The organism is Pseudomonas putida, assembly GCF_016406145.1.
In the GTDB taxonomy this organism is placed as follows: domain Bacteria; phylum Pseudomonadota; class Gammaproteobacteria; order Pseudomonadales; family Pseudomonadaceae; genus Aquipseudomonas; species Aquipseudomonas putida_E.
This window is the reverse complement of sequence record NZ_CP066306.1, coordinates 1-56,187: the sequence shown is the minus strand read 5'-3', so window position 1 is coordinate 56,187 and position 56,187 is coordinate 1. Positions and strand designations below refer to the sequence as shown.

At 56.0% G+C, this 56,187-nt stretch carries 53 protein-coding genes and 3 pseudogenes (1 of these 56 only partly in view); 24 read left to right on the top strand and 32 right to left on the bottom strand.

All coding sequences use genetic code 11. The annotated features are described in order from the left end of the window. Positions 1–210, bottom strand: partial view of a LysR family transcriptional regulator gene (locus JET17_RS00270; RefSeq protein ID WP_011953108.1) — the start only. 759 nt of this gene lie to the left of the window's left edge; the window shows 210 of its 969 coding nt (coding positions 1–210); its start codon is at positions 208–210; the stop codon falls past the left edge of the window. Between the two features lie 257 nt (positions 211–467). Between JET17_RS00270 and JET17_RS00265 the strand changes: the two genes are divergently transcribed. From JET17_RS00265 to JET17_RS00255, 3 genes are read left to right on the top strand one after another with little or no spacing between them, the layout of a single operon-like run. After that, a complete protein-coding gene (locus JET17_RS00265) occupies positions 468–887 on the top strand; it encodes a GtrA family protein (RefSeq protein WP_010951446.1) in 420 nt (139 codons plus the stop codon). Continuing rightward, on the top strand, positions 853–1,836 hold the full coding sequence (locus JET17_RS00260) for a glycosyltransferase family 2 protein (RefSeq protein ID WP_010951445.1): 984 nt from the start codon (positions 853–855) through the stop codon (positions 1,834–1,836). Before JET17_RS00265 ends, JET17_RS00260 begins: the two co-directional genes overlap by 35 nt. Next, positions 1,830–3,284, top strand: a complete 1,455-nt coding sequence (locus JET17_RS00255) for a phospholipid carrier-dependent glycosyltransferase (protein ID WP_010951444.1) — start codon at positions 1,830–1,832, stop codon at positions 3,282–3,284. The genes JET17_RS00260 and JET17_RS00255 overlap by 7 nt, the downstream gene beginning before the upstream one ends. 82 nt (positions 3,285–3,366) lie before the next feature. On the opposite strand, the gene JET17_RS00250 is transcribed toward JET17_RS00255, so the two are convergent. Beyond that, positions 3,367–3,588: a hypothetical protein gene (locus JET17_RS00250; RefSeq protein ID WP_010951443.1), complete on the bottom strand. Its 222-nt coding sequence runs from the start codon at positions 3,586–3,588 to the stop codon at positions 3,367–3,369. Positions 3,589–3,854: 266 nt separating this feature from the next. Between JET17_RS00250 and JET17_RS00245 the strand changes: the two genes are divergently transcribed. Continuing rightward, the gene (locus JET17_RS00245) at positions 3,855–4,442 is read left to right on the top strand and encodes a hypothetical protein (RefSeq protein ID WP_010951442.1); all 588 of its coding nucleotides are present in this window, start codon (positions 3,855–3,857) and stop codon (positions 4,440–4,442) included. Positions 4,443–4,499: 57 nt separating this feature from the next. Here JET17_RS00245 and JET17_RS00240 read toward each other — a convergent pair whose 3' ends face one another. Both JET17_RS00240 and JET17_RS00235 read right to left on the bottom strand, forming a co-directional pair. Continuing rightward, positions 4,500–5,918, bottom strand: a complete 1,419-nt coding sequence (locus tag JET17_RS00240) for a heavy metal sensor histidine kinase (protein ID WP_011953107.1) — start codon at positions 5,916–5,918, stop codon at positions 4,500–4,502. After that, complete coding sequence (locus JET17_RS00235) at positions 5,915–6,589, bottom strand: heavy metal response regulator transcription factor (protein ID WP_003253457.1); 675 nt, start codon at positions 6,587–6,589, stop codon at positions 5,915–5,917. The genes JET17_RS00240 and JET17_RS00235 overlap by 4 nt, the downstream gene beginning before the upstream one ends. A gap of 689 nt (positions 6,590–7,278) precedes the next feature. Between JET17_RS00235 and JET17_RS00230 the strand changes: the two genes are divergently transcribed. Continuing rightward, on the top strand, positions 7,279–7,605 hold the full coding sequence (locus tag JET17_RS00230) for a DUF2790 domain-containing protein (protein WP_011953106.1): 327 nt from the start codon (positions 7,279–7,281) through the stop codon (positions 7,603–7,605). Positions 7,606–7,637: 32 nt separating this feature from the next. On the opposite strand, the gene JET17_RS00225 is transcribed toward JET17_RS00230, so the two are convergent. The 3 genes from JET17_RS00225 to JET17_RS00215 all read right to left on the bottom strand — a co-directional run bounded on the left by JET17_RS00225 (position 7,638) and on the right by JET17_RS00215 (position 9,444). Continuing rightward, on the bottom strand, positions 7,638–7,988 hold the full coding sequence (locus tag JET17_RS00225) for a DUF3147 family protein (RefSeq protein ID WP_011953105.1): 351 nt from the start codon (positions 7,986–7,988) through the stop codon (positions 7,638–7,640). 157 nt (positions 7,989–8,145) lie between these two features. After that, the gene (locus tag JET17_RS00220; RefSeq protein ID WP_010951438.1) at positions 8,146–9,051 is read right to left on the bottom strand and encodes a cation diffusion facilitator family transporter; all 906 of its coding nucleotides are present in this window, start codon (positions 9,049–9,051) and stop codon (positions 8,146–8,148) included. A gap of 54 nt (positions 9,052–9,105) precedes the next feature. Further along, positions 9,106–9,444 carry a zinc ribbon domain-containing protein gene (locus JET17_RS00215; protein WP_071890582.1) on the bottom strand — a complete coding sequence of 113 codons (339 nt, stop codon included), beginning with the start codon at positions 9,442–9,444 and terminating at the stop codon, positions 9,106–9,108. 490 nt (positions 9,445–9,934) lie between these two features. Between JET17_RS00215 and JET17_RS00210 the strand changes: the two genes are divergently transcribed. Further along, positions 9,935–11,632: a phosphoethanolamine transferase gene (locus JET17_RS00210; RefSeq protein WP_003298414.1), complete on the top strand. Its 1,698-nt coding sequence runs from the start codon at positions 9,935–9,937 to the stop codon at positions 11,630–11,632. 122 nt (positions 11,633–11,754) lie between these two features. Next, positions 11,755–11,883, top strand: a complete 129-nt coding sequence (locus JET17_RS27495) for a hypothetical protein (protein ID WP_003253468.1) — start codon at positions 11,755–11,757, stop codon at positions 11,881–11,883. 143 nt (positions 11,884–12,026) lie between these two features. On the opposite strand, the gene JET17_RS00205 is transcribed toward JET17_RS27495, so the two are convergent. The 3 genes and pseudogenes from JET17_RS00205 to JET17_RS00195 form a co-directional block, all read right to left on the bottom strand. Further along, the gene (locus JET17_RS00205; protein ID WP_011953104.1) at positions 12,027–12,233 is read right to left on the bottom strand and encodes a hypothetical protein; all 207 of its coding nucleotides are present in this window, start codon (positions 12,231–12,233) and stop codon (positions 12,027–12,029) included. Positions 12,234–12,247: 14 nt separating this feature from the next. Then, positions 12,248–12,472 carry a hypothetical protein gene (locus JET17_RS00200; protein WP_011953103.1) on the bottom strand — a complete coding sequence of 75 codons (225 nt, stop codon included), beginning with the start codon at positions 12,470–12,472 and terminating at the stop codon, positions 12,248–12,250. A 205-nt stretch (positions 12,473–12,677) separates the two neighbouring features. Continuing rightward, positions 12,678–13,523 (bottom strand): annotated as a pseudogene (locus tag JET17_RS00195) (hypothetical protein); the annotation flags it as partial. Between the two features lie 86 nt (positions 13,524–13,609). Here JET17_RS00195 and tnpA point away from each other — a divergent pair. The 4 genes from tnpA (at position 13,610) to JET17_RS00175 (ending at position 16,544) form a co-directional block, all read left to right on the top strand. Continuing rightward, positions 13,610–13,930: an IS66-like element accessory protein TnpA gene (tnpA, locus tag JET17_RS00190; protein ID WP_010954361.1), complete on the top strand. Its 321-nt coding sequence runs from the start codon at positions 13,610–13,612 to the stop codon at positions 13,928–13,930. Then, positions 13,927–14,262 carry an IS66 family insertion sequence element accessory protein TnpB gene (gene tnpB / locus JET17_RS27160; protein WP_012312018.1) on the top strand — a complete coding sequence of 112 codons (336 nt, stop codon included), beginning with the start codon at positions 13,927–13,929 and terminating at the stop codon, positions 14,260–14,262. Before tnpA ends, tnpB begins: the two co-directional genes overlap by 4 nt. Before the next feature lie 63 nt (positions 14,263–14,325). After that, positions 14,326–15,861 (top strand): IS66 family transposase, encoded by a 1,536-nt coding sequence (gene tnpC / locus JET17_RS00180; RefSeq protein ID WP_012312017.1) that lies wholly within the window; start codon positions 14,326–14,328, stop codon positions 15,859–15,861. 140 nt (positions 15,862–16,001) lie between these two features. Continuing rightward, a complete protein-coding gene (locus tag JET17_RS00175) occupies positions 16,002–16,544 on the top strand; it encodes a hypothetical protein (RefSeq protein WP_012312016.1) in 543 nt (180 codons plus the stop codon). 22 nt (positions 16,545–16,566) lie between these two features. Here JET17_RS00175 and JET17_RS00170 read toward each other — a convergent pair whose 3' ends face one another. Both JET17_RS00170 and JET17_RS00165 read right to left on the bottom strand, forming a co-directional pair. Continuing rightward, entirely contained in the window at positions 16,567–16,875 is a 309-nt protein-coding gene (locus tag JET17_RS00170; protein ID WP_012312015.1) for a hypothetical protein, read from the bottom strand. Positions 16,876–17,287: 412 nt separating this feature from the next. Further along, a complete protein-coding gene (locus tag JET17_RS00165) occupies positions 17,288–17,944 on the bottom strand; it encodes a hypothetical protein (protein WP_012312014.1) in 657 nt (218 codons plus the stop codon). A gap of 206 nt (positions 17,945–18,150) precedes the next feature. Here JET17_RS00165 and JET17_RS00160 point away from each other — a divergent pair, with 206 nt between their 5' ends. After that, positions 18,151–18,939, top strand: coding sequence for an SIR2 family NAD-dependent protein deacylase (locus tag JET17_RS00160; RefSeq protein ID WP_012312013.1), 789 nt, complete (start codon positions 18,151–18,153; stop codon positions 18,937–18,939). Positions 18,940–19,256: 317 nt separating this feature from the next. On the opposite strand, the gene JET17_RS27615 is transcribed toward JET17_RS00160, so the two are convergent. The 4 genes and pseudogenes from JET17_RS27615 to JET17_RS00145 form a co-directional block, all read right to left on the bottom strand. Next, positions 19,257–19,511 carry an STAS-like domain-containing protein gene (locus JET17_RS27615; protein WP_128337688.1) on the bottom strand — a complete coding sequence of 85 codons (255 nt, stop codon included), beginning with the start codon at positions 19,509–19,511 and terminating at the stop codon, positions 19,257–19,259. Positions 19,512–19,685: 174 nt separating this feature from the next. Continuing rightward, complete coding sequence (locus JET17_RS00150; protein ID WP_012312011.1) at positions 19,686–20,495, bottom strand: ATP-binding protein; 810 nt, start codon at positions 20,493–20,495, stop codon at positions 19,686–19,688. Next, on the bottom strand, positions 20,483–20,911 hold the full coding sequence (locus JET17_RS27145; protein WP_233100413.1) for a hypothetical protein: 429 nt from the start codon (positions 20,909–20,911) through the stop codon (positions 20,483–20,485). Before JET17_RS27145 ends, JET17_RS00150 begins: the two co-directional genes overlap by 13 nt. A 207-nt stretch (positions 20,912–21,118) precedes the next feature. Continuing rightward, positions 21,119–21,454 (bottom strand): annotated as a pseudogene (locus tag JET17_RS00145) (helix-turn-helix transcriptional regulator); the annotation flags it as partial. Between the two features lie 249 nt (positions 21,455–21,703). Between JET17_RS00145 and JET17_RS00140 the strand changes: the two are divergent. The 6 genes from JET17_RS00140 to JET17_RS00115 all read left to right on the top strand — a co-directional run bounded on the left by JET17_RS00140 (position 21,704) and on the right by JET17_RS00115 (position 27,609). Further along, entirely contained in the window at positions 21,704–24,232 is a 2,529-nt protein-coding gene (locus JET17_RS00140) for a heavy metal translocating P-type ATPase (RefSeq protein ID WP_135192439.1), read from the top strand. A 337-nt stretch (positions 24,233–24,569) separates the two neighbouring features. Beyond that, positions 24,570–24,770, top strand: coding sequence for a heavy-metal-associated domain-containing protein (locus JET17_RS00135; RefSeq protein WP_004575963.1), 201 nt, complete (start codon positions 24,570–24,572; stop codon positions 24,768–24,770). 265 nt (positions 24,771–25,035) lie between these two features. After that, entirely contained in the window at positions 25,036–26,058 is a 1,023-nt protein-coding gene (locus JET17_RS00130; RefSeq protein ID WP_011953096.1) for a cytochrome D1 domain-containing protein, read from the top strand. Between the two features lie 138 nt (positions 26,059–26,196). After that, positions 26,197–26,652 carry a hypothetical protein gene (locus JET17_RS00125; RefSeq protein ID WP_011953095.1) on the top strand — a complete coding sequence of 152 codons (456 nt, stop codon included), beginning with the start codon at positions 26,197–26,199 and terminating at the stop codon, positions 26,650–26,652. A gap of 25 nt (positions 26,653–26,677) precedes the next feature. Next, entirely contained in the window at positions 26,678–26,953 is a 276-nt protein-coding gene (locus JET17_RS00120) for a DUF2933 domain-containing protein (RefSeq protein ID WP_011953094.1), read from the top strand. Beyond that, positions 26,950–27,609 (top strand): methyltransferase family protein, encoded by a 660-nt coding sequence (locus JET17_RS00115; protein WP_011953093.1) that lies wholly within the window; start codon positions 26,950–26,952, stop codon positions 27,607–27,609. The genes JET17_RS00120 and JET17_RS00115 overlap by 4 nt, the downstream gene beginning before the upstream one ends. Positions 27,610–28,023: 414 nt before the next feature. Here the strand turns inward: JET17_RS00115 and JET17_RS00110 are convergent, their stop codons facing one another. The 6 genes from JET17_RS00110 to JET17_RS00085 form a co-directional block, all read right to left on the bottom strand. After that, entirely contained in the window at positions 28,024–28,371 is a 348-nt protein-coding gene (locus JET17_RS00110) for a copper-binding protein (RefSeq protein ID WP_011953092.1), read from the bottom strand. Then, positions 28,368–31,526, bottom strand: a complete 3,159-nt coding sequence (locus JET17_RS00105) for an efflux RND transporter permease subunit (protein WP_011953091.1) — start codon at positions 31,524–31,526, stop codon at positions 28,368–28,370. Before JET17_RS00105 ends, JET17_RS00110 begins: the two co-directional genes overlap by 4 nt. After that, positions 31,523–32,989, bottom strand: coding sequence for an efflux RND transporter periplasmic adaptor subunit (locus JET17_RS00100; protein ID WP_011953090.1), 1,467 nt, complete (start codon positions 32,987–32,989; stop codon positions 31,523–31,525). The genes JET17_RS00105 and JET17_RS00100 overlap by 4 nt, the downstream gene beginning before the upstream one ends. Beyond that, entirely contained in the window at positions 32,986–34,239 is a 1,254-nt protein-coding gene (locus JET17_RS00095) for a TolC family protein (protein ID WP_011953089.1), read from the bottom strand. Before JET17_RS00095 ends, JET17_RS00100 begins: the two co-directional genes overlap by 4 nt. 470 nt (positions 34,240–34,709) lie before the next feature. Further along, on the bottom strand, positions 34,710–36,116 hold the full coding sequence (locus JET17_RS00090) for a heavy metal sensor histidine kinase (RefSeq protein ID WP_011953087.1): 1,407 nt from the start codon (positions 36,114–36,116) through the stop codon (positions 34,710–34,712). After that, positions 36,116–36,793 (bottom strand): heavy metal response regulator transcription factor, encoded by a 678-nt coding sequence (locus JET17_RS00085; protein ID WP_011953086.1) that lies wholly within the window; start codon positions 36,791–36,793, stop codon positions 36,116–36,118. Before JET17_RS00085 ends, JET17_RS00090 begins: the two co-directional genes overlap by 1 nt. A gap of 166 nt (positions 36,794–36,959) precedes the next feature. Here JET17_RS00085 and JET17_RS00080 point away from each other — a divergent pair, with 166 nt between their 5' ends. The 6 genes from JET17_RS00080 to JET17_RS00055 all read left to right on the top strand — a co-directional run bounded on the left by JET17_RS00080 (position 36,960) and on the right by JET17_RS00055 (position 41,990). Continuing rightward, on the top strand, positions 36,960–37,166 hold the full coding sequence (locus tag JET17_RS00080) for a co-regulatory protein PtrA N-terminal domain-containing protein (RefSeq protein WP_011953085.1): 207 nt from the start codon (positions 36,960–36,962) through the stop codon (positions 37,164–37,166). Positions 37,167–37,348: 182 nt separating this feature from the next. Continuing rightward, entirely contained in the window at positions 37,349–39,307 is a 1,959-nt protein-coding gene (locus JET17_RS00075) for a copper resistance system multicopper oxidase (protein WP_012269846.1), read from the top strand. 14 nt (positions 39,308–39,321) lie between these two features. Further along, positions 39,322–39,651, top strand: coding sequence for a hypothetical protein (locus JET17_RS00070; RefSeq protein ID WP_233100412.1), 330 nt, complete (start codon positions 39,322–39,324; stop codon positions 39,649–39,651). Then, on the top strand, positions 39,641–40,756 hold the full coding sequence (locus JET17_RS00065) for a copper resistance protein B (RefSeq protein WP_011953082.1): 1,116 nt from the start codon (positions 39,641–39,643) through the stop codon (positions 40,754–40,756). The genes JET17_RS00070 and JET17_RS00065 overlap by 11 nt, the downstream gene beginning before the upstream one ends. Positions 40,757–40,765: 9 nt before the next feature. Further along, on the top strand, positions 40,766–41,545 hold the full coding sequence (locus tag JET17_RS00060) for a c-type cytochrome (protein WP_011953081.1): 780 nt from the start codon (positions 40,766–40,768) through the stop codon (positions 41,543–41,545). Continuing rightward, positions 41,535–41,990 (top strand): DUF411 domain-containing protein, encoded by a 456-nt coding sequence (locus JET17_RS00055; RefSeq protein ID WP_011953080.1) that lies wholly within the window; start codon positions 41,535–41,537, stop codon positions 41,988–41,990. The genes JET17_RS00060 and JET17_RS00055 overlap by 11 nt, the downstream gene beginning before the upstream one ends. A 97-nt stretch (positions 41,991–42,087) precedes the next feature. On the opposite strand, the gene JET17_RS00050 is transcribed toward JET17_RS00055, so the two are convergent. The 10 genes and pseudogenes from JET17_RS00050 to dnaA form a co-directional block, all read right to left on the bottom strand. Then, positions 42,088–42,420: a DUF2790 domain-containing protein gene (locus JET17_RS00050; RefSeq protein ID WP_011953079.1), complete on the bottom strand. Its 333-nt coding sequence runs from the start codon at positions 42,418–42,420 to the stop codon at positions 42,088–42,090. A gap of 371 nt (positions 42,421–42,791) precedes the next feature. Then, complete coding sequence (locus JET17_RS00045; protein WP_010951431.1) at positions 42,792–43,151, bottom strand: histone-like nucleoid-structuring protein, MvaT/MvaU family; 360 nt, start codon at positions 43,149–43,151, stop codon at positions 42,792–42,794. Between the two features lie 56 nt (positions 43,152–43,207). Continuing rightward, positions 43,208–45,124, bottom strand: coding sequence for a TniQ family protein (locus JET17_RS00040; protein WP_010951430.1), 1,917 nt, complete (start codon positions 45,122–45,124; stop codon positions 43,208–43,210). 75 nt (positions 45,125–45,199) lie between these two features. After that, positions 45,200–46,159 (bottom strand): TniB family NTP-binding protein, encoded by a 960-nt coding sequence (locus JET17_RS00035; RefSeq protein WP_010951429.1) that lies wholly within the window; start codon positions 46,157–46,159, stop codon positions 45,200–45,202. Continuing rightward, positions 46,156–48,114, bottom strand: a complete 1,959-nt coding sequence (locus JET17_RS00030; protein ID WP_011953078.1) for a DDE-type integrase/transposase/recombinase — start codon at positions 48,112–48,114, stop codon at positions 46,156–46,158. Before JET17_RS00030 ends, JET17_RS00035 begins: the two co-directional genes overlap by 4 nt. Then, positions 48,095–48,733 (bottom strand): TnsA endonuclease N-terminal domain-containing protein, encoded by a 639-nt coding sequence (locus JET17_RS00025; protein ID WP_011953077.1) that lies wholly within the window; start codon positions 48,731–48,733, stop codon positions 48,095–48,097. The genes JET17_RS00030 and JET17_RS00025 overlap by 20 nt, the downstream gene beginning before the upstream one ends. Before the next feature lie 837 nt (positions 48,734–49,570). After that, positions 49,571–51,999 (bottom strand): annotated as a pseudogene (gene gyrB, locus JET17_RS27490) (DNA topoisomerase (ATP-hydrolyzing) subunit B). A 4-nt stretch (positions 52,000–52,003) separates the two neighbouring features. Beyond that, the gene (gene recF, locus JET17_RS00015; RefSeq protein WP_012312007.1) at positions 52,004–53,107 is read right to left on the bottom strand and encodes a DNA replication/repair protein RecF; all 1,104 of its coding nucleotides are present in this window, start codon (positions 53,105–53,107) and stop codon (positions 52,004–52,006) included. 15 nt (positions 53,108–53,122) lie between these two features. Further along, on the bottom strand, positions 53,123–54,226 hold the full coding sequence (gene dnaN, locus JET17_RS00010; protein WP_012312006.1) for a DNA polymerase III subunit beta: 1,104 nt from the start codon (positions 54,224–54,226) through the stop codon (positions 53,123–53,125). Between the two features lie 40 nt (positions 54,227–54,266). After that, the gene (dnaA, locus tag JET17_RS00005) at positions 54,267–55,802 is read right to left on the bottom strand and encodes a chromosomal replication initiator protein DnaA (RefSeq protein ID WP_012312005.1); all 1,536 of its coding nucleotides are present in this window, start codon (positions 55,800–55,802) and stop codon (positions 54,267–54,269) included. Positions 55,803–56,187: the final 385 nt, after the last annotated feature.

Below are 56,187 nucleotides of genomic sequence, written 5' to 3'. Positions count from 1 at the left end.
GGGAGCACCAATGTGCTCTTCCAGTTTCTCCAAGCGTTTCCGCAGGCCTACCACTGGCACATTGAGCCCTCGGGCAGCCTGTTTGAAACTGGCACAACGTGCTGTTGCGAAAAACTCTACGGCCAGCTGATCATCAATTGGCAAATCATCCAATATGTCAGGGCTGTAAGGAACAACGCTGCTTGTATATGTTTCATTTTGTGTAACCATTAGGTCCCCCTTAATTCGGGGAATCTATCTCAATGCCACCCGGTGTTTCCTTATCTTGTCAACATTGTAATCCACGGGTCATGCATGCGTTATCGGAAGGCTTTTATTTCGAAAGCGTAATTTTCAGGCAATCCCTCTGATATTGTAGCGTGCTAGCCTAGTGCGCCGACTTGTTACTTACCATATATAGATTCGGCTAATTACGCATTTACATTTAGTTCACTATTTTTTCACCTTTGCCTCCATAGGCTTTGGGCATGGAAAATCAAACCCCACCTCTTACTACCTTACTGATTCGTTATCTGGGGATCGGCTTCATAGCAACGGGAGTCCATTATGCGGTGTTCCTATTGCTGGTTACGACAGAATTCGTTACTCCGTTACTGGCCAGTATCTGTGGCGGCATGGTTGGCGCAATCGCGAGCTTCATTGGAAATAGGGCGCTCTGTTTTGTGGCAGATGGCTCTCGTAAGTTTCAGCCTGTCAGGTTTGCACTGGTCGCGTTAACCACAAACTTCGGCAATGGCGTGGGTATGTGGTTCCTCATCAAGTCGAATCTGTCACCGCTCATCTCCCAAGTCGTAGTGACCTTAAGCCTCACTGCACTTGGATTCATTGCACATCGTTTTTGGACATTCAATCATGCAGACATTACATCGCTTTCCCGAGCGCCCTGATCCCTTGTTAACCATCGTGGTCCCTTGCTTCCAGGAAGAGGAAACCATCCCCGAGTTCCACCAGCGAATCACCCGCGTGGTGAAGCGCTTACCCGTCTCCTGCGAAATCCTCTATGTCGACGACGGCAGTAATGACCGGACGGCCGACATTCTTCGCCACTATCAGGATGGGTCATCTGTACGTTGCCTGTCCCTGAGTCGCAACTTCGGCAAAGAGGCTGCACTGAGCGCCGGGATAGACCATGCCCGTGGCAGTGCGCTGATCTTCATTGATGTCGACCTGCAGGATCCACCAGAGCTCATCGCGGCCATGGTGGACTACTGGCAACGCGGCTACGACGTGGTGAACATGCAGCGCAACCTGAGAATCGGTGATTCGTGGTTCAAGCGCATGAGTGCCCGGGCTTACTACTGGGTCATGCAGCGCCTGGTGGAGAAGGTGGACATGCCGGCCGATGTCAGCGATTTCCGATTGATTGGGCCTGCGCCGCTGGCAGCCCTGCGGGCCCTGGATGAACGCTCCAGGATTCTCAAAGGCATGATCGGCTGGGTAGGCTTTCGTACCATCGAACTGCCCTACAATCGCACTGTTCGCCATGCCGGGAGCACCAAATGGAATGCAGCTGGCCTGTTCAATCTGGCCATCGAGAGCATCGTCAGCTTCTCTCGCAAACCACTGCGCATTTTCAGCCTCATCAGTTTCGGTCTTTTCGTCTCCAGCATCTGCTACATGCTTGCGTCGCTTGTGGCAGGCAGTTTCGACATCCATCACCTGATCGTCGGAATGGCTTCATTCATGTGCGTCGGTGTCGCCATGGTGGGGGAGTACCTGGGCGTGACACTCGCGGAAGTGAAGCGCCGGCCTCTCTATTTCCTGAAGCACAGCAACAAGGCAGATCCCGTGTCACTCCACCCTTCGATGGCTTCGATCGAGGGTAAGAAATGCTGAACCTGAAGAACGAGAGGACGCTGTGGTGGGTCCTGGGTTCGATTTTGCTATTGCGTTTGGTGGGGCTGGGCATCTACCCGCTGATGGACACATCTGAGGCCCGTTACGCTGAAATGGCTCGCAAGATGGTCGAGTTGAATGACTGGATCACGCCCATGTTCGACTACGGGGTACCGTTCTGGGGCAAGCCTCCGTTGTCCTTCTGGACCCAGGCCGCGAGCATGACGGTCTTCGGCGTTAACGAGTTCGCTGCGCGCTTCCCAGCGTGGCTACTCCACCTGGCAAGCTGTTTCATCATCATCAAACTCGGCACGCAGCAGATTTCTCGTAACGCCGGCATCTGGGCTGCCATTATTTTTTCCAGCACCACACTTGGCCTGGTCTCCAGCGGTGTTGTGCTGACTGACCCTGTTTTGTCGTTCTCGATTCTGCTGGCCAGCTACGGTTTCTGGCGTTGGATGAAGTGCGCCAGCAAGGCGGATGCCTACCTGATGTTCGCAGGTCTCGGGCTGGGCTTGCTTGCCAAAGGGCCGCTGACCCTGGTGCTTATGGGGGCGCCGGCATTCGCCTGGTTCGTTATCTACAAGGAATGGGGACGGGTACTGAGGCTTCCCTGGATTAGCGGCCTTGTACTCATGTTCGGTATATCCGTGCCATGGTATGTCGCGGCCGAGATGAAAACGCCCGGCTTCATGGAGTACTTCTTCGTTGGTGAGCACTGGAGCCGCTACGTCGTCAGTAACTGGGCAGGGGACCTCTATGGTAGTGCTCATGCCAAGCCGTACGGCAGCATCTGGATCCAGCTCGGATTGTCGCTACTGCCATGGGCCTTGTTTCTACCACTGTTGATCCGCAAGCGTGGATCGATGCAGCGCTTCAAAGCCTACCTCTGGCTGTGGGCCTTGGCGACACCGGTCTTCTTCACATTTGCAGGCAACATTCTGTGGACCTACCTGCTACCCGCGCTGCCAGCGTGGGCATTGCTGCTGTCTGCACGGGTCAGCGAAGTTGGCCCGAAGACCACCTGGGCTGCCGCTGCGAGCGCATTGGTGTTGCCAATCATCGGTGCGGGCATCATCTACGCCGGGGTACTAGAGGAGCGCCCTCAGAATCAGCGGGATGTGGTTCAAGCCTGGCTCAATGTGCAGTCTGCTCATTCCGCTCCCCTGATCTATCCTGGCCGCCGCTCATACTCGTCGGAGTTTTACAGCAGCGGGAAGTCCGAGAACATCAAGGATCCTGCCAAGTGGCCGCGGGATGGCTCGTTCTATCTGTCCAGGCGCTTGCGAGACAGCAAGGATGGTCTGCCCGCTGATCTAGCTTGCACATCGATCACCGAAGCGAACGCCAGCCAGCTCCTGCTGTGCCATTGGAAACGCCCCGCACAAGGTGCCGAGGGTCTGGCCGGAGAAAGCAATGCGGAAACGCCTCGCAAGAACGAAGGCTAAATTCCAAGCACAAAAAAGCCAGGTTTTACCCTGGCTTTTTTGTCGATTTCTTTCGTCATTTGAAGTCCTATTTAACCGCCGATTAATTGTCGGCTTGTTCCTTACCATCCTTGCTTTCTTTCTTTTGCTCTTGAGCGACTTGTTGTTTGTTCTGGTCCGAAGAGTCATCGCTCCATAGGCGAGCCTGTTCGGTTCGGAAGTTCTCGTTGAACTGTTTCGTTCGCTCGAAGCCGCCTTCAGCGTAAGCGGTACCCATGAGACCCAGCAGCAGGCTGCCAATAGCGATAGATTTGACAAATTTCATTGTGAACCTCGGTTCATACTAGGCCAACCTGATTAGCGGCCTTTGTTGGTTTGTAGTTTAGGAACGCGAAGCTAACGACAAGGTGAGTCAATAATTACAATTCCGTAATTTTGGCTGCAGATAGGATGCGTTAAATCTTCAAATCTGGAAGGATCATGTCTATCTCGGCACTGTCGAGGGCGACTTCGAATTTTCTCTTAAATTACAATTTTGATATCTAGCGCGTTAATTCAGCGCGGCGTTGTTGGCCGCCCTAGGAGATAGCCATGAATGACATAGAGCCCTGGGCAGTTGCTATCGGTGACTTTCGCCGCTGCACTGAAAAACTCACTGTCCAGCTCGATGAGCTGACCTCGCAGACGCGCACCTCCAGCGCTGTTCTGGAGAGGTCGAACGAACTGGTGGAGCAGGTGGACGCTGTCGGCCGGCAGATTCAGGAGGAGGTGCGAAAGGCGGAGAAGGCTTGGTCGAACGCGGAGGAGGTTGCCTTGCGCGCCGCTGCATCAGCGTATTCAGCTGCATGCCGCGGAGTCGACACCGCCATCCAGCCACTGATCTCGGAGCTTACAGCAGCGACAAAGGCGGCGGACGCCTCTATCCAGGAGCTCAAGCGGGCACCGGTGCTGGCCAAGCGTTATGTGATGGTGGTCGCCACGGCGTTCTTCATTCTGGCGCTGATCTGTGTCTACTCGACCATGCGCCTGATCGATGCCGCCGGCAGCGTAAGTGCTCAAGAGAAAGTGAATGCTCAGTACTTCTCACACCTGTGGAAAAACGCCAATCCTGACGAACAGAAGATTATTAAGTCGGTGATTCTGCGGTCGCCCATGGACCCTGTGGTCCTTCGGCACTGATGCATTGAGGCAAACAAAAGGCCCGTCGATTGACGGGCCTAATCGTGTCTGCGCAATTTAAGCGGCGGTCATTGCCGGCTGCATTTGCTGGGCTTCCGGAAAGTGAAGGTGGAACCAGGTGAAGTTTTCTTCGGTCACCTCCACGCTCGCCGATCCCTGGTGCAGACTCATGATCGACTGCACAATGGCCAAGCCAAGACCGGTACCGCCTTCGCTCCGTGCTCGGCTCTTGTCCACACGGTAGAACCGCTCAAACAAGTGCGCGTGGTGTTCCTTGGCAATACCACGGCCGGGGTTGCCGACACTCAACGTCGTACCGCTCGCACTATGCTGCACCTTAACGTAGACCGTGCGGCCGCGAGGGCAGTAACGGATCGCGTTCGAGACCAGATTCGAGACGGCACGTTGAACCATCAGGCGATTCCCGCGCACCACGTCATCACTGCCGGAGATCTGCAGCTGAATCTCGCCTTCTTCTGCTGAAATGCTGAAGAGCTCGCACACTCGCTGAACCTCGTCGACCAAGGAGACGGATTCGAACTCCACCATTGATGCTGGATGACTGACCTGGGCCAAGAACAGCATGTCGGAAACCATGCGGCTCATGCGGTCCAGCTCTTCTGTGCACGACTCCAGAACCTCCCGGTACTCGGAAAGCGATCGTTCTCTGGTCAAGGCAACCTGGGCCTTGCCCATCAGGTTGGAAAGCGGTGCTCGAAGTTCGTGAGCAAGGTCGTCAGAAAACTGCGAGAGCTGCTGAACCCCATCATCCAGGCGAGCCAGCATGATGTTGATGCCGTCGGCGAGCATTTTGAGTTCTGCCGGCATCCCATCAGTTGGAAGGCGATGGTCGAGGCTCTCGGTTGAGATTTTCGAGGCGATCTTGAGGAACTTGGTCAGTGGTAGCAGGCCTCTGCGCACAGTCCACCAGCCAATGGCCAAGATCAGTGCGAGGATGACGGGGGACATCATCAAGGCCCAGGTCAGCAACGCATCGAGCAGCGCCTCACTGGATGACTGGTCCATGGTCATATAGACGCTGACCTCTGTTCCATCGCCCAAACGCATGATTCGAGAAGCACTCAGCAGAGGACGGTCCTGCGTATCACGCCATTCGTGCTCTTTGGGCTGGGCCGCCGGCTGAAACTTGTGCACCTCCAGATTGACCTGTTTCGAGCCAATCGAGAGCAGGGGAGTCTGATTCTGTGAGGTATCGAATATGCTCACATACAGGTTGTTGTGGCCCATGACCAAATCGACAAGCTGATGCGCATCCGCGTTGACGCCGGAGATGTCCGGGATGGTGGACAGGTTGTGAGCCATCCCCGCCATCTTTACTTCCAGGTCTGCTCTGGCATTTCTTTCCAGAGCCTTGCCTACCATCAGATAGCCAAAGGTGGCGAACAGAAGCAGCAACGCTGCGCTCATCAACCCAACTTTTAACCCCAGCTTTGCAGCCAGGCTGAATGGCCTCATGCGCGTTCCTCAAAAACGTACCCAACGCCACGAAGCGTGTGAATGAGCTTGGTTTCAAACGGGTCATCGATCTTCGAGCGCAAGCGCCGGATGGCTACATCGATGACATTGGTGTCGCAATCGAAATTCATATCCCAGACCAACGAGATGATCTGAGAGCGAGTCAGCGCTTCGCCCGTTCGGCTCATGAGCAGGTGCAGAAGCGCAAATTCCTTGGTGGTGAGATCGATGCGTGTGCCACCGCGGAAGACGCGATGGCGGACGGAGTCGAGTTCCAGATCGGCAATTTTCAGCGAGCTCTTCTCGACTAACTCATCACCACGGCGTTGCAGCGAACGGATGCGAGCAAGCAGCTCAGGGAATTCGAATGGCTTCACAAGGTAGTCATCCGCGCCGCCGTCCAAGCCCTTGAGCTTGTCATTGATGCGTCCGCGGGCGGTCAGCATGATGATGCGGACCCGGCTGGTCTTACGGATGGTTTCCAGCAGGTCCCAGCCGTCGATACCCGGGAGGTTCACGTCCAGGAGGACCAACGAATAGACATTAGTGTTGAACAAGTGCAGAGCATCTACACCGTTGTGCACGATATCTACGACATACCCGCTTTCGGATAGGCCCTGCTGAAGATATTCGGCAGTTTTAATTTCGTCTTCCACAACTAGAACGCGCATAACTTATCTCAAGGTGTGAGGAAGGAGTTGGCCTAATCCGCCAAGATTATGGTTGCAGGCTGTTCGAAAGTTTGGCTGAGGGTATGGCATGTGGTAGTCGCTACCTCTGTCCATACGCCGGGTCACCTGAGGACGCTTGAATCTTAACGCGAAGAAGCTGGCCGCGGCGAAATCCTACAAATTTGTAATGTAGCCGCAAGATTTCTGACAGTCATGCAGGCTCCACCCCTAAGCATAGCGGATTCTGGGGCCTGCGGCGGTGTATGACAGATTCGCCTGGCAGGTGGAATCGGCCAGGACAGGCAGCATTTCGGTCGTTAGCTTGCAAGGACTGGTACTGGCCTTGGATCGAGGGCGCCACGCAGGCAGACCCCATGCACGGCCGCAAACCGCAGCGCCTTTCTGCAAATTAGTTCACGTGGCGGCTCGATATTCTCTCGAATAATTATCTTACAATCTATTACATGTCCAAATTGTAATTGCCCGATCATCTTGGTGTTAGCCTCCTTTGCTAGTTTAAGGGCAGCGGAAGAGGCATCGCTGCTTTGGAAATTGTCTCATTTCAAAGCAGCTTGGCAAGAGCACCGAGCAGTTGTTCGCGCCAGTGCATTCACCTGTAAACCATACGCTCCTTTGGTAGGTGAATTTTAGCGCCCCCCTACGGGCGCTTTTTTATTAAGGGACTTCTTATGAACACTACTGTATCAGCGATCGCCGTGTTTTTGCTCTTTACATCACTAACAGCCAATGCCCAAAGCGGTATGGAGATCAATAAACGCATCGAGCGTACTGCTAGAGAGGCTACAGCGGATTATGCTCAACGCGTAAAAAAGCCCATGCCTCAACTAGAAGACTACGCCTATGGCATGGACCTGGACGTTGGTAAGTTGGTGTATGTATCACCCAGTGTGCGGTACTGCGGTAATGTAAGAAGCATGATGACCTACGAAGACTCGAAAGGCGAACTGCACATGGTTCGCTACCTGGTGAAGGGCGAGTGTGTTAATAGCCGTTAAGACTCATCAAGATGATCCCTGCGGCCACCGGATCATAGAAGCTCAATGCCGAACCGGCGCAGCAGTATGGCGAAGCCTCCGAAGCTGGCCATTGTGATGAGGATGCTGCTGATCAGTGTCGGCCAAAAGCCGAGCTTAGGTAGCAGCAATGGAAAAGCAATAAACATCGGTAGGGTCGGAAGCACGTACCAGAACGTGTACCAAGCATGGTTGGAGATCTTCTCCATGCTCTGGTTCTCTAAATAGAGCCAGACCAACGTCACGACCGTGACCAAGGGTAGGGCGGCGACCAAGCCGCCCAGCTTGTCGCTGCGTTTCGCCAGCTCTGACACGAGAATCACTATACCGGCAGTGAGTAGGTACTTCGTGATGATCCAGGCCATCGCTGAGCCTTCTGGAGGTTGTTGACGAGGGCAGGCGAAGCCATTCACCAACCCCCTTGAAGCGCTCTTGCCGTTTACGGCATCCCTCACCGCATTTTTTTTGCAACATCACCCTCAGCCAGGAGGGTGATGTGTTTGCATGGTGTTTACCGATCGGTCAGTGCGAGGGTGAGGGAACGCTCTCGTGGAAAGCTGCCCGCTCGATCTGGATGGTGCAGTGATGGATTTCGAATGCATCGCTGACAGCATCCACGACGGCCGCCAACACAGCATCCCCATCTGCAGAATCCCGAACCACTACGTGCGACGTCATCACGTTACTGCCACTGCTGACAGCCCACACGTGCAAGTCATGAACGTCCGTCACGCCATCTACTCCGAGGATGGTGGCCTCGATTGCCGTAACGTCGAGCCCCCTCGGGACACCCTCCATGAGGATCCCCAGGCTTTCGCGAAGCAACTGCCACGTCCGCGGCAGAACCCAAAGGCCGATCGCCACAGCGACAATCGTGTCGACCCAGGTCCAGCCGGTGAAGCGGATGATAAGTGCCGCGATGATTACGCCAAGCGAGCCGAGCATGTCGCTCCAAACTTCGAGGTAGGCTCCTTTGACGTTGAGGCTTTCGTTGCTCGCAGATGCCAGAAGGCGCATCGAAATTAGGTTGATGATCAGGCCGGCGATTGCGATCCACATCATCGCTCCGGTAGCGATCTCCGCCGGCATGAAGAAGCGCTGGTAGGCCTCATACAAGATGTACATCGCCACCAGGAAGAGCAGCACGGCGTTGAACGTCGAAGCCAGAATTTCCAGGCGCGCATAGCCGAAGGTTCTTTTCTGATCCGCCGGCCGCTTGGCTATCTGAAGTGCAATCAGTGAGATCGCCAAGGCGGCAGTATCTGTGAACATGTGAGATGCGTCCGACAGCAGCGCCAGGCTGCCGGTAATCCACGCACCGATCACTTCTGCAATCATGAAGCTGCCAGTCAAGCCGAGCGCCATGATTAGCTTCTTCTGATGCCCCTCGCGTACTGCAGCGCTGCCATGGTCATGATTTGAACCCACGTATTTCTCCTTGCGCAGGGTTGTGGTCTCGTTGGCCTTCCTGTCTACCTAGCCTTAGAGCGTCGCTTGGCCACAGTGACTGCAAAATCTTGCTCCTGCACTCAGCAGCGAGCCGCAGGCGGTGCAACCACTCGATAGCGGTGTTCCGCAGTTTAGACAAAAGCGTGCTGACGGATCGTTGGCCGTCCGGCACTGCCTGCAGCCCTGCAGATCTTTGATGGGGGCAGGAGTGGGAGGGCGCCCGCCGTCATACACCTGATTACCGCCGTCGCAGCCCTGCTGCCGGCCATGGCGATCATATTGCTCGGCCCCATGTCCCCCGCTGTGGTGCTTGCCTCCACCGTGGTTTCCACGGCCATGGTGCCCGCCCAGGATGTTTTTGAAAAAGCTCATGGTATTCGCCCCTCATTGATGGGTGACATATTAACGAGCAAAAGTTGAAAATAATATTCTGCTCGCGAGAAAGACTTGTAAGTTGAATTGAAAGTTCAAAATTAGCCTACGACAAAACGAAACCGTTTTGTTTGTGAAATTAAATTTATCTAGCTGAGCGGAGCATTGCTTTTGGTGGGTAGTATCCCCCTAATTTTGATCATAGCGTGATCAATGACAATCAAAACAGCAGTAATTGGATTTCTGTCAGCATTGTAATCCCGAGGTCATCGTGTCGTTATCAGGTCCCGGAAATAATGCGCTCAGCGAGATTCATTTCTCTTTTTATCCCTATGCCTCACACATACTAAGCGTCCCCAACGCCTAGGGGCCTAAGGCCTCTGACGCTCCGCACATTGCGCAATCGCTCAGCATCTGTCGACGGTTTGCCTTGTAGCTCCCGCTAACTCCATAGCTACCGCCATGGATAAGCAGCTTCCAGAGTTTGATAATGACACCTTCCAAATCCATTGTTCACACCCTGTTAAGCAAATGGATCTTTGCTATTCGCAATGCGCGGCAGAAAGGCATCAGTACTAATTTGCTAATCGGCCTGGTGACTTTTTGGTTACTGCTATTCGCGAACGCTGAGCTCTGGAACGTGCTCTGGAAGCTGGTATTCAAAACCGATGAAGTGAACTGGCAGCTAGCGGCTAGCCTCCCAGTCATAGTATTCGCATGGGTGTTTACCGTTCTGAGCTTGCTGTCATGGGGGCGGCTGGCCAAACCCATACTGTGCCTGGTACTGATCAGCGCGTCTTTTGCGAGTTACTTCATGAATGCCTACGGCATCGTGATCGATTACACAATGTTCACCAACGTTGTGGAGACCGACGTCGCTGAGGCAACCGAGCTGCTGAATTGGAAGCTCGGTCTTTGGGTCGCAATGGTTGGGGTGTTGCCCGTCTACCTGATTGCCCGGGTTCCCCTCCGGCGCAAGCCTTGGGCCAAAGCTTTGGTCAGCAGGTTCATTGCTCTGTCGCTCGCTCTGTTGACCTTATCTGGCATCGCGTTGAGTCAGTACCAGTCGTATGCCTCCTTGCTGCGCAACAATCGGGAGATCCGGCTGATTCTGGTACCTACCAACTTGTTTGCGGCTGGCCATGGGTACCTGAAGCGTCAGCTGGCCTCACCTAAAACGCTGACGGCCATTGGTACTGATGCGGTAGTTAATCGACAGGGTGCGGCTCGTAAACCCAGGCTGCTGGTACTGGCAGTAGGAGAGACCGCTCGCTCCGCCAACTTCTCCCTCAACGGCTACTCCCGTGAAACGAATCCGGAACTAGAAAAGCGAAATGTCATTAGCTTCACGAACGTGAGCTCCTGCGGTACCGCTACCGCGGTCTCGCTGCCATGCATGTTCCTGGACGTGGGTAAGGCCCAGTACAAAGATGGCTTGGCCAAGAGCCGAGAAGGGCTGCTCGACGTGCTTCAACGCGCTGGCATCAGTGTCATGTGGACTGACAACAACTCGGGGTGCAAAGGGGTCTGCGACAGGGTTCCCAACCACAAGGCTGCCTCTCACGCGGATTCCCAACTGTGCACCAGCGAGGAGTGTAAGGACGGGGTGCTGCTCACGGAGATGCAAGACTTCATCAAGCGCCAGGAAGGCGATGCTGTCCTGGTGCTCCACTACAAAGGCAGTCACGGCCCGGCCTACTACAAGCGCTACCCCTCGCAATTCAAGAAATTCGCACCGGTGTGCGAGACCAACGAGCTCGACAAATGTAAGCAGGAGGAGGTGGTCAATGCCTACGACAACTCAATCCTCTACACCGATTATGTGACTGCAAATCTCATCGATATCCTGGCGGCCAACACCAAGTTCGACACTGCGCTGATGTACGTTTCGGACCACGGCGAATCGCTGGGGGAGGGTGGGCTCTATCTACACGGGCTGCCTTACGCGATGGCTCCTGACGAGCAAACAAAGGTGCCGTTGGTACTTTGGATGTCTGACTCGCTCGCGAAGAGCGAAAAGGTCAACGTGGGTTGTTTGAAAGCTCAAACCACGTCACCGCTGAGCCACGACAACCTGTTCCACACCGTGCTCGGCATGATGAACGTCCAGACGTCTTCGTATCGCTCAGCGCTGGATTTCACTGCCCCTTGTAAGCCCTTTGTCGGAGGCTCTTATTCTGGCCTCTGAATGTTCGATGTGGACCGGATCATCGGCCAGGCGGTTCTGCACCAGCCTGCTTTGACAGCTGAGAGAAGCTGGACTAATTACATAGCTGCATTCAACAACCCAAGCGGAAAAGGAAGTTTTGCATGAGCATCAAGCCAGGCCCAAAGCGCACCAATGAAGATGGCACTCCGGACAAAAGGCAGCGAGTCACCCCTGAAAAGCAGAAGGACCATCCGGACCTGAAACCCCACAAGCACAAAAAGGGGGAGTAAGAAAAAAGCAGCTCTCGGGAGCTGCTTTTTTTTTGGGGCTGTGTGCAAACCCTCCCGACCGTCTCGCTGATCAATCGGACCGCGTCGTGAGTCTTCCGCTTGGCTTGATGGATTCTGAAGCTACCTCCGGATCGGTTATCCCTTCAGTGCGGACGACGAGACTGATATCCCAGAGCGTTGAGCTGATACTCGCTGACAGCCCGAAATTGTGATTCTGCGATTTGACGCAGGCGCTCAACCTCTTCGGCAGATGAGCCAGAAGCCTGCGCCTCGTGGTATTGCTTCATCGCATCCACTGCGTCGGTATACATGGGGTGGTCGGGGAGAAGAGCTGGTATCTTTTTCGTCATGTAGCGGCAGGTCCTCACTGGATAGTCGACGGTGGTTTACCTGCTTTGAGGAGCTGAAAATCAATGACCGCCTGATAGAGCGAATCTGCCAATAGGTGAAGACGCTGTACCTCAAGGTCTGGCAATCCAGCAGCCTCCGCTTCGTGGGCCTGTCGGATAGCTTCAAGCGCTTGCCTCATCAGTGGCTCACCAGCCTCGACCATTCCAATGAATGTGCGCTTCACAACATTTTGCTCCATTCAGCTGAAGATGAATTATAGGACACCGCGGCGTGGCAAGGCCCCGAGCAGCACAGGTGTTCGACGTCCGGCTGAACGAACCAATGAGGAGCGCGCTGGCCTGGGGAGTGGCCAGGGCGCGTGTCATAGCTACGTTGTAAACCACTTTTTTCACTGTAAACCACTGTGGTTTACAGTGAAAAAAAGTGGTTTACAGCAGGCCTCCTCAGGCCTGAGTCAGCTCCAGCAGATCGCCCAGTTCCTCCCGGGCCATCTTCACTCTATCCATTCTGCGATAAGGATGATCAACCGGCATCCGGATAAGAGATTCGAACCAAGCCGAATCGAATTTGATGACTTCCTTGTGAATGTGCTCAAGCTCACCTCCGCGAGGCTGTGACACTACAAACTCCATGCTTTCAACCAAGCCAGACGCTTCACTGTCTTTGACGATTCGATGGCGGATGAAACTCATTTTGAGATCAAAATATGCCGCCTTCGAACCAGGCACCTTCTTCGATTCCAGCCGACCAGTGCTGCTGATTTCCGCCCCCGGCACCTCAGCGGCAATAGCTTTCACCAGCTCAGCATTTCCACTGACCTTCTGGCCAAACAGGCGGGTGGCGTCCGACATGTAAGCAAAGATCCATGGCACATTGCGAAGCGTCGCGCCGGTATAGAGGTAGCCACGCTCTCCCTTGTAACGCTGCAGCATGCCTCTCAACGCGTTCTCGGAAAGGACCAGTTGGGTCTCTTTCTCCAGGATGTAAACCACGCGATCGAACTGTTCGATCAATAGCTTGAGAATCTTCCGCGGGACGCCGTCAAACCTGGTTTTTCGTTCTGTTTTCTTATGCTGGCGAGGCTTGAAGTACGGGCAATCGTTACGGGCCTCACTATCAAATGGAGCGATGCCGCGAATGCTCTTAGTAGCATGTTTCCCGAATGGGTTCTTCACGTTAGGCGGTAGCTCATACAGCCCAACCAGCTGGACAGGGTTGTCGCATGCCGGGCATACAGCAAACTGAGCTAGCTTGCCCGCACTTCCAGGCTGGTACGTAAGCGTCCGGCGAACTCACCTTCCGAACTCCAGCATTAAGGGCGATGGTGTCCGCGTATTTTTAAGCGGACGCGATCACCCTTATCGCCAGGATTTCTATGCGCCAACGAAGCTCTTATCCGAAACCGTTCAAAGCCCAGGTCGTTCAGGAATGCCTGCAACCTGGCGCAACCGTGTCCAGTGTCGCCATCAACCACGGCATCAATGCCAACGTCATCCGCAAATGGCTGCCGCTCTATCGAGATCAGCCCGCAGCGGCTTCACTACCAGCTTTCGTCCCGCTAAAAGCCGCACCTAAACGGCCAGTCGAAGCGTCAGTGATCATCGAGTTGCCCGTGGCCGGGCAAGTGATCACGGTGAAATGGCCAGCCTCGGATCCCGAGGGTTGTGCGCAATTTATTCGGGCTTTCGCTCAATGATCCGCATCGATGCCATCTGGCTGGCCACCGAGCCGATGGACATGCGCGCTGGCACCGAGACAGCATTAGCTCGGGTGATTGCGGTGTTCGGTGCGGCGAAGCCGCACTGCGCTTATCTGTTCGCCAATCGCCAGGCTAACCGGATGAAAGTGCTGGTGCACGATGGCGTCGGTGTCTGGCTGGCAGCGCGTCGACTGAACCAAGGCAAGTTCCACTGGCCCGGCATTCGCCACGGCTGCGAGGTCGAACTCGACAGCGAACAACTCCAGGCGTTGGTGCTGGGCCTGCCGTGGCAGCGCGTCGGTGCAGGCGGTGTGATTAGCATGCTGTAAACGCCGGCCATTTGGCCGGTCTACTTGTCGTCGCCCCGCGCCTGCTCTGGCACAATCGGCGGCATGACTTTCTCGCCCAACCTCGACCAGATGACCCCGGAACAGCTTCGTGCCTTGGCGGCACAGGCGTTGCAATTGCAATCCCAGGTCGAGGCGATGAGCAGGAAGATTCAGAACGATGAAATCCTCATCGAACAGTTCAAGTTCGAAATCGCCCTGCTCAAACGGCACAAGTTTGCCAAGCGCAGCGAGCAAATCAGCCCGGCGCAAAGCAGCTTGCTGGATGACCTGCTCGACACAGACCTTGAAGCTATCGAGGCCGAGCTAAAACAGCTTCTCCCAGATGCGCCACAGGCCGAACCACGACAATCCCCGAAACGTGCGCCTTTGCCGCCGCAGTTTCCACGCACGGTGATTCGTCACGAACCCGAAAACACCCAGTGCGTCTGTGGCTGCCAACTTCAACGCATCGGCGAAGACGTCAGCGAGAAGCTGGATTACACGCCGGGCGTGTTTACCGTCGAGCAACATGTGCGGGGCAAATGGGCCTGTCGCCAGTGCGAAACCCTGATCCAGGCCCCGGTGCCAGCCCAGGTTATCGACAAAGGTATCCCGACCACAGGTTTGTTGGCCCACGTGATGGTGGCCAAGTTTGCCGATCACTTGCCGCTGTACCGGCAGGAGAAAATCTTTGGCCGTGCCGGGCTGGCAATTGCTCGCTCGACCCTGGCGCAGTGGGTCGGACAAACCGGCGTGCGGCTTCAGCCACTGGTCGATGCACTGCGTGAAGCCGTGCTGAACCAGGGCGTGATCCACGCTGATGAGACACCGGTGCAAATGCTTGCGCCAGGCGAGAAGAAAACCCACCGGGCCTATGTCTGGGCGTACAGCACGACGCCGTTTTCAGGGCTCAACGCGGTGGTTTACGACTTCAGCCCAAGCCGTGCTGGCGAACATGCGCGCAACTTCCTGGGTGACTGGAACGGCAAGTTGGTCTGCGACGACTTCGCTGGCTACAAAGCCGGTTTCGAACAAGGCATCACTGAAATCGGCTGCATGGCCCACGCCCGGCGCAAGTTCTTTGATTTGCACGTGGCGAACAAAAGTCAGCTGGCTGAACAGGCCCTGCACTCGATCAGCGGCTTGTACGAGGTCGAACGTCAGGCGCGGGACATGAGTGATGAAGAGCGCTGGCGAATACGACAAGAATTGGCGGTGCCGATCCTCAAAACACTGCATGACTGGATGTTGGCCCAGCGCGACTTGGTGCCCAACGGATCAGCCACGGCCAAAGCCCTCGATTACAGCCTGAAACGCTGGGTAGCGCTGACCCGCTACCTGGATGATGGGGCTGTGCCCATCGACAACAACCAGGTCGAAAACCAGATACGGCCATGGGCACTCGGGCGCTCGAACTGGTTATTTGCGGGATCCCTGCGCAGCGGTAAGCGGGCTGCGGCAATCATGAGTTTGATCCAGTCGGCGCGCATGAATGGGCATGATCCGTATGCCTATCTCAAAGATGTGCTGACGCGGCTGCCGACCCAACGGGCCAGTGAGATCGGACAGTTGCTGCCGCATCAGTGGGTGCCGGCCTGACTTACGCAAGGTGAGTTCGCCGGACGCTTACGCTGTTTCGTCGCAACAGTGAGGACAAGCAGAGGCTGCTTTCCCAACCCAGGATAATGCTGCCCGAGGATCCAAGGAGCCAGGATTGGGCAGAATACGTAGGCGAGTGTATGAGGGTCAGTGGCGGCCGTATCCGTTCAGGTAAGGATGAATTTGCGGCTGAGCTTTACCGTTCCACTTTTGGTCTCAAACGGCTTGTCGTGCAACTGCTAAAGCTTGCCTACATCGAATGCCGAGTCGCTGGCAGAAACCGGATTGAAATCGACGACCTCCACAAGGCTTACCGATCGAGCGCGTATACCACCAGCTCGAAAGAGGTCGAAGAACTGCAGTTGTTGGCCATTAGCAAAGGCAATCAAGGCGGGCATTTGGACCTGCGCTGTCCATTTGACTTACCTGTTGAATACAAGTCGAACGTGGTGAGTTTTAACAGGACAGACCGTGATCAGCGTGTACAGACAAGGGTCTTCGATTCGTCGGCTACCGAGACTGAGCGCACCCTACTGAGGCAGATCACCCAACCGGATGAGAACGCTCCGGTCAAAGCGCCTCGTCGTAAACCGCTTCCAAAGGCGACCGACGAAGACCTAGCACTAGCCTTCCATCGATACGTGGACTCACAGTCCCCGTCCTCACCTAAAAAGCCGAAGTAGCATGGCTGGTTTGGCTTTCAAATCAATGACCATCACGGAAGAAGTCATCCCTGGAAGCGAGGCCGAAGTCATCCTCGGGCTGCTGCGGATCACCTTCAAACATGTTGGCTGTGCGCCGCTCTTGCTTGAGGTAAGCGATGGTTTGGAAGAAGCAAGGTTCACATAGGTGTACCTCATAGCGCTCTCCGTCATGCAGTGCACCAAAGCCCCAGTGCGCCTGGAGCACCCCATACTGCAGGCTGCCGTTTTCCAAACGTGTGGAGGAGCCGCATACGTCGCAGCTCACGTCGACCACCGCTTCTGTTTCTACACGACCAGTGATTTTCATCATGAAGCCTCTGCCAACGTTGGGACAAATGATTACGCCAGAGTTGGGCCTTGGAGAGCATCAATATGCGCCGTATCGGTATTCCTGCGGCGAGAGTCGGCCGCCTGGGCCGAATAGCAAGTGGGAGGTATAACGCTCCAGAAAAGCTATGGCTTCCTTCTGAACGCATCCCTCGTAGTAGGCTCGCCGGGCTAGCGGAACTGTGGCCCGATTTTTCAGGCACAGCTTCACCAACTCTGATAACAAATAACCGCGAACGTCATATCGAGCATCAACCGCCTTGATCACCGTCGAATAGCAATCATGGAAGACGGGTCGCCAGTTACGATCGTTGCGGGGAGCTGGTTGACTGCTCATCTTTGATCCCCTGAGACACTATCCATCGGGCGCGTCACGGTATGCAATCTGAAGCCGTTCATCTAATCACACGTCTTCCTCTTGGCTTTTTCTTTGCCGCAGCTAGCACCCATTCTGGGGCGGATGACAGCAAGGCTTTGGGGGCGATACCGCCCAGAGACGAATTTTCTGATTGGAACCAAGCCGCCATAGACCACTCGTCCATGCGAGTCGAGAGAACGGACAATACGTCGCAAAGGCTGCTGATCGGTTGATAGCCGTTGCTACCGTCCAAAGCATAAGCGGGGAAGAAGTCGACCTTCCCAGGTCGAAGCGAGAAGATCTGACCATCAGCCAGTAGCTGGTCGGGGTCAACTCCACCCCCTGGGGTGGAGGTAGATGCGAGCTGAAGCCATTGCTTGCCTGATATCCAGTCTCCGCTTTGGAAGACCCTGGAGCGGATGAGCCCGGCTGAAACGCCACTCTTCAGGATGGATTGAGGCACCGACTCTGCGGGGAGAAAGCAGTCGATGATGAGATCTAGCGCTTCCTGGGGGTATTCATCCAGCCGCCACTCGAATAGATCGTTGTACATCTGCAGGCCACCAAGGTAAGCATCGATCGTCCGGTCTGAATTGGCTTCAATCGACAGGGTAGCAACCAAAGCGACCTTGCTTTTATTCAGGGCGGTTGAAGGCTCATGTCGGGTCTGGATGTGAGCAAAGGGAGTGGTCATATGCACCTCCCGCGATGGGGCTAGAGATAGCTGTAGGTCGGGTAGCTGAAATCCATTGGAGGTTTACTAGAGCGGTAGCAGCAGTATGCGGCACCCTGCGCTCTACGCTTGGTTTTCCGATCAAACGCGAGTGCTTTAGCTGGGATGTGCGGCCGTTACCGTGTTTACTGCAAGGGAGTCCCCGCTGCGGGGCTGAGGTGTGTCCAATGAGCAATTTGCAAAGAGCTGCTGAGGCTTTGCGCAGGTCCAAGAGGGTCGTTTTTTTCACGGGTGCTGGCATCTCTGCTGACAGCGGAATTCCGACCTTCCGCGACAAGCTGACAGGCCTCTGGGCGAAGCATGACCCTCAGCGTCTCGAAACAGCGGACGCCTTTCGCAAAAATCCAGCTCTCGTCTGGAGCTGGTATCTTTGGCGCCGGCAGCAGGTTGGCCAGGCCAAACCTAACTTGGCTCATCTATCTATTCCACGGATAGCTGATGCTGGCTGGAACGTATCTGTCGTTACCCAGAATATTGATGATCTGCATGAACGAGCCGGCTCCAGTTCGGTGATACACCTTCATGGCCGCTTGATGGACGTGAAATGCTTCGGATGCCACCGGCCAGCAGAGTTATCACCAGATCAACTGGCGGTTCCCCCGGCGGGACAGATGATCGAGCCTCCGCGGTGCACTCGATGCAACGGGAGGTTGCGCCCTGGGGTGGTCTGGTTCAGAGAGAATCTTCCAGAGGATGCGTGGCGTTCAGCAGTAAGGCTTGTGGAAGCCTGTGACTTGCTGATTTCGGTGGGTACATCTGGCGTAGTCATGCCGGCAGCCGGTATTCCAGATATGGCTCTGGCGGCCGGGGCAACCGTGATCCATGTGAACCTTGACGACGTGGGGATGGACGGGGCGGAAGAGATAATGCTCGTTGGGCCTGCAGGGGTGGTATTACCCGCTTTGCTTCAAGCCGCAGGAGTTGCAGGTCCGTTGCAGCTTGATGGTTTTACTTAAGGAGCCAAGCCAGCTCTCCAATCCGCAGATGCTGTGCACATTTTTTTGCACATATCTCACGCCACGATACCCCAGTAGATTCAGGCTTTTCGCAGCCTTTGCATAGGTGAGTCGCGATGGATTTCTACACATCTCAATGAGGAAACCTAAGCTCCGTTTTCCACGTATTCCTCCGCTACAGAACGCTTTTCTGCGGTGTGTCCCCTGACATTCGCTTTTCAGGGCGAGCTATGGGGGCCACTCAAGACGGCTATCTTTTGCCTGGCACCAATGAAAAGGCCCTCAATATTGAGGGCCTTAAATTCAATGCGGATCCGTCACGCGGGCATTTTTTGCAGCTGTCGAACTCGATCATGGACCACAAATTTAATGATTCCTTTGACATCGTTGGTGCAGTTTTCAAAGGCAAGGCGCGATACCACCTGGCGACCCTCCTTCAGAATCAGCGCCCCGATCAACTCGTCGACGAAGGACTGAGTGACATCGTTCCCAGCGAAATCTATGACAACGCTCTCACCACTGCTGAGCGAGCGTTCGATTTCGGTACGGTAGGGGATCGCTGAAGCTCGCATTCCGTACGTTCGGATAGAACTATCCCTACTTAATCGAATTTGAGTTTGCATGTCGTAACCCCTTGTATTGCATAATCCTTTTTTGCAGCCCGAGAGTTTCAGTTGACGCTGAATCTCCCATTTACCGCTCCTTGCATGATCGACTCTAGCCCTCGAGCTATCAAAAAGCCAGAGCTAGCGGAAATTCAGATCTAGGTCGAGATCGTCGTCAACCTGTCCTGCATCGTCCTTCGGCAGCAAGTCACTGATCGAAATGGTGGGCAGCAGCTCACGGGTACAGCTAAACGCGATCGATACACCATTCCACAGCGCATCATGCAGCTCCTGAGACTGCCGACGCTTTGTGTCATGTATGCCATTGCCGCTCACGATGATCAAACCACCGCCCGCCGCGTCTGCAATTTTTGCGGTAGTTGTTAACCCGATACCTTGGTTCTCGCTACCCAGGATCTGGGCCATCGCACCCCGGTTGCAGCTCACTCGCGGTTTGAGTGCCGCCTCGATCGCGTGCAAATGCGTGCGGTCATGAAGCTCAGGGTGATTCCTCAGTGTCGCGAGAAACCCACACCCATTATCGACGATGGCCATGCGTACAAGGTTCAATTTTGGATAAAACTGACAGGTCAGCCAAACGGCGGCGTCACCACGTCCCTCTCTGCGGGCGTGAGTAAGCGAGTTTTCCAATAGCTCCTTGAGCGAATACTCCAGAGGGCCCCGGTAGGAGTCAAACTCATTCCGTCCCGTGTGCTCGTCGACTGGGGCATCCGGGTCCGATTGAGTCAACCTTCCCGTAATAGCTCTAGCGAGGCGAGAGGCTGCAGCCTCTGCTTGATGGTGTTCGCTGATTTTGGTGATTTCCACCAACGAGGTGCTTCGGTCGTTTCGACGTCCTACCCCCGATAGATCTACACCCTCTACATCAATGTCCTTGAAAAAATCCATCCTGGCCAGGTAGGAGGTCAGGTCTCTGCTCAAAAACTGCATCGAAACTCGCTTCTGGACCAACTGGTTTTCAACAGCGTGGCCATCCCTAACGGATCGATATACGAGAGGTTGCTAGCGTCTAAAACGATGTCACCAGGGCAGTTAATGATTTCTGCGCACACAGAAAACAGGTCATGGGGCGATCTTGAGCCAAGCCCCCAAGGAAGAACGATCGCGTTTTCAATATCGATGGCCTGCATGCAATTCCCTGGCAACGGAGCTAACCCTTTCGGATAGATATAGGGCTCGATAGTAGCCCATTGCCTGCCGGGTAAGCACTCACCTATTTTTTGACGAGTAGTGCCGGCATAGAATTGGCGCGCGGCAGTAGCGGCCTGTGGATGGTGGATCGCGCTCGCCTTGGGCTCAACACGCACGAAGAAAACACGGCCAACGCCCTGCCACGGGTCAGCCATTCAAGCAAAGATGGCCAGATCAAAGCCTTGTGCGAGAGCACTGGAGCAGGTTTGTGAGTCCGCCGAGCAGTTTCATCTCCGACGTCTGCTGTGGGCAAAGGCAAAGCTGGAAGGGGAACAGCGAAGAGTGACCCGATCAGCGCTGTACCGCACCGCATGTATCAGGTCTGGGGCTTGAGCTGTTAGATCGCATAAGGCTACCTTGGCCGGCAACTGGAGAACGAACTGCACCTCGTCTTCCAATGCGTTGGCGTGGAAGTAACTGAGGAAGTACTCGCTTTGACGGAACTGGTCAGAAGCGATCTCCTCCAGGCGTTACAGCCCACTGGGCAGGCCTTCCTGACAGGCCTGGTAGAAGGGGTCGAGCAAGTATAGGCCGTCCAGGCAGGAAAGCATGGACGGCGTTCCCCACCGGGAGCCGGCGTCGTACTCCTCCAGCGGCTTGGGCACTCCCTCGCCGGGGTACAAGGCAGCCAGCGCATTGTCGAAGGGCAACCACTGGTGCAGCAGCAGGATCAGCAACCTCCAGAAATGATCTATGCCATGACGCTACACCACAACAATAATCGACACGCTTACAGGAGCATTGATTGGCGTCACAGCTGTTCAAGGAGATGTTGTCTAGGCTGGACAATACGGCAGCGGCCGATATTTCCCACCCAGCTTGGGAGTTGATCATGACGGAGCCCATCGCCGTGGTACAGATCTGGCAATACCTTTTTGGCGGACTAAAGGCGGTATTGCACTGATCATGCTGGCCATATTTGGCCTGTTTTATGTGGCTCGTGCACTATGGCCACCTGTCACAGGCACTACAGTTATTTAATTTTGTTGCTCTGTCCGCTGACGCAACTCTTCGGGCACAACCATGGCGGGTATTCTCACCAGAAGGGTGAAAACTCGTCCAAACCGGACAACAAAGGGAACTACTTCATGCACACCGAATCGTGCCAGCATGACCATGACCATGACCATGACCATGACCACTCGCACCCGCATGAGCAACCGGATGGTAGTCAGCGCGATTTGGTATGCGGTATGACGGTGCCACCGGATAGTCGCTACTTCGAGCTATACGAGGGAAGGACATACCGCTTCTGCAGTGAAAAGTGCCTGACGAAATTCCGCGCAGCGCCTGTGCATTATCTTAGCCCTCCCCAGGACCAAGAACACGCGGGCCATCTCCACTCGGCTGCCCCGCAGCCAAGCAACGCGGCGGACGCCGAATACACTTGCCCGATGCATCCCCAAATCCGCCAGCGTGGGCCGGGCAGTTGCCCAATCTGTGGCATGGCCCTAGAGCCGGTAATACCGGAGCTTGAGGAAGACGAGAACCCGGAACTCAAGGACTTCTCCCGCCGCTTCTGGTGGACCTTGCCCCTGACGGTCATCGTGACCGTGTTGGCCATGACTGCCCACCAACTCCAATTGCTGCATGGTGCCACACAGAATTGGGTGGAGTTGATTCTGGCCACTCCCGTGACACTATGGGCTGGCTGGCCGTTTTTCGTGCGTGGGGTCGCATCGATTCGTAATCGCAGCCCGAATATGTGGACCCTGATAGGTTTGGGAACGGCTGCGGCGTACCTATACAGCGTTGCGGCCACAGTGTTCCCGCAGGTTTTCCCGACGACTTTCATGCAGGATGGCCGCATCGGTGTCTACTTCGAAGCGGCTGCAGTCATCATCTCATTAACGTTGCTCGGCCAAATGCTCGAGCTCAAGGCGCGCTCACAAACCTCCGCCGCCATCAAGTCGCTCCTGGGTCTTGCCCCCAAGACGGCCCGTCGCATCGGGGCCGATGGTCAGGAGGAAGATATTCCGCTCACCCACGTGCATACGGGCGACCACCTGCGCGTTCGCCCTGGCGAGAAGGTGCCGGTCGACGGGGTGGTCCTGGAAGGCGAAAGTGCTATCGATGAATCCATGCTGACAGGCGAGCCCGTGCCAGTGATGAAGAAAGCTGGGGATGCACTCATCGGTGCCACGCTGAATACCCACGGCAGCCTTGTGATGGCGGCGCAGAAGGTCGGCGCCGAGACAGTGCTCTCGCAAATCGTGCAGATGGTCGCGCGGGCTCAGCGCTCGAAAGCCCCGATGCAGCGGATGGCGGACACCGTGGCCGGCTATTTCGTCATGGGGGTGATTCTGGTCGCGCTGGTCACGCTCTTCGGCTGGGGGCTTTTCGGACCGGAGCCTGGCTGGGTCTTCGGCCTGATCAATGCGGTCGCGGTCCTGATCATTGCCTGCCCCTGCGCGCTCGGCCTAGCCACTCCCATGTCGATCATGGTCGCTACCGGGAAGGCTGCCAGCAGTGGCGTGCTCTTCCGAGACGCCAGTGCTATCGAGAACCTCTGCAAGATCGACACGCTGATCGTCGACAAGACCGGGACCCTCACCGAGGGCCGGCCAGTGTTTCATAGCGTGGTCGGTACCGGGCAGTTCATGCCACCCGAAGTCTTGCGCCTTGCCGCCAGCCTGGACCAAGGCAGCGAGCATCCGCTGGCACATGCGATTGTCGATCATGCGCGAGCGCATGGACACAGCTTGTCCAAGCCAGAGGCGTTTGAGTCGGGCTCTGGGATCGGTGTACGTGGCCAGGTGAACGGCAAACGGCTGCAGCTTGGCAACACGACCTTGATGGAAGAGGCTGGCCTCGACACCAGTCCGTTGCGAGACCGCGCCGAGCAGCTGCGTCTGGAAGGCATGAGTATCATGTACTTGGCCGTCGATGGCGTGCTCGCTGGCCTGCTAGCGGTGTCCGATCCGGTCAAACCCACCTCCAAGGAGGCGGTAACCCGGCTACAGGCAGAAGATGTGAAGGTCATCATGGCCACCGGCGACGGCCTGACTACGGCACGTGCGGTCGCGAAACAACTCGGCATCGAGGAAGTCCACGGAGAAGTGAAACCCGAGGACAAGGAGCAACTGGTGGCGCTCCTGCAGGGCGATAAGCGCCGGGTTGCCATGGCAGGAGATGGGATCAACGATGCCCCTGCGCTGGCCCGGGCTGATGTCGGGATCGCCATGGGAACTGGCACCGATGTTGCCATGAACAGCTCCCAGTTGACGCTGGTCAAGGGCGACCTGATGGGCATCCTGCGGGCCAGAACACTATCCGTGGCCACGGTGAAGAACATGCGTCAAAACTTGGGCTTCGCATTCTTCTACAACGCTATGGGCATACCGCTGGCGGCAGGTTTGTTCTACCCGCTTACCGGCCATCTATTGTCACCGATGATTGCGGCATTGGCCATGAGCGTAAGTTCGGCTTCCGTGGTATTCAACGCACTGCGGCTGAAGCGCGTAGTCACAGACTGAAATGGGCACACCGCAACCTATGAGAGGAAGTTCCGCCATCAGCGTTTCAACGCCTGATCCATATGACTGACTGTCTAGGGCTTTGGCCTTAGCGGGTATGTCCGCGAGTTCGGCGCCAATCTGGTCCTGATGGAGGACATCGGGCAACTGCGACGTCCGCCATCTTCTGCCAAGATCGTAAGGGACAATTGTGATGCAGCAGGGGCCGCCGCCAGAGGAGTTGGACAAGATTTCAGGGCGAAGATAAATCCTTTGACCGGGCCTTGACCTTGTCATCGTGTCAAGGTTGAAGCTGTAAATGCGGCGAGAAAAGCCGTACCAGCATGAGAGGCCCGCTATGTTCGTTTTGGAAGTTTCCGGTATGGGATGTGGCAGTTGTGTCAACAAGATCACCAAGGCCATCCAGGCTGCCGATGGCGACGCGAAGGTGATCGTTGATCGTGCTGCCGGTACAGTGAGTGTCCAAAGCAACATCGAGGCGGAACGCGTCGGTGCACTGGTCCAGGCGCTTGGTTACCCAACCAAAGTCAGTCGCTAAGTCTCGTTACCGCTCAGATGGCAAGCCGCCGTGCCATGTTTCATGGCGCGGTTTCTTCATATACAGCCTGATGTCGACTGACTCCGGGTCGGGATAGCCAGCAATACTCCCCAAGAAATGGACGGCCTTCGATCACCCAGTGCCGAGTCAAGCTGTGGACGTTGACGCTGATCAAGAAAATGCTTCGCGATTGGTGTTTATCTTGAGTAAATGTATAGGCCAGCCTGGCTCACATACCCCGGCCCCTCGTTGGAGCTCATTCACAATGATGACTGCCAAGCGGTTTAGTTCTATGGCCTTGGGGATATCCCTGCTCATCCCTCTGGGGCTGGTCATGGCAAACCCTACGGGTAACGTCTACACGGCCAATGAACGGTCCGCTTCCATTAGCCAGGTAAATCTTGCGACAGGTGATGTGAGCACGGTCGCCTTGCCGATCGCACCCCACAACCTACAGGTTTCGCCCGACGGCAGCTTGCTTCTGGTTGTTGGAGTGGCTGGACATGCGGGGCATTCGAGCGGTGAAAAGCCCGGTGGGCAGTTGCTGGTGTTCAGTACCAGCGCGCTGGACAGGCCACCGTTCAGCTTCCCGGCAGGCGATCACCCGGCTCATGTGGTCACCGACGTCACCGGGCTGCGAGCTTTTGTGACCGATTCCGCTGCCAACCAGGTGCGAGTATTTGACCTTGAGCAGCGAATCGAGTTGCCCGGTATTCCAACTGGGCGTTATCCCCATGGGCTGCGCTTGAGCCCTGATGGCCGGACACTCTATATCGCGAACATGAAGAGCGACAGCGTATCGCTTATCGATGTCGTCACACTCAAAGAAACCGCGCAGATTCCCGTGGGCAAAGGCCCTGTCCAGGTCGGCTTTGCCCCTGACGGTCGCCTGGCATTCGTCTCGCTCAGTGCGACAAATCAGCTTGGCATCATCGACACGGCCAGACGCAAGGTGATCAGCAAGGTTGATGTCGGCCGCACGCCAATCCAGATGATGGCCACCGTTGACGGTCGCCAGGTCTATGTCGCGAATCAGGGCAGTGGCCAGAATCCGGACGACCGAGTCTCCATCGTAGATCTCCAGACGCGTAGCAGCCTGGGCACCGTGACCACCGGCAAGGGTGCCCATGGTGTGGCCATCAGCAGCGACGGCGCTTATGTGTTTGTCAGCAATATTGAAGCGGGCACCGTATCTGTCATCGATACGAGCAGCCGAAAGGTCGTTGCTACCCATAAGGTTGGCGCCGGGCCAAACGGGATCAGCTTCGAGCCGCCGAGTGCCCAATAATAGCCCGTCGGTGTACAACCCGAGCACGACGCGAAAAATGAGCATTCACGCCGGCGCAGTAATTTGCTTGTCGTGCCAGGTGAGGCCTAGCGCCCAGACCAAGGCATCCGGCTTTAAAACAGTGCTAAGGAGATGATGATGAACAACGTTCGAAATTTACTGATCGGACTTTGTTTGGCCGCAGCGTCCGTGGGCGCCATGGCGCAAAACACCGATGAACACTCGACACATCACCCGGCCGATGCGCCAAGCGCGGCGGCTACCGAGAAGACGCCTTCTCAGCCAATGGACAAAGGGCAAATGGCGGCGATGGACCAGCAAATGAAGGCCATGCAAGCCATGCACGAAAAGATGGCTGCAGCCAAAACGCCGGAAGCCCGTCAGGCGTTGATGGCCGAGCATATGGCGCTGATGAAAAATGGCATGGCCATGATGAAGTCCATGGAGGGTGGCATGCCTGAAATGGGGGGCATGCATGGCGGCATGGGCGGGGATATGGCCGCCCGCCACCAGATGATGGAAAAGCGCATGGACATGATGGAGTCGATGATGCAGATGATGATGGACCGCATGCCATCTGCTGCATCGAAGTAACCCATCTCCTTTCCCAGGAGTCGCTATGAACCCTCACTTCGATGAAAACGGCTCACCACACAGTTTCTGGCGTTCACGCTATGCAATCGGCCTGGTGGTAATCGGTGGGATCGCCGTCTACTTCCTGCTCACCGAGCACCTTGCCCATGTCGTTGGAGCCCTGCCTTATCTGTTGTTGCTCGCCTGTCCGCTGATGCATGTCTTCATGCATCGAGGACATGGGGGACACCATCACCAGGGCCAGAGCAAACCGGCCCCCTCCGATAAGGCTGATATCCATAAGCCGGGAGATCCATCATGAATCATGGTGAAAGCGCGTATGGCCTCTGGTCGCTGGTTTTCATCAACTCCGCGATCTTCATCATGTTTGCCTTCAGTTTCTTCAAGCCGGCAACGGCGAGAGACTGGAGGAGCTTCGGTGCATTCTCGGCCTTCATCGTTGCCCTGTTTGTGGAAATGTATGGCTTCCCCCTGACGATCTATCTGTTGTCAGGCTGGTTGCAGGCCAGGTTCCCCAACCTCGATCTGCTTTCCCACGAATCCGGCCATCTGTGGTCGACGTTGCTCGGTGACCAGGGCAACCCACACTTCAGTGTTTTGCACATTGCCAGTTACCTATTCCTGGGTTTCGGCTTCTATTTGCTTTCTGCCGCCTGGAACGTGCTATATCACGCGCAACGCCGCCGTTCACTTGCAACGGTCGGGCCCTATGGCTGGATCAGACATCCGCAGTACGTGGCATTTGTGCTGATTCTTCTGGGCTTTCTCCTTCAGTGGCCGACGCTGCTGACGCTGGCAATGTTCCCGGTGTTGCTGGTGATGTACGGGCGTTTGGCGGTTTCCGAAGAGCGGGAAATGCACAAGCAGTTTGGCGCTGCCTACGAAGCTTATACCCGCGTTACGCCTAGGTTCGTTCCGCACCTGCGCGAAAGGTTGGGTGGGGGTCATAGAGGCTGAAGCGTAGGACGAAGGAGCTACATGCCAGGAGGGTTTCAGCGGCAGTGTTTCTAGCGGGAATAGGGTATCCAAAGTCTGTTTGCTCGGATAACACTCTGAGTTGTCGCGGGTTTTCTTGTCGACAAGCTCGGTGGAATCCTTGTTGGCGTTCGGATAACTCAGGCAGTTGGATGACTTTGCGATGCCCTGTCCGCTTTCGACCCATATAGATCGTGATGCACGAAGATCTCTGCTCAAACGTCAGCTACTACTCTGATCTGAATGCATCCCGGCTACAGAGCGCAAAGACCAACTAGCGTCCCGAGGCACAGAGCTGAAGGCGGCGCGGTCAGGAATTGCGGCAGCACTTTTTCCAAAGTTTGGCTAAATGACCCTGCCTATCAGCTCTAATAGGCAGGGTTAGAAGTCAATCCGTCACTGCTTGCGAATGCCTACGATCGTCGCTGTGCCCCCATTCATTCGGAAATCGAAGCTGACCTTGTCGCCTACCTTGAGTCCCTTGAGTTGCTGCTCGGTAGCGCTGAAGCCCATGGTCATTGCCGGCCATTTCAGGGCTGATACTGGTCCATGCGCCAAGGTAACTTTACCTGGTTCCAAAGCTTTGATGGTTCCCTCAGCCGATGCAGTCGGAGCCGCCTGGCTGCCTTGGGTCTCGTTGCCTTCCATGGGCATATTCTTCATATCCGTGCCATACATGTCTTGGGCCTGCACCGCCGCCGCAACGGCGAACACCAGGCCAGCGCTGATCAGTAGCTTCTTCATCGGGTTACTCCTGTTTGGGGGTTATCGTGTACAGCGAGTCCGCGGCGCCTGACGAGCCAGTAAGCCGCAGGGATTACAAATAGTGAGAGCAAAGGCGCGGTGAGCATGCCGCCGACCATGGGTACAGCGATCCGGCTCATGACTTCGCTGCCGGTACCGCTACTCCAGAGGATTGGCATCAAGCCTGCGACGATCACTGCTACGGTCATGGCTTTGGGGCGGATGCGCTGCACGGCCCCTTCGCGGATAGCATCCAGAAGCGCAGGTTGCCCCTGCGTACCGTTGCCGTTTCGTTCAGTCCAGGCATTGTTGAGGTAGATCAGCATGATGACTCCAAACTCTGCTGCGACCCCAGCCAAGGCGATAAAACCGACACCCGTGGCCACCGACAGGTTGTAGCCCATCATGTACAGCAGCCATACGCCGCCGGTTAGCGCAAATGGCAAGGTAGCCATGATCAGCAGCGCTTCACCGAGGCGGCCAAACGTGAGGTAGAGAAGGACGAAAATAATGGCCAGCGTCGCCGGTACTACCCATGCTAAGCGCGCATTGGCGCGCTCCAGGTATTCGAACTGCCCGGAATAGCTCAAGCTTATGCCAGGATCGAGCTTCACCTGCTGATCGACTAGCCGGCGCAGGTCGGCAACGACGGAGGACAGGTCCCGTCTCCGCACGTCGATATACACCCAGCCCGAGGGGCGCGCGTTTTCACTCTTGAGCATGGGTGGACCGTCCGCAATACGCACCCGTGCCACGGTTCCCAGTGTGATTCGCCCCCCTTGGCTGGTGTAAATCGGTAGCTGCCGCAGGGCATCAACAGAGTCACGCCACTCCCGTGGGTACCGAACACTGATGGGATATCGCGCCAGGCCTTCTACGGTTTCGCCGATGTTTTCGCCCCCAACGGCGCCGGCAACAATCGCTTGGACATCAGCAATGTTCAGGCCGTAACGCGCTGCGAATTGGCGGTCGATATCCAGATCGATGTAGCGTCCACCGGTTAATCGCTCGGCGAGGGCGGAAGTCACCCCTGGAACCGTTTTGGCCACCTTCTCGATAGCCAGAGTCACCCGGTCGATCTCATTCAAATTGCTGCCGGCAACCTTTACGCCGATCGGGCTTTTGATACCGGTTGCGAGCATGTCGATACGGTTTCGAATCGGTGGGATCCAGATATTGGTTAGCCCAGGTACCTGCACGGTACGGTCCAGCTCTTCGATCAGCTTCTCAGTGGTCATCCCTGCTCGCCACTGATCCTTCGGTTTAAGTCGGACAGTCGTCTCGAACATCTCCAGCGGGGCCGGGTCGGTCGCTGATTCAGCCCGGCCCGCTTTACCGAAGACACTGGCGACCTCCGGTACCGTTCGGATCAGCCGGTCCGTACGTTGCAAAAGCTCAGAGGCTTTCTGCGCCGAAAGACCTGGCAGGGCAGTCGGCATGTACAGCAAATCGCCTTCATCCAGTGGCGGCAAGAATTCGCCGCCGAGCTGGCTCAGGGGCCAGACACTGCTGAGCAAAATCAACAGTGCACCCGCCAACGTGAGCTTTGGCCGGCGTAGAACGATCTCCAATGCTGGGCGATAGAGCCGTATCAGGGTTCGATTGAGTGGGTTGCGCTCTTCTGCCGGTAAACGACCCCGAATCCAGTACCCCATCAGCACGGGTACCAGGGTAACCGAAAGGCCCGCTGCTGCTGCCATTGCATAAGTCTTGGTGAATGCGAGGGGCGCAAACAGCCTTCCCTCCTGAGCCTGCAAGGTGAATACCGGTATGAAGGACAGCGTAATGATCATGAGGCTGAAGAACAGCGCAGGCCCGACCTCGACTGCTGCCTCAGTCATCACTTTCCAATGATCTTCGCCACGCAACGACTTTCCAGGGTGCCACGTATGCCAAGCCTCAACCCGTTTGTGCGCGTTCTCAATCATCACCACAGCGGCGTCCACCATCGCACCGATTGCAATGGCTATGCCCCCAAGCGACATGATGTTGGCGTTGATGCCCTGGTGGCGCATGACGATCAGGGCAATGAGGACACCAACCGGAAGCGAGACGATGGCGACCAACGATGAGCGCAGATGCCAAAGAAATGCAGCGCACACCAGTGCGACCACGATGAACTCTTCAATCAGCTTCTGGCTCAGATTTTCCACAGCACGATCGATCAACTGGCTACGGTCGTAGGTAGTGACCAGCTCGACCCCGGCAGGCAGGCTTTTTTCCAGCGATTCAAGCTTGGATTTGACGTGAGCGATGGCATCTTTCGCATTCTTGCCACTGCGCAGAATTACTACGCCGCCCACCGCTTCGCCCTGTCCATCAAGCTCGCCGATGCCGCGACGTGCCTCAGGGCCCAGCTGTACAGTGGCTACATCGCCCAGTGTTACGGGTATACCCTTCGCAGCCAGGCGCAGGGGAATGGCTCGGAAATCATCGAGTGACTTCAGATAGCCGGAAGCCCTTACCATGAACTCAGCTTCGCCTTGTTCGAGCACGCCGCCACCGGTTTCCTGATTGGCCTTGGCGATGGCGTCCGAAACCTCAACTTGAGTGATTCCCAAGCTGGCCATGCGCAGCGGATCGAGCACTACCTGGTACTGCTTGACCATCCCGCCTATCGTCGCCACTTCGGCAACGTCCGGAAGAGTTTTCAACTCGAAGCGCAGGAACCAGTCCTGAAGGCTGCGCAGCTGTGCCAGGTCATGGGTACCACTGCGGTCCACCAGCGCATACTGGTAGATCCAGCCTACACCAGTGGCATCGGGTCCGAGCACTGGCTTAGCGGACGCCGGTAATCGAGACTGAACCTGGCTTAGGTATTCGAGCACCCTGGACCGCGCCCAATAGAGATCTGTGCCGTCCTCAAACAACACATATACGAAGCTGTCTCCAAATGCTGAAAAGCCCCGCACTGTCTTGGCTCCGGGTACGGAAAGCATTGTGGTGGTCAGGGGATATGTCACCTGATTTTCCACGATCTGCGGTGCCTGCCCTGGGTAGGAGGTGCGGATAATCACCTGCACATCTGACAGGTCAGGCAACGCGTCGATCGGCAAACTGCGCAGAGAGAAAACGCCCCAAGCTACGGCAAACAGTGTTGCCAGCAGGACCAGGACGCGGTTGCCAACCGACCAACGAATCAGGTTCGCGATCATGGCTGGTTCTCCTGCTGGGTTATTTGCTCGATGACCATGCCTTCATCGCGCTCGCGCACTCCAAACCGGATGCGTTCGCCAACCTTGAGTCCGGCAATCAAGCGGGGATCTGCCACAGGGAAAGTCATCGTCATACCAGGCATGCCCAGCGTCACGAACGGTCCATGAGCGATGGTCAGCTGATTACCTTCTATTTGAACGATGCGCCCATTGGCCTGATGTAGAGCCGGCTGTACAGGTTGCGCAAGTGGAGCATCGCCAGCAGTAACGGCCTCGATACCTTTCAAGCTCGCTTCGGAGTCCAGCAGAAACTGCCCGGACGCCACAACGCGCTGGCCCGCCTGAAGGCCTCGCAGCACGACCACCTGGCCAGCACTTTCCTGGCCGAGCACTACTTCCACCGGCCGGAATCGACCTCCGTCTTCTGACACCATTACGAGATCGCGTTTCCCCGTCCGAATGATCGCCTCGGCTGGCACCAGTAGGCTGTCATCCTGTTGCCCGGACGGATGGAGGGAAACCTGCGCGGTCATGCCTGGGCGCAACCGGCCGCCGGGGTTGGGCAGTTCTATACGAAGCCGCAAGGTGCGGCTTTGCAGATCCGCATCAGCCAGCAATGCGGTCAGCTTGCCGGGAACAGGTTCGCCTGGGAACGCTGCCAGATTCGCCTGCACTGCCTGTCCTTCCTGTAGGCCTTGGGCTTGCGCTTCAGGTACTGCGGCCTCAAGCCAGACGTTCGCGATACCATTGATCTTCGCCAACGTTGCACCCGGTGTCATTGTCATGCCTGGCCGCAATTCCAGAGCCTGAAGGACGCCTGCTGTTGGGGCCAAGAGCGTTACCGAATTCTGGACCCTTCCCGTACGGTCAATCCGGTTGATAAGATCGGCAGGCATACCCGCCAGCAGTAGTCGTTGCCGAGCTGCAGCGCGCAATTCATTGTCCCCAGATCGCTGAAGCGCCAGGTACTCTTCCTGCAAGCCCGCCCATTCAGGCGTCAACACATCTGCCAATGGGGCGCCCTTGGCAACCACGTCGCCTGTAGCGCGGCCATAGGTGCGTTCGACGTAGCCACCGGTACGAGCCTGCAGAACGCTAAAATCCCGCTCATCGAAGGTAAGCACGCCGCTCACCTGGAGGGTTCGAGCAAGCTGCCCTTTCGCTACGGTAGCCAGACGGACCCCCAGGTTTTGTTGGAGCCCCTGTGAAACTTGAACTGCGGGGCTCACCTCAGCAGCGGTGCTTTCCTGGTACTTCGGCACCAGTGGCATGTCCATGAAGGGCGACTTGCCCGGTGCTGGAAAGTGCTGCTGGGGGTACATCGGGTCATACCAATACAGCACCTTCTGTAGCGTTTCAGGGGAGGCAGTGGACACCTGCCCACGCTTTGCTAGCTGATAGCCAACGCCACCGCCGATAGCCAACGCGGCCAATACCACAAGGCTGATAGTTGAATTTCTCATGCGCGCACCTCTCCATACGCGAAGTGCAGCCGTGCAGCTGTCGCGGCCAACTGTCCTTGCAGATCGATGTCTTGCAGTCGTGTTTCAACCCGCTGACGTCGAGCGGTGAGAACCTCACTTAAGGGTGATTTACCGGCTCGATAGTCAGCAAGGGCGAGGCGGACTCGATCCTCCGCTAGCGGTAACAATGTTTCACGGCTGCGCTGCACTGCTCGCTGCAATCGCTGGTAATCCGCAAGATCTGTCTCCAGCTGCGCTTTATGCTCACGCAATGCCGCTTCCTGTTCGTCCTCCAGTTGCCGGACTTGTGCGCGACGTGCCGCGATCATCGGGTCCTGCCGTGAGCCAGCGAACAAGGGCAGTTGGAAACTTACCTGCAGGCTCACCATATTGCTGAATTCAGGCCCGCGCCGCTGGTAATCCACCTGCCACCCCCAGTCCGACTTCTTTTCTGCCAAGGCTTGGTGCACTTGAGCTTGTGCTTCCCGCGTAAGGGCGTTGTAGGTCGCCAATTCTGGATGTGCATGTATAGCGTGTAGATAGTCCGGCGCGCTCACTGGCCAGCGCGGAAATGCTTGAGCTTGCGGATCAGCATCCTCTCCAATCCATCGCTTGAGTGCAGCCCGTGCCTGAGCGGCCTGTGTGAGCAGAACATCTTTTTGCTCATCGAGTTGCGCAGCTTCCTGGTCAGGAGCAAGTGCGTCGGCCGTCGCGCCGGTACCGCCGGCCAGGCGTGCGCGGATTGCTGCGGCCAACAGACGGTTTTCTTTGTAGAAGTCCTCAAACTGCTGCAGTTTCCGTTGAACGGTGTACGCCGCGACCCAAGCTTGGGCTGTGGCAGCACGCACTTTTAAGCGCTCGAACACCGCCTCTGCATCGGCTCGCTCAACGCTCGCTCGTGCCGTCTCAACTCGTGCCTCCCGCTTGTCCCGGTTTGGTACTTCCTGGGAGAGGCCGACAACCTGCATCGTCATGAAATCGCGGTTCATGCTCCAACGATCACTGCCGTCAACAGGAAGGTTCTGCACTCCTAGGTTGAGACGTGGATCAGGCAGCTCGCCTGCTGGGATCACAGCGTGTCGAGCGGCCGTCATTTGCTCTTGCCTGGCCTGGAGGATGGGGGCATTGCGTTCGGCAAGTTGAAGCGCTTCCTCCAGAGACAACGGTGTAGCCTGAGCCGGTAACGTCGACAACAGGCTGATCAGAGCGGCCAGACATGCCATCCCTAATCGGTAACGTGGGGGAGTCATGGAAATGATTCCTCAAAAAATCAGCGCGCAAGCGCATGCCATCATCCGGCTGCAAAACAGGACGATGGGGTGAATTTAAGAGGTAATCAGGCGCGGGGTGGCCGCCAAGGGTCAGGAGGCGCCCTGTTTACGAGGCTCACCGCATAGGTATCTACTGGCCTAGGCGCAGAATAGGTGAGCGTGGGGTTAATTATTTCGACCTGAACTGTGCTCGCGGTTCTACACTCCTGGCCCACTTTGCAGGCTTTGGAGTGGTCGGCAGCTGATCCTGGATCAGTATCCTGGCAACAATCGTGATCCATCCCCGCCATCATCTCCATCCCCATGGTTTGCATGGGGCATGGTTCAATGGCTGAGTCGACTCCCGCCATGCCGTTGAGAGGAAGCGATGCGATTAGAAGCAGGATGGTGAACAGTCGTAGGAGCCGGTTCATGATGGCCGAGTATAGGTTACACGCATGAAATGAGCATTAAGCCGTTTGAGGCTTGGAAGTGGATTGTTTGGCGTGCGGCAGAGCGATGTGAAAACTCGTCACGCCGTCAGCGGAGGTACACCAAATTCGCCCACCATGAGCCTCGATGATCGAACGCGTTATGGCCAGACCCAAGCCGGCGTTGCTTGGGCTTCCTTCCCGCCTTGCAGGGTCAGCGCGATAGAACCGGTCGAAGATTTTGTTGATATGTTCCGGATCAATCGTGGCCCCATTGTTCTGGACGGACAGGTTCACTTGATCAGCCGCCTCGACAATCCGGACGGCGATATCGTGGCCTTCGGGGGTATAGCGCAAAGCGTTGGATAGAATGTTGGAAACCGCCCGGTCAATCATTAGCCGGTCACCACGGATCGTACCTTCGCCTTGAAGGGCAAGCCGAATGCTTCGGTCTTCGGCTGCAAGCTGGTAGTACTCAATCAGTCTGGACACTAGCCCGACCAGATCGATATCAACCTGCTCGGGGATGATCAAGCCGTTATCAGCTTTTGCCAGGAACAGCATGTCATCGATCATGCGCGACATGCGCTTGAGGTCTTCAAGATTGGAGTAGAGGTTGTCTTCGTAGGCATCGAGGTCGCGTTTTTTGGTCAGAACGACTTCGGTATGCGTCAGAAGATTACTTACCGGAGTCCGCAGCTCATGTGCGATGTCGGCTGAGAAGTTTGATAGCCGGACGAACGCGTCTTCCAGGCGTGCAAGCATTCCGTTGAAGGAGAGGATCAGCTCCTGCAATTCAAGCGGCACGGGCTCCAATGGAATTCGCTCGCGAAGGGACCGGGCAGACATGGATGTCGCCACCTTGGTGATCTGCCCAACCGGCCGAAGACCGCTCTTGGCCACGATCCACCCCAATCCTGCACTAACCAGAGCGCTGATGACCAAGCCAATGCCGAACCACCATTGCAGCGTCTTGAAAAAGTGGGCATGGCTGGTGACATCCAGCATCAACATGACTGTTACCGGCGCCTGCGCCTGCGCTATAGCCAGTTGAGAGGTAATCCCCCGGAAGTTCCGCGAGTCGATTTGCCAGTCCCAAACGGCGCCAGAAGAGGCCTGCTTAAAGCGCTCAGGGATGCGGGATGCCTTGGAGTCCGAGAACAGGACAGTACCGTCAGCATCAAGAATCTCCGCAGAAAGGTCCTGATGAGCCCCCAACAAAGCACGCAGTTGAGGCTCCTGATCCTCAAGTTCATCACGTGCTGCTGAAAGTGAAAGGATGTGCCGGGTGGATTCGAGTTTCTCGGCCAGGGCTTGCTCATCCAGCATCTGGAAATGGTGCTGACTGAGCATGTAGAAGCTCACGCCGGCAACGACCAATACGGCGATGACCGCGAACATGAACATGAGGGTAAGGCGTTTAACGAGCGACGATTGGGCGCGCATTACTCGGGAACATCCATCAGATAGCCCATGCCACGAACTGTATGTATGAGCTTGGGGGCGAAATCGTCATCAATCTTGGCCCGCAACCTACGAACAGCAACCTCGATCACGTTAGTGTCGCTGTCGAAGTTCATATCCCACACCTGCGATGCGATCAGGGACTTCGGCAGTACCTCGCCGCGTCGGCGCATGAGTAGTTCCAGTAAGGAGAACTCCTTGGCTGTGAGGTCGATCCGCTTGCCATTTCGGGTGGCCCGGCGCTTAAGCAGGTCTACCTCCAGGTCAGCCATCTTCATAGTGGTCTGAGCATAGCCACTGCTGCCTCTTCGCAGCAAAGTGCGCACACGCGCTAGCAGTTCCGAGAATGCAAAGGGTTTGACCAGGTAATCGTCAGCCCCGAGTTCTAACCCTTTCACGCGATCGTCCACGCCATCACGGGCCGTCAAAAACAAGACTGGGACCTCTTTCCCTGCCGCACGTACCATCCGCAGCACCTCCCAGCCGTCTAGCCCCGGCATCATTACATCAAGAATCAGCAGGTCATACGCCTCGCTCAAAGCGTATTGCAGCGCGTCGGTCCCTGTGACCACACGATCGACGGTAAAGCCTGCCTCCGTCAGCCCTTGCTGCAGGTAGGCCCCGATTTTTGGCTCATCTTCGGCTACGAGTAATTTCATCTGCTGCGCCCCCTTGGATGCCCTTCAGTGTGCAGCAAAAAAGGCACCCAACCAGAAGCTGACGGAAAAGTAATGTCGGGCTCAGCTTGCTGACAGTGCCGGGTAGCTAGCTTGAGCACTGTGAACGGCGCCAATCAGGCGAAACTGACCCTTAGAGGAAACGCAAATGAACATGATCAAAGCGATTGTGATGGTAGTCACCTTCGGCATGGCGAGCCTCGCCCTGGCTGAAGGCGGCGCGGATCGCACCTTCGCCAGGATGGAAGCTGCACGTGCATCTTCCATGCAGGCTTACCAGGTTGCTCAGGAGAAAAAAGCAGAGGCTCCTGTTACCGCCCAAAGCCAAAAGCACCCCGGCCACGAGAGCTGCTGAGCTTAGCTTACAGAAATGTAATCACCCCGGAATCTGAACTATGTCAGCTTTCGGGGTATTGCCTCCCGCAATCCTTGTGCTTTGGCGAAAGTCTACGAGGCTTGGGGGAGCTCAATTGAAACCAGATGGCTGCGGATCCCGCAGTCTGGATATCAGCGATCTACCTGATTGGACGCAACGGCATGCAAAGCAAAACCACGAGACGTTCATTCGTCAAAGGCCTGGCTGCTACCGGACTACTGGGTGGGCTGGGCATGTGGCGCGCGCCGGTCTGGGCCGTAACCAGCCCTGGCCAGCCTAACGTACTGACCGGCACCGATTTTGACCTGTACATCGGGGAGCTCCCGGTGAACATTACCGGGGCAGCTCGAACGGCGATGGCCATCAACGGTTCGCTGCCAGGACCAATACTCCGTTGGCGCGAAGGCGACACGGTCACGCTACGGGTTCGCAACCGCTTGAAGCAGGACACGTCCATCCACTGGCACGGCATCATCCTGCCGGCGAATATGGACGGCGTGCCGGGTCTAAGCTTCCATGGCATCGCTCCCGACGGCATGTACGAGTACAAGTTCAAGGTCCACCAGAACGGCACCTACTGGTACCACAGCCATTCGGGCTTCCAGGAGCAGGTCGGTGTTTACGGTGCGCTGGTGATTGATGCCAAGGATCCAGAGCCTTTCACCTACGATCGTGACTATGTCGTCATGCTGAGTGATTGGACCGACGAAGACCCGGCGCGGGTTATGTCCAAGCTCAAAAAACAGTCGGACTATTACAACTTCCACAAGCGCACCGTTGGCGACTTCGTCGACGACGTGAGCGAGAAAGGTTGGTCTGCTGCTGTGGCCGATCGAAAGATGTGGGCCGAGATGAAGATGAGCCCAACCGATCTCGCTGACGTGAGCGGGCACACCTACACCTACCTCATGAACGGCCAGGCGCCAAATGGGAACTGGACGGGAATCTTCAAGCCAGGGGAGAAAATCCGGCTTCGCTTTATCAATGGCTCGGCGATGACCTATTTCGACGTGCGGATCCCCGGCTTGAAAATGACGGTTGTCGCAGCCGACGGTCAGTACGTTAAGCCAGTGTCGATCGATGAATTCCGGATTGCCGTTGCTGAAACCTACGATGTCATTGTCGAGCCTGAAAACGAGCAGGCTTACACCATCTTTGCTCAATCCATGGATCGCACCGGCTATTCAAGGGGTACCTTGGCTGTCCGTGAGGGCCTGCAGGCACCGGTGCCGGCTGTAGATCCAAGGCCTCTCATCTCCATGAGTGATATGGGGATGGACCACGGCAGCATGGGTGGCATGGATCACGGCAGCATGGCCGGTATGGACCACAGCAAGATGGCTGGCATGGACCACGGCAGCATGGCCGGTATGGACCATAGCAAGATGGCTGGCATGGACCACGGCAGCATGGCCGGTATGGACCATAGCAAGATGGCTGGCATGGACCACGGCAGCATGGCCGGTATGGACCATAGCAAGATGGCTGGCATGGACCACGGCAGCATGGCCGGTATGGACCATAGCAAGATGGCTGGCATGGACCACGGCAACATGACCGGTATGGACCAAAGCAATATGGCCGCCAGCGGTGCCATGCAGAACCATCCCGCCTCCGAAACAAACAACCCTCTGGTCGATATGCAGACCATGACCCCTACGCCAAAGCTGAGCGATCCGGGGATCGGGCTTCGCGATAACGGGCGTCGGGTTCTCACGTATTCGGATTTGCGTAGCACCTTCATCGACCCTGACGGCCGGGAACCTGGCCGGACAATCGAACTGCACCTTACCGGGCATATGGAAAAGTTCGCTTGGTCCTTCGATGGGATCAAGTTTTCTGACGCAGAGCCGCTGCGGCTCAAGTACGGCGAGCGCCTGCGTATTACCTTGGTCAACGACACCATGATGACTCACCCCATCCATCTGCACGGCATGTGGAGTGACCTGGAGGATGAGGACGGCAATTTCATGGTGCGAAAACACACGATCGATATGCCGCCTGGCTCGAAACGAAGCTATCGCGTAACCGCAGATGCACTCGGGCGCTGGGCCTATCACTGTCACCTCATGTACCACATGGAGATGGGCATGTTCCGAGAAGTCCGCGTGGACGAATGAACTGGAGATACGAGATGAGCAAACCAATGAAACGAAGCGCCTTTTTCCTCTCCCCCCCTGCCGCGATGGTTGGCCTGCTCGCGGTGTACGCCCCGTCTTCCTGGTCCAGTGACAACCATGATCAGCACTCTCAAAAGTCGTCCAACGCGGCGCAATCGAACGGCTCGAAGAGCAAGCAAGCCCAGGGCATGAACCATGAAGGCATGGATCACGGCTCCATGAAAGGCATGGATCATGGCTCTATGGAGGGCATGGATCATGGTTCCATGGAAGGAATGGATCACAGCAAAATGATGGAATCGCATGGCAGCGACAAAGCTAAGGCAGGGAAAAATGGCCAATAGCGTTGCACGACCATCGCTGCTGGCATTCGCCGTTTCTTTAGGTGTGCTGGGCGTTTCGCCCAGCTTCGCCGCTGAAATGGATCATTCCGGAATGGACCACTCGGCAATGGGCCACGGTGCCATGCAGATGGACCACGCCTCATCACAGGCTGCGATGCCGGGCATGGACCACAGCCAGATGGGCGCGAGCAAGCAACCCACGCAACCTGCACCCGTTGATCACAGCAAAATGGGCCATGGCCAGCCCAAAGCGAAACCCGCCTCGATGGACCACAGCAAGATGGACCATGGAAGCATGAAAGGCATGGATCACGGGTCCATGGAAGGCATGGATCATGGCGCGATGGGTCATTCCACGATGGGAAACGGGAACGCTGATTCGCCGACCCCGACCAGCCGTACGCCAATCCCGGTGCTGACTGATGCCGACCGGCAGGCTGCCTTCCCCCCGCTTGACGGGCACAAAATGGATGACAGCGGGTTCAACAGCTTTTTCTTGCTAGACCAACTGGAATACCAAGATGCCGATGAAGGTAGCACGCTTGCTTGGGATGCATCCGGCTGGGTGGGCGGCGATATCAATAGGCTCTGGATTCGCTCGGAAGGTGAACGAACCAATGGTGTGACTGAAGATGCTGAGCTGCAGCTCCTCTATGGCCGCTCGGTAAGCCCGTGGTGGGATGTTGTCGCCGGCGTCCGGCAGGATTTCAAACCGGAGGATCCGCAGACCTGGGCTGCGTTCGGTATTCAGGGCCTGGCCCTGTATGACTTCGAAGCTGAAGCCACCGCCTTTATCGGCGAGAACGGTCAAACCGCTGCCCGTCTGGAGGGCGAGTACGACATCTTGCTAACCAATCGTTTAATTCTTCAGCCAACCGCTGAGGCCAACTTTTATGGCAAGAACGACCCGGAACGCGGCGTCGGCTCTGGCCTGGCAAACACCGAAGTCGGGCTGCGGTTACGGTACGAGATTGTTCGCCAGTTCGCGCCATACATAGGTGTCACCTGGAGCCGTTCCTACGGCAAAACCGCCGATTTCATTCGGGATGAAGGCGGGGACGTGGACGAAGCTCGTTTTGTGGCCGGTATTCGGATGTGGTTTTGAGAACTCAACATGAAAAAAACAATTACAACGCTGGTGGCGGCAGGTGCTGTTACTAGCGCAGCAGTGCTAGGTGCTGCTTACTTCGGTCTCGTGAACGTTGGTGCGGACGACCCACACTTCCCCGCTGTGCATGCGTTTTTGGCCATGGCGCGGGATCGCTCGATTGAAGTCCGAGCAAGCGACATTGAGGTGCCAAACCTTAAAGATCCTGCTCTCATCCAAGCAGGGGCAGGCAACTACAACGCCATGTGTATCGGTTGCCACCTCGCGCCAGGGGTGGAGAAAACTGAACTCAGCCAAGCCCTATACCCATCCCCACCAAACCTCACCGAGATAGGTGTAAGCGGTGACCCTGCTGCTGCGTTTTGGACCATCAAGCACGGTATCAAAGCGACAGGCATGCCAGCCTGGGGTAAGAGCATGGACGACCAGTACATCTGGGGAATCGTCGCGTTCCTGGACCAGCTACCGCAACTCAATGCTGAGCAGTACCAGATGATGGTCGCTTCCAGTGGTGGTCACCAACATGGCGGTGGCGAAAGCGATATGCATAACCATGAAGGCCAACACGGTGGTGCGAAATCAGGTCATGGAAATCATGATGATTCCGCAGCAAACGGCGTGGCTGAGGAAAGTCATGATCATGGCAGTTCGCATTCGGAGTCTTCATCAGTAGCGGAGCACCACGGTGAACACGAGTCCGGCGAGGCGCACTCGGACCACCACACAGGTTCTACTCCCAAAACCCATGTGCACAAAGACGGGAAGGAGCACACTCATGACAAGTAAGCGCCGCTTCCTCGGTTTAAGTACCGCAGCGTCACTTCTAATCGCCTCAGCCGCCTTTGCTGCGGAGCCCCTGACTATCGATGTGCACCGGGACGCTAATTGCGGTTGCTGTAAGAAATGGATAGCGCACTTGGAGGCAAACGGCTTCAAGGTCGTCGACCACGTTGAAACGGACATGAGGGCGGTGAAGCAAGAGCTAGGAGTAGCTCCGAGGCTGGCTTCGTGTCACACCGCGGTTATCGATGGCAAGTTTGTGGAAGGTCACGTCCCCGCAGCCCAGGTGCAGGAGCTCATAAAGCGCAACGACCTGGCAGGCGTCGCGGTACCTGGCATGCCCGCTGGCTCACCAGGTATGGAGGTTGATGGCATGAAACACGCCTATCAAGTCATCGGCCTCACCAAGAGTGGGGACGATCAAGTAGTTGCCAGTTATCCTGACACGTAATGCAAGATGCCCCGGGGGAAGGGCTTCTGCCGGCCAGCCGACCAGCTGCAGCGCTGGTCGTGGTCAGCTTACTCCAAGACTTACCCTGTCCCTTCGGTCAGTTTTGACCTCTACAGTTAATTCCAGCAGAGCGATATTCGAGGATTTTCAACTCACCTGTTGAGTCCTCGTAATTCATCTGTGTCGGCATCACGTCGCAGCTACCTTTGAGCGAAGTCATACTGATAACTCTCGCCACATCCAGTTTCATTCCGTAGCGATAATGGATCACTTCAGGTGGTTTTTTTCCATTGGCAGCGGCGTAGGCACGCATTGCTTGCTCATTTGCCTGAATCATCTTTCCGTGTAAGCGATCAGATCCTCCTTCAGCTAAAGCGGATGAGGAGGCGATTACGAGCATGAGGGCGGCAATGCTTTTAGCGGTGTTCATTTCTGTTACTCCATGAAGACATGAGTGAAGCTTACCGACTGGGAGCTGTCATCCACGTGATCCAGGAATTACATGTTTGTAAGCAGGCTATCGATAATGATGGCTCTGAATACACGTGAAAGCCGCGTCGTTTCAGGCTGCGACAGTTTTAATTCTCTAGCGAATCAGTCTGAACCGGCGTTTTGGGTGATTGCGACAGTTTTGCGTTTCCTCTCCAAATGGCTGCAGGCCGCGAAAGACGGGACCCTCTAGCGACAGTTTTAATTCTCTAAATCCACCACCCGCAGAAAATTTCGTCACGCCCCAGAATGGGAATTTGCATTCGGGGCGCACCACGATTCATCTCGTGCCAGAAGCCGCCTGCAGTGCAATCAATTGGCGAGCCAAGACTCGACTACCTCAGCGCCATACTCGTTTTTCCAGGCCTTAAGCGTACGCTGATTACCACCCTTGGTCTCAACAACCTCTCCGCTGTGTGGATTCTTGTAGACCTTCACTTCGCGTGGTTTCCGAGAGGTTTTTGGGGCCATATCAGTGGAAGCCACCGCTTGCGGATCGAGGATCAGCACCACTTGGCGCAGGCCGTAGCCATACTCGTTGAGCAAACTGCGCAGCTTCGTTTCAAATTCCATTTCCTGCTTCAGGGCAGAGTCATTTTTCAGCGCTTCCAGCTCCGCCAGTTGGGCTGCGAGCTGTTGTTCGAGCAGGCGGAATTCAGCGAGACGGGACATAAGATTCTCCAAAATGGGTTCGATGATTTTAGCAATCAAGAAAGAAAGCGTGCTAACTATCTTGATCCCACATGCCTGAATCGGCAATCACGAGGCTGAGCGATCGGTGTGGATAAAAACGTGATGGCTTCAGGATCGTCGATCTGGGCGGCTTCACTTGCGAGGTAATCGATCAGCTTTTTGCTTCTTACCCAAACGTACTGCCGGCAAGCCGCGTTTGGAATGGATGGCCCCGCAACGGGGCGAAACCTGGCCTCCCAAAGGTGCTTGAACGCCTCCCTGGTCGACTTCCCCAAATACACCGCAATCTCCGGTCCCAAGATATAGCCACGCCTGAATCTGTCGATGGCTTGAGGCTTAACCATCAATTGCGTACGCCGGCCTCGTTCGACAGCAGTGCTCCATAGCAGACCCAGTCGAACGAACGCGTATGCGCATTGTTCTTTGACGCCTAACAGCGCAGCAGCCTTGACTACCGACAGGCCGGGAAAGACCGGACTCTTGTTCTCAGCTCGGGCTTGTTGCCACGCTGCAAAATCTTGCGGCTTGAGTAACCACGCCCCTACCGCAACCGAGCCATTCTCAGCTGGGCCGTAAGCGCGAAGTTCACCTGCACGTATTGCCTGAACCAACTCGACCAACCCACCCCCCTTGGGCAGAGAATGCTTGGCCAAGTAGTTGATCGACACCAGGCTCTGGTCAGAGCTGGTAGGCAGCTTCTCATCAATCAATTCGTTGATCGAGCGGCAGTCAATCAGCCACCTTTCGCCTGGGCGCGGTTCTCCACCAAAGAACTGGAGGGTACCACCAGCTAGCAGCTGCCTAACCCGATTGCGACAGAGGCTTAGCAAAGTCGAGGTTTCTTTCATATCAGCCACGCCCTGGAGATGCTGCGAGATTGCCTTCAAATGATCCAGGTCCACGACCGTAAAGACTCGATCTTCATGGACCTTCTCCCGATAGGCGATTTGTCCCTCCTGATGAAGGCGTTTTATGACTGATACCCCGAGACCACAAGCTTCAGCAGCAGAATCGAACGACACCCAACGATGTCTCTCAATCGTCTCCTCACTCAAATTGCGATTTCGCTTCGCTAACGGTGCTTCCCACGCATGCTGCAGAAATGATTCGAACTCTCGACGAAGAAAGTCAAAACAAGAGTCATCCAGATCACGGTGGATGTCGTGGTATATCGGGCCGAACGATCTGCTGAGCGTCCAATGTTCGTTATCGGAATGGACTGCCTTGAGGCCACTCAGCAGTTCTCTGAATGCGAGAGGCCAGTTCATGAGAACCACGCCCGCCGCGTTTGCCATAAGCCGCGATATCTCTAGCGAACCCGAATCAGCAACCTTCAGCGGCTGGGTTCTTTCCGTAGGCAAACTTCTGACAGCGAGACGCGATGACAACTCGTGAAACTGTTCGTAGGTGAGGGCCGCCAATCCCGCGTCAGCTGGCAACGAGTCGGCGTAAAACCTATCTTCAAAGCCAGAGGTGAGCCAGGCGGCCGTATCACTCGCCGGCGCGATCTCAAAATTGGTCCCACTCAATGAGGTGCCACACGCTTGGCAACTATTCGCACTCATTGCGCTTGGATCGGTTTCCTTCAGACAGTTGGGGCACCGCCCGTGGAGTTCAGTGCCGTGGACAGAACACGTCGTAACCAGGGTCAAGCCCCAGCTTTCTCTCCAATAACCGGCTTCGCCCAAACAGATCGGACAGTAACGAGCGTGATGAGTCGTCCATAACTTGACCCCCTTGGGCCTTGGATCACGAAACTCAGCAGATACCGCAGGCCAGCTCAGTGGTCCTTCCATCATCTGCAGCCAGTCCGCAACATCGGTCTCGTCGGCTCGTGCAAAGGCGGTGAGCAGTTCCTTTCTGGGTAATCCGTTGGCTTTCGCCAGGCGCTGCAGGTACCCCAAAAGACTTTCGTCTTGGTGTGGTCGTGGGTTGATTAAAAGACCAAACATTCCTACACATCCATGAAATCGAAGACATAAAAATCAGGGGAGTAGAGCCGGGCCGATAAGCCCGGCCCTTGGCCGTCAGGTACTGCTCTCTTCGAACGTCTCAAACGGCTCCCGCTTCCCGAACAGAGGCTGGAAATTGAAGCTCGCACTGAAGGGGTTTCGATCCTCGGTGGCGTAGCTCCAAACCTCGTCTTCAAAAGCCTGGGCCAGCACAGGAAGTTCAATCCCGACAAGGTCCTGGACTTGAACCAGCCAAACAGCCCTGTCCACAATCTTGATGAGGTAGTCGATCAATCCATAGGAAGCCAGGTAGAAGCGTTTAATCATCGCTGGCTCTACAAAACTGATGGTTTGAACAGGCAGTTCGCCCTCGATTGCCTGCAACAACATCACGAAATGAAGAGACGTATTAGCGGAGAAGGTGAAGCGATCGTATGCCACCGTGGCCGAAAACCTGCGTCGCAGTTGCTCGTTTGCTAGCAGGAGATTTTCGGTGCGCTTCAGCCCAATCAGAACAAACGCGATACTGGTTTCATTCATCAGACTCTTGATCCAGTCTGCTGCCTCATACGCACCATTACGACGATAATCGACCAGGTGCTGCGCCTCATCGAGGACCAACATCTCCACGCCAAGGTTCTTCAGCAGCAGGACTACTCGCGCAAATTTAACCTCTGCCGAATGTCCTCGTGCCTCTGCGAAGGGATCCTTCAGCTCTGCCAAAATGGCTGCTGCCAGGTTCTTTTTGGTTGGAGACGAAGGCATCTCGACGAACAGAACTGTCCGCTTCTGTGGGTCATGGCTCTCCAATTCCTCCAATGACCGAATGTACTCCTTGACCAATGTGCTCTTGCCCACTCCGCTTGGACCTTGGATCAGCAACCCTTTACTTGCTCTGGTACGCCGACTATCGCCGTGGATATCGCCTAGTCGCGTCAACGCTCGCTCGACTTGAGGGCTGTGAATAAAACGATCGCGGAGCGTAAAGCTGTATTCACCATGCTCGTAGCATTCGTACAGATTGATGGCGTTCATGGCTTAGAACTCCCAGCAGGGCGACGAACCGAGACCTTGAAGGCTGCTGGCGGAATGTTAGGAATAGAGTCACCGGTCCATTCCACTTCAGCGAGTACCTTGGGTGGAGGCGTGCTTTCGGTCACTCGACCCTCCTTGTCGATTTTCGCTATGGCAGCTGCGCGTCGTTTTCTGAGCGTCTGCGAACGGCGGGCCTCGTCTGCATCTTCCATAATTTCCTGGTAGCACCTGTGCGTAGCCTCGAAGCTAGGCTGCTCATTATATTTTTCTCGCAGCGCTTTCTCGGCAGCCTTCCACACCTCCCTGCTCTTACCGGCCATTCGCTCATCTTTGGCGGGCACTTTGAAGAACAAGTTTCTGAAGCGGTCGTGAACCCAAACGTGCCCGGCTTCGTCTCGATAGCGGACGTTTACCTTTTCTCCGTCTGCCAAACGCATACGGAGCTCAGCAAGTTCCGTAGAGTGGTAGCCCACTTTGGCAACCTCGATGCCGTAATGGTGAACCTTCACCGAGGCCCGCTTGGCCAGAATGCACTCCAACGAGTCCAGGTCGACGGGAAGGCTGATGACATGGTTCGCCTCGCTAGTCCCCCAGACTTGAGCCGGTGTTCTGTTGTCCAGCCCCCGATGAGGAGTCTGGTGGTAACCATCGACGATCCATTTCACTACCACCGCCTCCAATTGAGGGAGCGTGAAACATGCATTCTTCTCCGAGTCGTAATCGCCACGCTGCTGGATATTCGAGAAGGTGGTACCCGGGAGGTTGTGGATAAGCCCCAGGTTCTGTGTGCTGAAAAAGCGTTCGACGGCACCTTTCCTTTGAGGGGCCCTTGAAGCGGGATACATGATCTCGATACCCAACTCGTTGAATCCCATGATGAGATCGCCCGCGTGAAATTCCGCTGCGTTGTCTGGGACTATTCGAGCCGGCAGCCCACGTGCCCACCATTCATTTCTCACTTTCGGAAAGCGCTTCAGCAATTCGGCTTTTGGACGGATTGAGCGTTCGATCACACGAAGCACGGTTTCCGTATTTGGCGCCGACAGGTGGAGCAAATATCCCATCACCATTCGAGAGAAGCGGTCGAGGACGATCGTCAGATAGGGGCGCCCAATGCACAGCCCCGAGGTTTCATCCACAAGCTGGACGTCCAACAAGGTGTGATCAATTTCCCAACGTTCCAAAATCTCATGGACACGTAGGACACCCGCCGCAACACGGTGCTTCTTGTCTGCTGCGTGTTTTCCGAGCCTCTCCTTATCCACAAGGTACGGATCCAGCTTGGCGATGTACCTTCGGACAGTCATTCCGCTTGGGATCTTGAGCTGATCCGAAGGCAAACGACTTTTGTTCCTCTCTTTTATCTGATCCTCGAATTCTGAAACGACCACGCTGACCGCTGGAATCGTATCCTGCAGGTAGGTTTTATTAATCACCCCTTCAAGAATAACTTCGAGCTCTCCCTGTATCGCGGCAGCCCGACCCTTTTTGGCATGCTGAGGGATAAGCTTTACTACGTTCTGGCCAATGTATTTGGCTGCCCAACGTCGAATAGTGGAAACCGAGGGTGCGCACGCATCCCCAATCTTTTTGGCGATATCTCTAAGCTTCTTGATCATGTCTTCGTCACCCGGTAGCTTGTATTTACCGCGCTTAGTTAGGTCGTCCAGATACTTGCGTCGACGCAATGCCTCATCTCCATGTTTTTTGGGGAAGCATGAAATATCTGGAGGGACGTTCCGCACATACGGAACCCTCCCAAGGTATGGCTGATCAGCGGAGATCTCGATCTCGCGCTTCTCGTAGGCCTCATAGAACTCCTTCTCGGATAGCTTCGTGGGCTCACCAAGCTCATCGAAAAAGAGCAGCTTCCGGTCAATAAGCCTCTTCTCAAGCACCATCAGTACGCCACGAACGATGACGACCAATTTCACCCTAAGGGAAAAGGTTTGCATGACGGTGCCCCCCTTGCAGGAAGACCGGGGAGTCAGTGTCAATTGACCTATCAAGGTCAATGCCCACCACCCCAAGGCCTAACAAGCGCCAGGCTTTCCCCTCACCAACCACGTAGAGCAGATCTGCAACGGTCATAGGCGGCCATTCGTTGAAGGTCGCCATTACCTCCTCCAACGCCTGATGCGAAAGCTCTGGACCGCGCCGGTGATACATCAGCCTTCTAAGATTGGTAGCCAGGGGTTCAGCTTCAATTAACTTTTCAGTGATCACCGAAAAGTTACGGGCAGTGGCGTTGAAGTAGCGCTCAGCGGCATCCAGTCGCTGCCTGACGCTGGCAATCTTCAGTCGGTCGTGAGGCTTCACTTCAAACCACCACTCGCGCCCATCCGCGAGGAAAACCTGTACGTCTGGGTAATATTTGAAGTAGCCCTGGAGCGATGGAACACGTTCCTCACTGGGCTGCGGGACGTAGCCGATGACCGCAGGAGACAGCTCAAGAAGCCGAAAAAGAGCGCCTTCGAGCTGGGACTCCCAGGGCACAGGCTTTTTATTTTTGAGCGATGGGAAGTAGCCGCGGTAATGGTTGGACCGCCGCGTGACCACCTTTCGTACTGTCATGAAACACCTCCGAAAATCTCGAAACGAGCGCCGACGCTGCGCCAAAAAATCAAGGCGCAGGGCGGGCGAAGTGAGGCCTTTCGACAGGCAACACTGTGCCGTCGAGTAACCTCGCTAAGGTCGAAAAAATGGGAGAGGATTGACAGTCGCTTCGAAAAAGCAGACATTGCGGGTTCTGAGGACGCAAGTCTGCTTCGCTAAGCGCGGTCAGTCCTCTCGGGATTGATCGCGTTTTTCTACATTTTCAGGTCTCCTTTTCTCTCATTGGTCATGACTCTCATGACTGATCAGAATCTAAAGCAATCGGCTTGCTCTCTTTATTTCTAAACGGCCACTTCGTGATCGCTGGAGCAATTTGGATCAGGTCTGAAGCTCTCGCTTCAAACAGCTGATTTGGCTGAAAATCTTCAGTGCAAAGCGGAAAAGTTGGTCATAGATCTTATTCCAACATCCCTTCGAAATCTACAAAAAATCCAAAATGGCAACTTCCACCAAATTCCATTTCCATACTAAATTGTTCAAATTAATACTTAACACGTACGCTTAATTAACTATTAAGGTGTTCAAATATTAGTTTTAAAGTCCTCTCAATCTCTCTGCTGCTCAGATCCGCCCGCCGACCCTCTCAGCACTTCCAGCGCCCCATCAAATCACTTCCTCAAATCCCCCCATCTGCATCATTTTCCAATGAGCGGAGTAGGGCGCCCCGGCAGGAATTCCAGGCAAAAAAAAGCCCGCGAAGGCGGGCTTGATGGTGACCGACAGGGGCCATGGTTGAAGCCCGGCCGGTCATCTATTTGTGAAAGCGTGCAGCTTTTCTGTGAACCTACAACCTGATCAGAAGTCCAGGTTAGAAACCGACAGCGCGTTGCTTTCGATAAAGTCACGGCGAGGTTCAACCGCATCCCCCATCAAGGTGTTGAAGATCTGATCGGCGGCAATGGCGTCTTCGATGGTGACCTTGAGCATGCGTCGTACAGTTGGGTCCATGGTGGTTTCCCACAACTGGTCCGGGTTCATCTCACCCAGCCCTTTGTATCGCTGGATGGTGTGACGCTTGGTGGTCTCGTTCATCAGCCAATCCAGGCCTTCCTTGAACTCGACGATCGCCTTGCGACGTTCACCACGCTGTACGTAAGCACCTTCGCCCAGCAGGCTCGCCAACTTGGAGCCAATGTTGACCACCGTGCGATAGTCGTTGCTGCCGAAGAAATCGCGGTTGAAGGTGATGTAGCTGGCCAGGCCGTGCGAGGTGATTTCCACTTCAGGCAGCCACACATTGCGCTCTTTGTCCTCGCGCAGAGTGGCCTTGTACATCAGGCCAGACTTCTGGCTGTTGCTCAGGCGCTCCTGCAGTTTGGCCAACCAGTTCTCCATGACGGCATGGTCGCCCAATTGCTCCAGGGTAACTTCCGGCAGGTAGATGAAGTGCTCGGTCAACTCTTCCGGGTACAAGCGAGACAAGCGCTTGAGGGTCTTCATCACACCGCGGAACTCGTTGACCAAAACCTCCAGCTGAACGCCGGAAACGGCTGGCGCAGACTCATCCAGGTGCAGGCTGGCATCTTCGAGGGCCGACTGGGTCATGTATTCTTCCATGGCCTCGTCGTCCTTGATGTACTGCTCCTGTTTGCCTTTCTTCACCTTGTACAGCGGTGGCTGGGCAATGTAGATGTAGCCACGCTCGACCAGCTCTGGCAGCTGACGGAAGAAGAAGGTCAGCAGCAGGGTACGGATGTGCGAACCATCAACGTCAGCATCGGTCATGATGATGATGTTGTGATAGCGCAGCTTGTCGATGTTGTACTCTTCGCGGCCGATGCCACAGCCCAGCGCGGTGATCAGTGTGCCCACTTCCTGGGAAGAGATCATCTTGTCGAAACGTGCTTTCTCGACGTTGAGAATCTTGCCCTTCAGCGGCAGGATCGCCTGGGTACGACGGTTACGACCTTGCTTGGCCGAGCCACCTGCGGAGTCACCCTCCACCAGGTACAGTTCGGAAAGAGCAGGGTCCTTCTCCTGGCAGTCCGCCAGTTTGCCCGGCAAGCCCGCGATATCTAGCGCGCCTTTACGGCGAGTCATTTCACGCGCTTTGCGCGCCGCTTCACGGGCACGGGCAGCGTCGATCATCTTGCCGACTACCGCTTTGGCTTCGTTGGGGTTTTCCAACAGGAAGTCGGCGAAGTACTTGTTCATCTCCTGTTCCACGGCGGTTTTCACCTCCGAGGAAACCAGCTTGTCCTTGGTCTGCGAACTGAACTTCGGATCCGGCACCTTGACCGAAATGATCGCGGTCAGGCCTAAAATCACGAGCATCGTCACCGGTGGTGGAAACCTTGTTCTTCTTGGCCAGGCCTTCCTGCTCGAAATATGTAGCTGTTCAGGCTACGGGTCAGCGAAGAGCGGAAACCAACCAGGTGGGTACCGCCATCGCGCTGCGGAATGTTGTTGGTGAAGCACAGCAGGTTTTCGTTGAAGCTGTCGTTCCACTGCAGGGCAACTTCAACACCCACGCCATCTTCACGCTGAACGTTGAAATGGAACACCTGGGAGTTGACCGGAGTCTTGTTGGTGTTCAGGTATTCAACGAATGCACGCAGGCCGCCTTCATATTTGAAGAACTCTTCTTTGCCCGAGCGCTCGTCTTTCAGCAGAATGCCGACGCCAGAGTTCAGGAAGGACAGTTCACGAATACGCTTGGCCAGGATGTCCCAGCTGAAGTGAATATTCTTGAAGGTCTCAGCCGAAGGCTTGAAATGAATATGGGTACCGGTGGTTTCGCTTTCGCCCACAACGGCCATCGGCGCCTGTGGAACACCATGAACGTAGGTCTGCTCCCAGATCTTGCCGCTACGGCGAACGGTAAGCACCAGCTTTTCCGAAAGGGCGTTTACTACCGAAACACCTACACCGTGCAGACCGCCGGAAACTTTGTAGGAGTTATCATCAAATTTACCGCCCGCGTGCAGTACGGTCATGATGACCTCAGCCGCAGAAACGCCTTCTTCTTTATGCACGTCGACCGGAATGCCGCGACCGTTGTCGCGCACACTGATGGATTCATCCGTGTGGATAATGACGGTGATGTCATCGCAGTGCCCGGCGAGGGCTTCGTCGATCGAGTTGTCGACCACTTCGAAGACCATGTGGTGCAGGCCGCTACCGTCATCGGTGTCGCCAATGTACATGCCGGGACGCTTGCGCACGGCATCCAAACCTTTCAGCACCTTGATGCTTGAAGAGTCGTACGTTTGATTTTCGCTCATGCCTTCACTCCCGATGGTCGTGGGTCTGGGTGATACGGCCTTGTTCCACGTGGAACAAAGCAACTGGCGTTTCCGTCTGCCAGCCTTCCCTCAGTAATTCGTGATCTACACAGGTGATGAACACCTGGCAGCGTAATTCTTCTAGCAAGCGGCACAGTGCACGGCGATGCTGGTCGTCCAACTCGGACGGCAAGTCATCCACGAGATAAATACAGTGGCCGCGGCGAGCCTGGCTAACGAGATGGCCTTGGGCAATGCGCAGAGCACAGACCACCAGCTTTTGCTGACCACGCGACAGGATGTCGGCTGCGTTATTGGCAGCCAAACGAAGACGCAGATCAGCACGCTGCGGACCGGCCTGGGTATGGCCCATCTGCTGATCGCGAAGGAGAGAGGAGGCGAGTACTTCGTTGAGTTCCCGGTCCTTGTCCCAGCCTCGGTAGTAGCTAAGGGTCAACCCGTCCAGCTCGACCAGTTCGCTCAGGGTTTGCTCGAAGACGGGCTTCAAGGCCTTGATGTAGTTGCGACGGTATTCATCTATTTCCGCGCTGGCCAGGCACAATTCCCGGTCCCAGGCGGCTTGCGAAGCTGGGTCAAGTGTACCATGCCGCAACCATGAGTTCCGCTGCCGCAACGCCTTCTGCAGACGCTGCCAAGCTGGCATGAAGCGAGGTTCCACGTGGAACACTCCCCAATCCAGAAACTGGCGACGGATCTTCGGTGCGCCTTCAAGCAACCTGAAACTGTCTGGGTTGATGAGCTGCAGGGGCAGCAGTTCTGCAAGCTGCGCGGCGCTCTTGGCATTCTGCCCATCGATACGGATAGTGAAGTCGCCCGCCCGCTCACGCGACACACCCAAGTTGCTGGTGCCACCCTCGCTCAACTGTACTTCGCCAAAAACCGTGCACGCTGCCTGCTCGTATTGAATGACCGGATTCAGACGGGTACTGCGAAACGATCTGGCCAACCCGAGCAAATGCACGGCTTCCAGCACACTGGTCTTGCCGCTGCCGTTGGCGCCGTAGAGGATATTGATGCGGGGGGAGGGCGAGAGGGTCACCGGGTGCAGGTTGCGCACCGCGGTGACCATGATACGTCGAAGGGACATTTGGCCTGCTACAGGTTACAGGCGCATCGGCATGACAACGTAAGACGAGTCGTCATTGCCGGCTTCCTGCAGCAGAGCACTGCTATTGGAATCGGAGAGGATCAGGCGAACCTGTTCCGTTGTCATCACGCCCAATACGTCTAGCAAGTAGCTGACGTTGAAGCCGATCTCCAGCGATGCGCCGTCATAGTCCACGCTGATCTCTTCTTCCGCCTCTTCCTGTTCAGGGTTGTTTGCCTGAATTTTCAACTGGCCGGCAGCCAACTGCAGACGAATACCGCGGTACTTCTCGTTGGAAAGGATTGCGGTACGGCTGAACGCTTCGCGCAAGGCCTGGCGATCGCCGATGACCAACTTGTCACCACCCTTGGGCAGTACACGCTCATAGTCAGGGAACTTGCCATCGACCAGCTTGGATGTGAAGGTGAACTCGCCTGTGTTCGCACGGATGTGGTGCTGGCCCAGGACGATGCTGACCATGCCTTCCGGGTCGGTTAGCAGGCGCGCCAGTTCGAGGATACCTTTACGTGGCACGATGACCTGATGACGCTCATCCTGCTCGATGGCTGCGCTCATGGAGCACAGCGCCAGACGATGCCCATCGGTAGAAACGGCACGCAGGGTATTACGCGACACTTCCAACAGCATACCGTTGAGGTAGTAACGTACGTCCTGCTGAGCCATGGCGAAGCTGGTGCGCTCGATCAAACGACGCAGTTTGCTCTGCTCAAGGTTGCAGGTCAGCGAACCTGGGCCTTCTTCCACAGTGGGGAAGTCGTTGGCTGGCAGGGTCGACAGGGTGAAACGGCTACGGCCGGCCTTGACCAACAGCTTCTGTTCGTCGACCTTGATATCGATCAGAACGTCGTTCGGCAGGCTTTTGCAGATGTCCATCAGCTTGCGCGCCGGGACAGTGATTTCGCCAGGCTCGGCCGGCTCTTCCAGTTGGACGCGGCCTACCAGTTCGACTTCCAGGTCGGTACCGGTCAACGACAGCTGCTGGCCTTGCACGACCAGCAGTACGTTGGACAGGACCGGCAAGGTCTGACGGCGCTCGACGACACCGGCGACCAGTTGCAGGGGTTTCAACAGGGCTTCGCGTTGAATGGTGAAATGCATGGTCTAGTCCCTTGCCTTCAATTAGCTGCGCTGGCGGCCATCAGGTGGTGAGCGTGCGCAGCAGGTTCTTGTAGTCCTCGCGGATGTCCGCGTCGGATTCCTTCAGTTCGTTGATCTTGCGGCAAGCGTGCAGCACGGTGGTGTGGTCACGGCCGCCAAACATGTCGCCGATCTCCGGCAGACTGTGGTTGGTCAGCTCTTTGGACAACGCCATGGCCACCTGACGCGGGCGCGCTACAGAGCGCGAACGGCGCTTGGACAACAGATCGGAGATCTTGATCTTGTAGTACTCGGCAACGGTGCGCTGAATGTTATCCACACTCACCAGCTTGTCTTGCAGCGCCAGCAGGTCCTTCAGCGACTCGCGAATCAGCTCGATGGTGATGTCGCGGCCCATGAAGTGCGAGTGGGCGATGACGCGCTTCAATGCCCCTTCAAGCTCACGTACGTTGGAACGAATACGCTGAGCGATGAAGAAAGCGGCATCGTGCGGCAACTCGACCTTGGCCTGGTCCGCCTTCTTCATCAGGATCGCCACGCGAGTCTCCAGCTCTGGCGGTTCGACAGCCACCGTCAGCCCCCAGCCGAAACGCGACTTCAGTCGCTCTTCCAGACCTTCGATTTCCTTCGGGTAGCGGTCACTGGTGAGAATCACCTGCTGGCCACCTTCGAGCAATGCGTTGAAGGTGTGGAAAAACTCCTCCTGAGAACGCTCCTTGCGGGCGAAGAACTGGATATCGTCGATGAGCAACGCATCGACCGAACGGTAGAAGCGCTTGAACTCATTGATCGCGTTGAGCTGCAACGCCTTGACCATGTCCGCGACGAAGCGCTCGGAATGCAAGTACACCACCTTGGCATTCGGGTTCTTCTTCAGCAGGTGGTTACCCACAGCATGCATCAAGTGCGTTTTACCCAGGCCCACGCCACCGTAAAGGAACAGTGGGTTGTAGCCATGCTTCGGGTTGTCGGCAACCTGCCAGGCTGCTGCCCGGGCCAACTGGTTCGATTTACCTTCGACAAAGGTTTCGAAGGTGAACGTACGGTTCAGATAACTGGTGTGCTTGAGCGCACCCTCCACCTGAACGTTGCGCTGTTCGGTACGACCCGGCGCGACAGGTGCAGGAGCGCTGTCAGCCATCGAATCATAGCTGTCTCGCGACGACGCCTCGGCCATGTCGGAGGCCTGCGCAGGTTCAGCAGTGGGCACCGAGACCGGGTCAGCAACAGCCATGACTGGCGCGGCTGCTGGCTGCGCGTGGGTCTGCGCAAGGGACGCAGCCATTGCAGCGCTGACCGGGGCATTGGGCGCGGCCCGCGGTGCGGAGCTGCGACGGCTACCTATTAATAAGGAAAGGGCAGGCGCGATGCCGCTACCGTTCTCACCCAACAGTTCGAGCAGACGGCCGAGGTACTTTTCATTCACCCAATCGAGAACGAAACGGTTAGGCGCATACACGCGCAACTCGTCGCCTTCGGCTTCGACCTGTAGCGGACGGATCCAGGTGTTGAATTGCTGGGCAGGCAGTTCATCGCGCAGAAGCTCCACGCACTGCTGCCAAAGTTCCACTGACACGGATATCCCCTGAGTTTGAAAGCCGGATGAGGCAAAAACAAACGGCCATTGTACCGGTCAAGCGATCACTTATCCACATGTGGAAACATTATGAGCCATGGCAAAACAGCCATTTAGCGACCAAAACAGCGCTGAAGGACTGTGAATAAGCTCTGTGGATAACCAGCCATAAGGGCTATGCACAACCCTGGGTCAAGACCTGTTGATAACTCGCCTGTGGATAATGCACCTTTTAATCCACAGGCTGTACGCAGGCCCAGCACAAGCGTAGCACGGGTTGTGGACAATGTTTCTGATCGCTGTACAGCCCGTGCTCGTTGGCCTGTAGAAGGTTATCCACAGAAACTTATCCACTTAAGATTTATAAGTTATTCAGAAAAGCTTT

What these genes read in the sequence shown, in the direction of transcription:
- JET17_RS00265 (WP_010951446.1), top strand. Translation starts at nt 468, where the DNA reads ATGGAAAATCAAACCCCACCTCTTACTACCTTACTGATTCGTTATCTG.
- JET17_RS00260 (WP_010951445.1), top strand. Translation starts at nt 853, where the DNA reads ATGCAGACATTACATCGCTTTCCCGAGCGCCCTGATCCCTTGTTAACC.
- JET17_RS00255 (WP_010951444.1), top strand. Translation starts at nt 1,830, where the DNA reads ATGCTGAACCTGAAGAACGAGAGGACGCTGTGGTGGGTCCTGGGTTCG.
- JET17_RS00250 (WP_010951443.1), bottom strand. Translation starts at nt 3,588, where the DNA reads ATGAAATTTGTCAAATCTATCGCTATTGGCAGCCTGCTGCTGGGTCTC.
- JET17_RS00245 (WP_010951442.1), top strand. Translation starts at nt 3,855, where the DNA reads ATGAATGACATAGAGCCCTGGGCAGTTGCTATCGGTGACTTTCGCCGC.
- JET17_RS00240 (WP_011953107.1), bottom strand. Translation starts at nt 5,918, where the DNA reads ATGAGGCCATTCAGCCTGGCTGCAAAGCTGGGGTTAAAAGTTGGGTTG.
- JET17_RS00235 (WP_003253457.1), bottom strand. Translation starts at nt 6,589, where the DNA reads ATGCGCGTTCTAGTTGTGGAAGACGAAATTAAAACTGCCGAATATCTT.
- JET17_RS00230 (WP_011953106.1), top strand. Translation starts at nt 7,279, where the DNA reads ATGAACACTACTGTATCAGCGATCGCCGTGTTTTTGCTCTTTACATCA.
- JET17_RS00225 (WP_011953105.1), bottom strand. Translation starts at nt 7,988, where the DNA reads ATGGCCTGGATCATCACGAAGTACCTACTCACTGCCGGTATAGTGATT.
- JET17_RS00215 (WP_071890582.1), bottom strand. Translation starts at nt 9,444, where the DNA reads ATGAGCTTTTTCAAAAACATCCTGGGCGGGCACCATGGCCGTGGAAAC.
- JET17_RS00210 (WP_003298414.1), top strand. Translation starts at nt 9,935, where the DNA reads ATGACACCTTCCAAATCCATTGTTCACACCCTGTTAAGCAAATGGATC.
- JET17_RS27495 (WP_003253468.1), top strand. Translation starts at nt 11,755, where the DNA reads ATGAGCATCAAGCCAGGCCCAAAGCGCACCAATGAAGATGGCACTCCG.
- JET17_RS00205 (WP_011953104.1), bottom strand. Translation starts at nt 12,233, where the DNA reads ATGACGAAAAAGATACCAGCTCTTCTCCCCGACCACCCCATGTATACC.
- JET17_RS00200 (WP_011953103.1), bottom strand. Translation starts at nt 12,472, where the DNA reads ATGGAGCAAAATGTTGTGAAGCGCACATTCATTGGAATGGTCGAGGCT.
- tnpA (WP_010954361.1), top strand. Translation starts at nt 13,610, where the DNA reads ATGCGCCAACGAAGCTCTTATCCGAAACCGTTCAAAGCCCAGGTCGTT.
- tnpB (WP_012312018.1), top strand. Translation starts at nt 13,927, where the DNA reads ATGATCCGCATCGATGCCATCTGGCTGGCCACCGAGCCGATGGACATG.
- tnpC (WP_012312017.1), top strand. Translation starts at nt 14,326, where the DNA reads ATGACTTTCTCGCCCAACCTCGACCAGATGACCCCGGAACAGCTTCGT.
- JET17_RS00175 (WP_012312016.1), top strand. Translation starts at nt 16,002, where the DNA reads ATGAGGGTCAGTGGCGGCCGTATCCGTTCAGGTAAGGATGAATTTGCG.
- JET17_RS00170 (WP_012312015.1), bottom strand. Translation starts at nt 16,875, where the DNA reads ATGATGAAAATCACTGGTCGTGTAGAAACAGAAGCGGTGGTCGACGTG.
- JET17_RS00165 (WP_012312014.1), bottom strand. Translation starts at nt 17,944, where the DNA reads ATGACCACTCCCTTTGCTCACATCCAGACCCGACATGAGCCTTCAACC.
- JET17_RS00160 (WP_012312013.1), top strand. Translation starts at nt 18,151, where the DNA reads ATGAGCAATTTGCAAAGAGCTGCTGAGGCTTTGCGCAGGTCCAAGAGG.
- JET17_RS27615 (WP_128337688.1), bottom strand. Translation starts at nt 19,511, where the DNA reads ATGCGAGCTTCAGCGATCCCCTACCGTACCGAAATCGAACGCTCGCTC.
- JET17_RS00150 (WP_012312011.1), bottom strand. Translation starts at nt 20,495, where the DNA reads ATGCAGTTTTTGAGCAGAGACCTGACCTCCTACCTGGCCAGGATGGAT.
- JET17_RS27145 (WP_233100413.1), bottom strand. Translation starts at nt 20,911, where the DNA reads ATGGCTGACCCGTGGCAGGGCGTTGGCCGTGTTTTCTTCGTGCGTGTT.
- JET17_RS00140 (WP_135192439.1), top strand. Translation starts at nt 21,704, where the DNA reads ATGGCCACCTGTCACAGGCACTACAGTTATTTAATTTTGTTGCTCTGT.
- JET17_RS00135 (WP_004575963.1), top strand. Translation starts at nt 24,570, where the DNA reads ATGTTCGTTTTGGAAGTTTCCGGTATGGGATGTGGCAGTTGTGTCAAC.
- JET17_RS00130 (WP_011953096.1), top strand. Translation starts at nt 25,036, where the DNA reads ATGATGACTGCCAAGCGGTTTAGTTCTATGGCCTTGGGGATATCCCTG.
- JET17_RS00125 (WP_011953095.1), top strand. Translation starts at nt 26,197, where the DNA reads ATGAACAACGTTCGAAATTTACTGATCGGACTTTGTTTGGCCGCAGCG.
- JET17_RS00120 (WP_011953094.1), top strand. Translation starts at nt 26,678, where the DNA reads ATGAACCCTCACTTCGATGAAAACGGCTCACCACACAGTTTCTGGCGT.
- JET17_RS00115 (WP_011953093.1), top strand. Translation starts at nt 26,950, where the DNA reads ATGAATCATGGTGAAAGCGCGTATGGCCTCTGGTCGCTGGTTTTCATC.
- JET17_RS00110 (WP_011953092.1), bottom strand. Translation starts at nt 28,371, where the DNA reads ATGAAGAAGCTACTGATCAGCGCTGGCCTGGTGTTCGCCGTTGCGGCG.
- JET17_RS00105 (WP_011953091.1), bottom strand. Translation starts at nt 31,526, where the DNA reads ATGATCGCGAACCTGATTCGTTGGTCGGTTGGCAACCGCGTCCTGGTC.
- JET17_RS00100 (WP_011953090.1), bottom strand. Translation starts at nt 32,989, where the DNA reads ATGAGAAATTCAACTATCAGCCTTGTGGTATTGGCCGCGTTGGCTATC.
- JET17_RS00095 (WP_011953089.1), bottom strand. Translation starts at nt 34,239, where the DNA reads ATGACTCCCCCACGTTACCGATTAGGGATGGCATGTCTGGCCGCTCTG.
- JET17_RS00090 (WP_011953087.1), bottom strand. Translation starts at nt 36,116, where the DNA reads ATGCGCGCCCAATCGTCGCTCGTTAAACGCCTTACCCTCATGTTCATG.
- JET17_RS00085 (WP_011953086.1), bottom strand. Translation starts at nt 36,793, where the DNA reads ATGAAATTACTCGTAGCCGAAGATGAGCCAAAAATCGGGGCCTACCTG.
- JET17_RS00080 (WP_011953085.1), top strand. Translation starts at nt 36,960, where the DNA reads ATGAACATGATCAAAGCGATTGTGATGGTAGTCACCTTCGGCATGGCG.
- JET17_RS00075 (WP_012269846.1), top strand. Translation starts at nt 37,349, where the DNA reads ATGCAAAGCAAAACCACGAGACGTTCATTCGTCAAAGGCCTGGCTGCT.
- JET17_RS00070 (WP_233100412.1), top strand. Translation starts at nt 39,322, where the DNA reads ATGAGCAAACCAATGAAACGAAGCGCCTTTTTCCTCTCCCCCCCTGCC.
- JET17_RS00065 (WP_011953082.1), top strand. Translation starts at nt 39,641, where the DNA reads ATGGCCAATAGCGTTGCACGACCATCGCTGCTGGCATTCGCCGTTTCT.
- JET17_RS00060 (WP_011953081.1), top strand. Translation starts at nt 40,766, where the DNA reads ATGAAAAAAACAATTACAACGCTGGTGGCGGCAGGTGCTGTTACTAGC.
- JET17_RS00055 (WP_011953080.1), top strand. Translation starts at nt 41,535, where the DNA reads ATGACAAGTAAGCGCCGCTTCCTCGGTTTAAGTACCGCAGCGTCACTT.
- JET17_RS00050 (WP_011953079.1), bottom strand. Translation starts at nt 42,420, where the DNA reads ATGAACACCGCTAAAAGCATTGCCGCCCTCATGCTCGTAATCGCCTCC.
- JET17_RS00045 (WP_010951431.1), bottom strand. Translation starts at nt 43,151, where the DNA reads ATGTCCCGTCTCGCTGAATTCCGCCTGCTCGAACAACAGCTCGCAGCC.
- JET17_RS00040 (WP_010951430.1), bottom strand. Translation starts at nt 45,124, where the DNA reads ATGTTTGGTCTTTTAATCAACCCACGACCACACCAAGACGAAAGTCTT.
- JET17_RS00035 (WP_010951429.1), bottom strand. Translation starts at nt 46,159, where the DNA reads ATGAACGCCATCAATCTGTACGAATGCTACGAGCATGGTGAATACAGC.
- JET17_RS00030 (WP_011953078.1), bottom strand. Translation starts at nt 48,114, where the DNA reads ATGCAAACCTTTTCCCTTAGGGTGAAATTGGTCGTCATCGTTCGTGGC.
- JET17_RS00025 (WP_011953077.1), bottom strand. Translation starts at nt 48,733, where the DNA reads ATGACAGTACGAAAGGTGGTCACGCGGCGGTCCAACCATTACCGCGGC.
- recF (WP_012312007.1), bottom strand. Translation starts at nt 53,107, where the DNA reads ATGTCCCTTCGACGTATCATGGTCACCGCGGTGCGCAACCTGCACCCG.
- dnaN (WP_012312006.1), bottom strand. Translation starts at nt 54,226, where the DNA reads ATGCATTTCACCATTCAACGCGAAGCCCTGTTGAAACCCCTGCAACTG.